The sequence below is a fragment of the Lentzea sp. genome (assembly GCF_035525475.1).
Lineage (GTDB): Bacteria > Actinomycetota > Actinomycetes > Mycobacteriales > Pseudonocardiaceae > Lentzea.
The window spans coordinates 56,475-101,179 of record NZ_DATLEC010000027.1; the positions used below are offsets into that span (position 1 = coordinate 56,475).

Sequence of the window (44,705 nt, forward strand, 5' to 3'; positions counted from 1 at the left end):
GCCTGATCTCGTTGACGCTCAACGGGATCAGGCCGTCATCGCGGTCTGCAGAGCCCCCTTTTCCGTCTTCGCGGTGACCGCGAGGAAGGCGTGGGCGAGCATCGCGAGGGTGATATGCCGGTACCAGGCGCCGTACTTGCGGACCTGGTAGTGGTCCAGGCCGACCTCGTTCTTGGCCGCCTGGAAGCACTCCTCGACTGCCCATCGGCTCCCGGCAACCCGGACCAGCACGTCCAGCGGGACCGGATTCGTTGTGTGGCAGAGGAAGTAGGCCAGCTCGCGGATGCCCTTGGGGTTGAGGGTGAGCGAGCGGCGGATCAGCAGACTGTGGTGTTCACCGGCGTCGACCAGTGCCCAGTCATACAGCCGTGGCCCCTTGGCGCCGTCACCGCACGAACGGCGCTGCCAGGCTGATTTCGGCACGAGCCTGACCAGTGTGTCGGCCCGTCGTTTCCCCGCCGCGGTGGGGAGTTCCTGCTTGCACGGGATCGCCACGACGTAGGCGATGCCCCGTTGTTCCAACCACGACCGCAGGCCGGGGTTCTGGCCGTAGGCCTCGTCGGCGGTGAACCAGGAGAACGGCACCCCGCCGTCGACGGCCCGTTCAAGCATCAGCCGCGCCAGTTCCGGTTTGGTCGCGAACTCGACCTCGTCGTCGATCTCGGCCTCCCGGCAGCGGTCCCGGTCAGCGCACCAGCTGAACTGGGGTTAGGTAGAGCTCGCGGTCGATCAGCGCACGGCCGTGCGCAGAGGCATAGACCAGGAACACCCCGAGCTGGCAGTTCTCGATCCGCCCGGCGGTGCCGGAGTACTGCCGTTGCACCCCAGCGGACTTGACTCCCTTCTTCAAGAACCCGGTCTCGTCGGCGACCAGCACCGCCTGCTCATGCCCGAGATGGTCTGCCACATACCCGCGCAGGTCGTCGCGAACCTTGTCCGCGTCCCACGCCGCATGGTTGAGCAGGCGCTGCATGCCGTCCGGGGTGGCGTCGCCCGCCTGCTCGGCCAGGGTCCAGCCGTTCTTGCGTTCGGTCCGCGACAACAGGCCCAGTAGGTAGGCCCTGGACCTGCACGAACCGGCCCGCGAACCGGGCGAACAGGTCGTCGAACCCGGCCCGCCGCGCGTCCAGATCTAAGATCCGCAACGCGGCCACCGTTTCGCTTCGAGTCCCAACACACCTCGAAGTTGATCACGGTGGCCGTCTTACATCCCCGCCAGGTCATCGACCAAGATCACGGCCTGCGGCTGTAGTACTAGGGCTTCCCCGCCCAGAAATCGAGGTGGTGTCCCGAGACGTAGTCAGTGCCACTGACCCCTTTGGGGGTTAGGGATCGGACGTATCCACTGTCCACACTGGACCATCCCGGGTCGCCGTTCGCGGCGAAGGCGGCCCAGTACCGGGTCATCCGGTCGGCGAGTTCGCGTTGGGGCGCCGGGAGTTCTGGCCCGCCCTCGAAGTCGAACTGATAGACCAGTGCGCTGGAATGCTGGGCGCCGGACGGAAATCCCGGAAACAGCGGCGGCGCGTCCTCGTCGGCGAACTCGTAGAACCACGTCCCGGTGTGTGCCGCCAAGGCCTGGCCGAGTTCCCACGCCGGCCGCGCCCAGGCCCGGTCCGTGGAGATCCGCGCCCAGGCGAAGCTCGGTGTTCCGTAGTCTTCCAGCGGGTAGCGGGCGGCGACTTCGTCCGCGGCGTCGCCGAACGCCTCGGCCAGCAGCCGCGGATAGCTGTCGGCCGTGACCGGATTGCCGACGAGGTCGGCGAAGAGCCCGACGAAGAAACGGGCCTCGTCCAAGGTGGTCCCCAGCATCAGGGGCACCTGGTGGAAACGTCCGGCGGGCAGCGCGTCCGCGGGCGACTCGGGAAGGACCGCGCCTCCGAAAGCGGGGCGGATGAACGCGCCCGAGACTTCGAGCAGGTCTTTCACCGGCACCTGCCGCAGTTGCGCGAGCGGGTCGCCGTCGCCGGTGACCCAGCCTCGCTCGGCGGCGACGGCGACACCGATCGCCTCGAGCTCATTCTCGGCGGCCCACCTCGGCGGGAGTTCCGGGAGGCCGGGGATGAAGGTGTGCGCGGGTGTCGTGCCCAGCACCGAGAACGCGCTCTGCAGGATCGCGTGCCGGAACAGCCCGGCCGAGCCGGGAGCGGCCAGATGCGCCGCGATCTGAAGTGCGCCGTAGGACTCCCCCATCAGCGTCACGTTGTCCGGGTCGCCGCCGAAGTGCGCGATCTCCCGACGGACCCAGCGCAGGACGGCTTGCTGGTCCTGGATGCCGAAGGTGCCGCCGTCGGCGAGGCCCGGGTAGCCGAAGCAGCTCATGATGCCCAGCCGGAAGTTCGGCGCCACCACGACGAGGTCACCGGTGACGGCGAGGCGGCGGGCGCCGTAGACCGCGGCGCTTCCGTTGGTCCCGCCGCCACCGTGCAGCCAGATCAGCACAGGACGACCTTCGCCCGGCGCGTCGGGCGCGGTGACGTCCAGCGTCAGGCAGTCCTCGTCGAGCGAGGTCACCTCACCGAAGGACTGGGCCAGTTGCGGCGCGGGATTCCCCGGCTCGAGCGCGTCCCGGACCCCGGCCCACGGCTCGACCGGTGCCGGTGGCCGCCAGCGCAGGTCGCCGACCGGCGGTGCGGCGTACGGGATTCCCCGGAACGAGAGGTGGCCGTCGAGCCGGCGGCCGCGGACGGTGCCGCTACCTAGTCGCACGACCGGACTTTGCAATATGGACATATTGCAAAGATAACCCTACGACCCCTGTCGCTGTCGTGCGGAGTGCCTTCAGCGGGTGAAGACGGCGGCGATGGAGCGGCGCAGGACGTCACGCGCCGGGAACGCGTCGGCGCCGGAGAACGCGACCTGATCGGCCAGACCCTGCACGGTCGCGAGGATCATCCGGGCGGCGAGCACCGCGTCGGCGCCGGATTCGACCTCGCCGGCTTCCTTGCCCTTCTCGACCACCGCGGTGACGTGACCGAGAAGGTCACGCCCCGCCCGGCGGGCGACGTCGGCGAGGCCGGTGTTGTGCGCCGCCTGCACCTGAAGCCCCTGCCGGACGCGGTATTCGACCTCCCGCTCCGCATCCAGCGGGAGCAGCTCGGCCAAGGTGTCGAGCAGCACGTCCGCGATCGAAAGACCAGCGGCCTCGCCGTTGCGGACCCGCAGCCGGACCCGCTCGCCCAGCTGACTGACGGCGTCGTCGTAGGCGAACCGGAGCAGCACGTCCTTGCCTGCGAAGTAGTGCTGGATGAGTCCGACGGAGATCCCGGCCTCGGCCGCCACCCTCGAGAACGAGACGCCGGCGAAGCCGTCCGCGGCGAGTAGCCGCTGAAACGCACGGGCGATCTGGGCGCGACGCTGATCATGATCGACTAGCCTGGGCACGAACTTACAGTACAGTCATATTGCCATCATCCCCGAGACAGGGACCCCGCCCCATGCGTGCCAGCCTGCGTGACGACCTGAAGACCGCCCTCAAGACCAAGGACCGCGTCGCCATCGCGGCGCTTCGCTCCGCCTTGGCGGCGATCGACAACGCCGAAGCCGTACCCTGCGACTCGGCGAGCCAGGCCCCGGTGACCGCCACGAACGAGCACGTCGCGGGGACGGCGGCAGGTCCGGGCGCGGCCGAGGTCGAGCGCCGTCACCTCACCGACGACGACCAGCGGGACATCGTGGCGCACGAAGTCCGGGGACGCACCATTTCCGCGGACGAATACGACCGGCTCGGCCGCGGCGACACCGCGGAACGCCTGCGCGCAGAGGCCGCCGTCCTGCAACGCGCCCTCGACCAAGACCGCAAGTAGTCCGCTCAAGGCGGTCTCGATCGAATCGCCGGGTCGCATGTATTCGAGCGCGTCCGTGAGTGCGGGCCGCGCGTCGACGGCCAGGCTGCCGGAGAGCTTCTCCTCCAGTTGAACTTGCGATCAAGAACCAGGCGGCGCACAACAGACGCACCACGCTTGGCCACACACCTCGGAGGTCGTCATGGCCTGACAGAACAGACCGGCATGCAATCCTGGCGCGTTCGTACCGCATCGACGACGGACACACCGTCTCAATCTCCGGCTTCACCACACGATGCGCAGCCGACAACTACGCCGCCGACATCGAGTGCGACCAACGCCGCAACACCTGGCTCGACCCGACCCGCGGCCGCACCACCGTCGCCGAATGGGTCGCGACGTGGTTTGCCGCGCTCGATCTCGACCCGCGCACGATCGACAACTACCGCAGCGTCCTGCGCTGCCACATCCTGCTCCGCTGGGCCGCCACCCCTCTCAACGCGATCACCGCACTTGGGGTGAACAAATGGATCAGCGACCTGCGCCAGCTCCGCTACGCCAACACCACCGTCGCGACCATCGTCAAGGTCCTGTCGATGATCCTCACCGACGCCGCCGACGAAGGTCTCATCCCCACCAACCCCATCCGCCGCTACCGGCGCCGTGGACGACGCAGTCACCGCATCGAACGCGAGCGAGTGTGGGCGTCCCCGACCGAACTACTCCGCATCGCCGAACAGGCCGCCGCACTCGGCGGCGACACCGCCAGCCTGCTCATCATCACCGCCGCCTGGACCGGATGCCGCTGGGGCGAACTCACCGGCCTGCACCGCGACAACGTTGATCTCGACCGAGGCGTCCTGATCATCAACGCCCGTACCGGGTCCCTGCACGAGAGCGCGCACACGCGCTGGCTCGGCTCACCCAAGACCGCGTCATCGGCTCGGACGATCACCCTGCCGCCGTTCCTCGTCACCATGCTGCGCAAGCACCTCGAGCGACACGACAACGAGTTCGTGTTCACCACCGAAGGCGGAACATGGTTGTGGCGCAGCACATTCATCCGCCGAGTACTCAAGCCCGCGGTCAACGGCAACGAGGGGCGTCCGCGATCAGGTGTTCGCACAGTGCCGATCCGGCCTGGACTGACGTTCCACGGACTGCGGCACAGTCACAAGACGTGGCTCATCGCCGGCGGCGCACCCGAGATCGCCCAGGCACGGAGACTCGGGCACCACCTGCCCAACCGTGTCACCGAGGTCTACTCCCATGTCGCACCCGAAGTAGAACTCCGACTCCTCAACGACTTACAGCGCCGCTGGCACGAAGCAGACCTCAACGTCAAAGCACACCCAACGGCACCATGGCCAACCGAACGCCACACGTCCGGACCGCTTGCCGCGTAACAAAGCTATGCCCCTCACACCGTTAGTGGGAGGGGCGCGACGATCACCCAGTCCAGCGACCAACACAACGATCAAGCCGGAGAATCCTGCTCCAGATCTGCTCCATAGGGGCAGCACGACACGATCACCGAAGATCAGATCCAGAACAGCAAGAAACCCGCCTGACCAGCGAAGACCGCTCGATCAGACGGGCTCTAAATTCAAGTGGAGCTGAGGGGACTCGAACCCCTGACCCTCACACTGCCAGTGTGATGCGCTACCAGCTGCGCCACAGCCCCTTGAAGGTCCACTCGACCGGGGAGGTTTCCCTCTCGATCTCGTGTGGCAATACCGTACATCACCCCTGCCGCAAGATAAAAATCGGGGGTATCCAAACCGCATTCGGCCTGGTAGGACCGGGTGATGACCGCCGCAGAGCCGTTCGACCCCAAGATCGAGTGCATGGACCCCGAGGCCCGCCGCGAGCTGCAGGAACAGCGCCTGCGAGGCCTCGTCGACCGCCTCCTGCAAACCGACAACCTCCAAGGCGCGAGGCTCAGGGAAATCGGAGTGACACGCGGCACAGACGTGCGCCTCGACGAGATCCACCTGCTGCCGACGATCACCAAGCAGGACCTGTGGGACCACTACCCGTTCGGCCTCCAGTTGGCGCCACAGGAGGACATCGTCTGCGTGCACGGCTCGTCGGGCACGGGCGGGCGGCCGACGCTCATCCCCTACACCGCCCACGATGTCGAGATCTGGTCTCAGGTCATGGCCAGGGCGCTCAAAGGCGCGGGGGCCACCAGGACCTCGATCATCCACAACGCCTACGGCTACGGGCTTTTCACGGGCGGGCTCGGGGTGCACCACGGTGGCCTGAAGCTCCAGGCCACGGTCATCCCCATGTCGGGCGGCATGACCGAGCGGCAGGTGCGGCTGATCAACGATCTGAAGCCCGACGTGCTCTGCTGCACGCCGTCGTACGCGCTGAGGCTCGCTGAGGACCTCGGGGAGACCAGCATCAAGGTCGGCATTTTCGGCGCCGAGCCGTGGACCGAGGAGATGCGGCAGGAGATCGAGCAGCGCCTGAACATCAGGGCGTTGGACATCTACGGGCTGTCCGAGGTCATCGGGCCTGGCGTGGCGTGTGAGTCCCTTGACTCCGAGGGGCTTCTCAACATCGCCGAGGACCACTTCTACCCGGAGACCGACCAAGGCGAGCTCCTCTTCACCACGCTCACCAAGACCGGCATGCCGCTGCTCCGGTACCGCACGGGCGACGTGGCGACGCTGCACGAACCGGCGGGGCAGCGCACGCTCAGGCGCATGAGCAAGCTCAAGGGGCGCAAGGACGACATGCTCGTCATCCGCGGCGTCAACGTGTTCCCCACGGAGATCGAGGCGGTCGTGCTGGAGCACGCGAGCCCGCACTACCTGATCGTCGAGGACCGGCGCACCACCACGGCGCAGCTGCACGTGGCGGTCGAGTCCACACAGGACGTCAAAGAACTTCTGACCGGCAGGCTCAAGGAACGCCTGGGCATCACCTGTCAGGTGCACGTGCTCGAACCGGGCAAGCTTCCGCGCGCCGAGCAAGGGAAAGCACAACGCCTGGCCCGGTGGTCCCAGGGCCAGGCGCCGATCGACGGTCTCACCTGGTGAGGTCGGAGAGCCAGTTCTTGTTGTCCAGGTCGACGAGCTTGCCACCGGAGGCGACGCTCGGCGTGCCGCGGAAGCGGCCGGTCTCGGCGTCGCGCAGCGTGGGGTCGTTGCTGGTCTTGCTCATCAGCTCGTCGAGCTGCGACCTGTAGGTCTGGTTCCGCACGCACGTCTCGAAGCCGGCCGAGGTGACGCCGACCTCCTTGCCCAGCTTGATGAGCTGGTCCTGGGTGTAGCCGGCCTCGCCCTCCTCCGGCTGCTTGGCGAACAGCGCCGCGTGGAACGCGTTGAACTTGCCGTCGTCGGCCACGCACAGCGCCGCGTTGGCCGACTCGGTCGAGTAGCCCTCCGGCGAGGAGAGGCGGTTCAGCATCGGCAGGATGTTGTACCGGATCTTGACCTTGCCGTCCTCGACCGCCTTCTTGATGTCGGTGCCGTAGGTCTTCTCGAAGGTTCCGCAGATCGGGCAGAGGAAGTCCTCGTACACGTCGACGGTCACGGTGGCGGTGTCCTCGCCCACCACGACGGTGCTGCCGTCGCGGACGGCGGGCGCCGAGATCGTGTGGTCGGCCGGGGCCAGCGGGATGGCGTCGGACGTCGACGTCGAGGACGACTTCGACTGGAACACGACGTAGCCGATCACCGCGATGGCCAGCACCGCCACGACGGCGATGCCCGCGATGACCTTCGTCCTGTCCGAACCGCCGCTCGTGCCCCTGGCCTGCGACACCGCACGCGCGGCCTGCTTCTTCTTCCGCGCACTGCGCTCTGCTCCACCCACGGCGACGAGGGTAGCGACACAAACTAAAAGAAAGCTGAGCGGGCGATCACGCTTCTGGGTGGCGTGGTCTGCCGCCGACCCGTTCGCCGGTCGGCACCTCGGCGCTCTCGTCGAGGCGGCCGCACTCCGGGGCGACCGCGGTGGCCGTGTGCTCCTCCTCGTGCGTGGGGAGGGTCTCGGGCGCGACGAACCAGAAGCCCAGCGACAGCAGCAGCGCGACGCCGGTGATGGCGAACGACGCCTCGAAGCCGAACGAGTCGGCCAGCAGGCCCGCGCACATCGGGCCGATGATCGCGCCCAGGTCCGTCACCATCTGGAAGCCCGCGAGGACGGGGCCGCCCTTGCCGCGCGCGCCGATGACGTCGGCCACGACGGCGTTCTGCGGCGGGTTCAGCAAGCCCGCGCCCATGCCCGCCACCAGCGACGCGGCCATGAACGTCCACAGGTCGCCGGTGAAGCCCATGCCGGCTGTCGCGACACCGCTGATGACCAGCCCGGCGATGGCGACCGGCTTGCGTCCGCGGGTGTCGGCGATCCTGCCGGACAGGAACAGCATCGCCGCGTTCCCGGCGGCGAACACGGACATCGAGATGCCGGCGACGGCCGCGCTGTGCTCCAGCGCCTCGATGACGAACACCGGCACCAGCGAGATCCGGACGCCGAACACCGCCCAGCCGTTCGCGAAGCCGGAGGCCAGAGCGGCCCGGTAGGCGCCGTTGCGCACTGCCTCGCGCACGGTCATGGGCGTCTCGGTGTTGGTCCTGTCGATCTCCACCAGCGTCGACCGTCGCAGGAAGAACCAGACCACGAACGCCGCGACGCACAGCAACAGGCCGTACGACACGAACGGCACCCACAGTCCGAACGGCACCAAGCCCGCGCCCACGATCGGACCCGCGATGTTGCCGACGAGGAAGCCCGCCGCCCACATCCCGGACGCACGCCCGCGCATCGGCGCCGGGGTGATCCGGATCAGCAGCCCGAGAGCGGCCACCGTGAACATCGTCGACCCGACGCCCGCCAACGCGCGCCACGACAGCATCTCGGCGTAGCTCGTCGAGAACCCGCACATCGCCGTACCGAGAGCGACGATGAGGATGCCCACGATGTACACGCGAGGCTCGCCGAACCGGTTGACCAACCTGCCGCTCATCGGCGCGAACGCCAGTCTGACGAACGCGAACGCACTGATCAGAGCCGCCACCGCCGTGTGACCCACACCGAACGTTGACGCGTACACCGGCAGAACGGGTGCGACGATCCCGAACCCCACGGCGATGATGAAACTCGCCGCGACCAGAACCCACACCTCGACCGGCAACCGCTCGCGCACACAGCCTCCCTTAGCCCTGCTAAGGATATGCCACGCGGCAACTAACTAACTCAGTCGAGCAGCTCATCCACTCTGCGTACATATGCCGTCACCGGATAGGCCGCGACGAACCCGCACGCCTCGGCGAAACGCTCCCCCGGACCCTCGTCGACCTGCGACGCGACCAGCATCGCCCCAGCGGAACGCAGGACCGAGACAGCGGACACCACCAACGACCGCCCCACGCCCCGACGGCGCCGCGCCGGACGCACGACGCACTGCTCGACCAGACCCACGCCGCGCTCGGCGAACCCCGACACGAACCCGCCGATCCGGTCGCCGTCATCGACCACCAGCAGCGGGCAGCGCGGGTCGTCCAAGCGGTGCCCGAGCCACCGCGACAACCGCTCCCTGTTGCCGACCAGTTCGTCGGACAGCAGCTCGACGATGCCGGGCAGGTCCGCGTCCACGGCCCGCCTGACCTCGGGGGACACCGAAGCGGACCCGCGGTGGACGACGGTCTGCAGCTCCTCGACCGCGAACCAGCCGGAGTCGTCGGCGATCCCCTCGATCTCGTCCACGGTCGTCGGCGACGCGTAGACGACGGCCTCGGCCCGCCCCACGTCCGCGAACGTCTGCTCCAGCTGCAGCAGCGTGGACGCGACCTCGACCGACGACCCGTCCAGCGCGCAGCCGAAGTTGCCCGACGGCAGCGGGTTCTCGCGGTTGATCACCACCGCCGCGCACCCGACCCTGCCGACCTTGCCGTACCTCACCGCGCCGGACGCGAGCCGCGCTCCTTCCACCAGGATCGCGAGCGACCGGGACTGGTAGGGGTCGAGCAACTCCGGGTCGTCCGGGTCGCGCAAAGGGTCAACCAACGCGGCGGTCCTTCCACTGAGCACCTGGACGCAAAGCGCAGTCCAGCAGGAACACCCCGATCGTCGCCCACGACAACGGGGCCAGCACGGCGGAGACCTCCGGCTGACCGACCCGCCGCACGAACTCCCGGTGCGACACGGCCTGTGCGCACCAAGCCAACCACGACCACGGCGAGCGCCATCGCAGCACCGGCACCAGCCCGTACGCGAGGTGCAGCAGCCCGGCGACCAGGAGCAGCGGGCGCCCCCACGGCCCGAACATCTCCCGGAACGCCGGCTGGATGCTCTTGCGCAACGACCTCCAGCAGCTCCCGAGCGTGTCGATCCCCGACGTCGTCAGCAGCGACGAGGCGTCGACGAACCGCGTCACACCCCCGGAGTCCCTGATCAACGTGGCCAATCCCACGTCGTCCGCGTGCGTCCCCGCCAGCGCCTTCCAGCCACCGGCGGCCTCGAACACGCCGCGCCGCACGAGGATGCAGTGCCCGACCGCGAGAGCCTTCGCGCCACGGCCGTCCGGCGGCGACCCCTCGAAGACGAGCGAGTTGAACGCGGGCAGCAGGAACCACCACGCGGCTCCCGACCCCCGTCCCGACGACGACACGAGGTCCGCTCCCAGCTCGGACGCCGACGCCAGCAACCGTCCCACCAGGTCAGGCGCGCAGGTCACGTCGGCGTCCACGAACAGCAGCCACTCCTCGTCCCCGGCAGCGGCGACGCCGAGGTGCATCGCGTGCGTCTTGCCCGCCCAGCCGGGAGCCGGGCCGGACGAGGAGACCACCTCGGCCCCGAGCGAGCGCGCCACGGCGGCCGTCGCGTCCGAAGATGCGTCATCGACCACCACGACGCGCACGCCGGGCTGAGTGACCAGATCCGGCAGCAACGACGGCAGAGTCGCCTCCTCGTCGCGTGCCGGCACGACGGCCAGCACGGACGCGGTCTCGGACGACGAGGACACCTTCGCCACGTGCTGCCACTGCGTCACGTTCCTCGCGGACCGCACCACCGACACGACCCCGGTCACCACGCCGATCATCCCCATGACCCCACCCTGGCACAGGTCCTGAAAACTGGACGCGTGCAGCTGCCCGATCTCCCCGTGAAGGCCGTGCTCCCCGAGCTCCTCCAGAAGCTCGGCGAGCACGGCGCCGCAGTGCTGGTCGCGCCACCGGGCACCGGCAAGACCACACTGGTCCCGCTGGCACTGGAAGGCAGGGTCGTCGTCGCCGAGCCGCGGCGGATCGCCGCCCGTGCCGCCGCCGCGCGCATGGCGAGCCTGCTCGGCGAACCCGTCGGCCACACCGTGGGCTACTCGGTCCGCGGCGACCGCAAGACCAGCCGGCACACCCGGATCGAGGTCGTGACCAGCGGTCTTCTCGTCCGCAGGCTCCAGCACGACCAGGAGCTGAAGGGCGTCGGCACGGTCCTGCTCGACGAGTGCCACGAGCGACACCTCGACGCCGACCTGCTCCTCACGCTGCTGCTGGACGCCAAGGCGGGCCTGCGTCCCGACCTCAAGCTGCTCGCGACGAGCGCGACCGTTGCCGCACAACGGCTCTCCGACCTGCTCGACGCGCCGGTCCTGCACTCCGAGTCCCGCATGTACCCCACGGAGATCACCTACGTCCCGCCGACGCGCAACGAGCACATCGAGAACACCGTCGCCAGGGCCATCAGGAAGGCTCTGTCCGAAGTGGACGGCGACGTGCTCGCGTTCCTGCCGGGCGTGCGGGAGATCAACCGCACCGCGAGCCTGATCAACGCGGAGACCGTGATCCTGCACGGCCAGCTCAACGCCCGCACCCAGGACGCGGCCCTGCAACGCGGCGACCAGCAGCGGGTCGTGCTCGCCACGAGCATCGCCGAGTCCAGCCTCACCGTTCCCGGCGTCCGCGCGGTCGTGGACGCCGGCCTGGCCAGGGTCCCGCGCGTCGACCACCGCCGGGGCCTGGCGGGCCTCGCCACGATCCGCGTCTCCCAGGCGGTCGCCGAGCAACGCGCGGGACGAGCAGGACGCGAGGCACCGGGCCGCGTCTACCGCTGCTGGCCGGAACACGAGCACTCGACGCTCCCCCGCTACCCGGAACCGGAGATCAAGACGGCCGACCTGACCAGGCTCGCCCTGGAGCTCGCGGTCTGGGGCACCCCGGACGGCAGCGGCCTGAACTGGTGGGACGCTCCACCGGAAGGCGCGCTGAAGGCCGCGCAGGAGACCCTCGCGGCCATGGGCGCGCTGGAACCCGGCCGCCTCGACCGCATCGCGAACGTCGGCCTGCACCCGAGACTCGGCCGCGCCCTGATCGACGGCAGCGCGCTCGCGGGCAACCGGACCGCGGCGGAAGTGGTGGCGCTGCTCGACGACAGCACGCACCCGCCGACGAGCGACCTCGCGACCGCGCTGAAGTCCCCCGGCAAGTGGCGCCAGGAGGCCAAGAAGCTGGAGAAACTCGGCACAAACCCAGCAGGTAACGGCGACCCCGCGCTCGTCGTCGCACTCGCCTACCCGGAACGGCTGGCGAAACGCCGGTCCAAGAACAGCAACGTCTACCTGATGGCGAATGGCACGGCCGTCGAGCACACCGACTCGCACAACAAGTGGCTGGCGATCGCGATCGCCGACCGCGAACCGGGCAGCAAGCACGGCCGCGTCCGCCTCGCCGCCCCCGCCGACGAGGAACTCGCCGTCACCGCCGCCCAGGCCCTCGTGCACACGGTCGACGACATCCGGTGGAACGGCGACGTCATCGCGAACGAGGTCCGCAAGCTCGGGGCGATCACCCTCGACGAACGCCCGCTCAACGACCTCGCCAAGTCGCAGCAGGCACTCCGCCTCGGCCTCGAGGCCGAAGGACTGGGCCTGCTCAAGTGGACCGATGCCGCGAACCGCCTCCGCGAGCGCATGGCGTTCCTGCACAGGACCCGCGACTGGCCGAGCGTCGACGACGAGAACCTGGTCCGCGCACTCGACCTGGGCAAGGCGAAGAAGCGCTCCGACCTGGCCAAGATCGACACGGTGGCGCTGCTCAGGAGCCTGCTGCCGTGGCCGGAGGCGGCGGAGCTCGACAAGCTCGCCCCGGAGCGCATCGGCCAGGGCAAGGTCGACTACACGCAGGACCAGCCCGTCCTCTCCGTCCGCATCCAGGACGCCATGAAGTGGGCCGACACACCGCTCATCGCGGGAGTCCCCGTGGTGGTGCACCTGCTCTCCCCGGCAGGCCGCCCCACCGCCGTCACCAGCGACCTCAGGTCGTTCTGGCGCAACGGCTACCTGCGGGTCCGCAGCGAGCTGAAGGGCAGGTACCCCAAGCACCACTGGCCGGAACGCCCCTGGGACAGGAGCAGGTGAGCCGCCGCGTGTGCTCCTCGACACGGTGACCGCGGACGGCGCGCGCTCGTTGGTGAGTCAGCCGGCATCGGATTCCGTGATTCCTGCACGGGTGAGGGGTACACGGCGGATGATTCACCGGGCGGACGTCGTCGAGGAGGAGCTGGCGCGGTGAGACGGACCTGGGACGACGCGGTCCGCACGCTCGGGGGCACACCCGACGCGGGCGATCTGATGGAGCGCTACGCCGAGCCGCACCGCTCGTACCACAACACGTTCCACGTGGTCTGCGTCGTGCGCGACTCGTCGGCGCTGGCCGACGCGTTCGCGTTCACGACGGAGGAACGCGCGATCCTCGCGCTGGCGGCCTGCGCGCACGACGTGATCTACGACGGCAAGCCGGGCGACGACGAACGCGCGTCCGCCGCATGGGCCCGGGAACGCCTGGCAGGCCTGGAGGAAGCGCACATCACCCGCGTGGAATCGCTGGTGCTGGCCACGATCACGCACTCGTCCGACGACCCGCTGGCGCACGTGCTGCTCGACGCCGACCTCGCGATCCTCGGCTCGGAGCCGGCGCACTACGACCGCTACAGCGCGGCCGTGCGCCAGGAGTACTCGCGGTACGACGACGCGACCTGGCGCGCGGGCCGGGCGAAGGTGCTCAAGACCCTGCTCGGACGCGAGGACCTCTACGTGACCGAGCCCGCGCGGCAGCTGTGGGACGGCGCCGCGCGGTCCAACCTGGCCCGCGAGCTTCAGTCCCTGGTCTGAACCTCCAGGCGCGCCTTGCGCACGCTGTACCCGAAGTAGATGACGAACCCGAGCGCCATCCAGCCGAGGAACGCGACCCACGCGGCGAGCCCGAGGCTGACCATCATGTAGACGCAGAACCCCAGTCCCAGCACGGGCGTCACGGGCGAGAACGGCACGCGGAAGCCGCGCTCGCGGTCCGGCTCGGTGCGGCGCAGGATGACCACCGCGATGTTGACCAGAGCGAACGCGAACAGCGTGCCGATGCTCGTCACGTCGGCCAGCGACCCCAACGGCACCAGCGCGGCGAGCACGGCGATGAACAGGCCCACGACGACGGTGTTCGTGAACGGCACACCGGTGCGCGGGCTGAGCTTCGCGAAGATCGGCGGTACGAGCCCGTCGCGGGACATGGCGTACAGGATGCGCGTCTGTCCGTAGAGGACGGTCAGCACGACCGACGTCGTCGCGACCACGGCGCCGATCGACAGCAGGATCGGCCAGATCGAGCCGCTCACGTTGTCGGTCAGCACCCGGCTCAGCGCGGCCTCGGTGCCCTCGAACTCCTGCCACGGCATCGCACCGACGGCGGCCAGCGCGACCGCGCAGTACAGCGCGGTGATCACGACCAGCGAGATGATGATCGCGCGCGGCAGGTCGCGCTGCGGGTTCCTGGCCTCCTCACCGGCGGTCGACGCGGCGTCGAACCCGATGTAGGAGAAGAACAACGTGGCCGCACCGGCGCTCACGCCCGCGAGGCCCAGCGGGAACAACGGCTGCAGGTTGCCCGCCTTGAACGCGGTGAAGGCGACGGCGCAGAACATCACCAACGCGCCGATCTTCACCCACACCAGGATCGTGTTCGTGCGCGCACTGCCCTTGCTGCCACCGAGCAGCACCAGCATCGAGATGACCACGACCAGCACGGCGGGGACGTTGACGATCCCGCCCTCCTCCGGCGGCTGGCTCAGCACGTCGGGGATCCTCACGCCGAGGACGAGGTCCAGCAGCTGGTTGACGTACTGCCCCCACCCGACCGCGACCGCCGCGACCGAGACGCCGTACTCCAGCACGAGACACCAGCCGCAGACCCACGCGACGATCTCGCCGAGCGTGGCGTAGGTGTAGGAGTACGAGGAGCCGGACGCCGGGATGAGACCCGCGAGCTCGGCGTACGACAGCGCGGAGAACAACGCGGTGATGCCGGCCAGCACGAACGAGACCACGATGGCCGGTCCTGCCTCCGGCACCGCCTCGCCCAGCACGACGAAGATGCCGGTGCCGAGCGTGGCGCCGATGCTGATCATCGTGAGGTGACCGACACCCATGGTGCGCCTGAGATCGCCGCCGGGGTGGGTCAGCTGGTCTATGGGCTTGCGCCGCAACACCCGCGCCCCGATGCGCTGTCCGTTGCTCATCAGGCCAACTTAACGGCAACCGATGCGCCTATCGGCCACCAACCGGCCGGAACGTGCGGCGGTACGTGTCCGGCGGCACACCGACGGTGCGGTGGAAGTGCCGCCGCAACGTCGTGGCCGTGCCCATGCCGGACGACTCGGCGATCTGGTCCACGCTGTCGTCCGTCATCTCCAGCAGCTCCTGCGCGCGCCGGATTCGCTGGGAGTGCAGCCACTGCAACGGCGTCGTGCCCGTCACGGCCCTGAACAACCGGGCGAGGTGCCGCGAGCTCATGTTCGCCTGCCGGGCCAGGTCCTCGACGGTGATCACCTGGTCGAGCCGCCCCGACACCCAGCCGAACAACTCGGTGAGCGGATGCCCTTCCCCCGACGGCACCGGCGCCAGGACGAACTGCGCCTGCCCGCCGTCGCGGTGCGGTGGCACCACCAGCCTGCGCGCGGCGGTGTTGGCCGTGGCGGTGCCGTGGTCGCTGCGGATCAGGTGCAGGCTCAGGTCGATCGCCGCCGCCTTGCCCGCGCTCGTCAGCACCTGGCCGTTGTCGACGTACAGCACGTCCGGGTCGACCTGGACCCGCGGATACCGCCGGGCCATCACGTCGGCGTGCGCCCAGTGCGTGGTCGCACGGAGCCCGTCGAGCAGCCCCGCCTCCGCCAGCACGAACGAGCCCGTGCACAGCGACACGATCCGCGCTCCCTTGCCGTGCGCCGCTTTCACGGCCTGGACGAGCTCGGGGTCGATCGGCTCGTCCACGTCCGCGACCGACGGCACGATCACGGTGTCCGCGCTCGCGAGCCGGTCGAGCGGCAGGTCGGGCTCCAGCGCGAACCGGCCGACGCGCACCGGCGCGTTGCCGCAGACCACCACGCGGTAGCCGAGCTGCGGGGCGGTGAAGATCTCGTAGGCGGCGGTCAGCTCGAAGTGGAGCATCCCGTCGGTCACGGCGAACGCGAGCATGTCCGAAAGTGTACGCATCGTGTCGTTCCAGACACTGGCTCGTTCCCCGGCCCACCCGTTGGATGGTCCACATGGGACACAAGATCGCGGTCTACGGCGCTTCAGGGCACACCGGACGCTTCGTGCTGGCAGAACTGGAAAAGCGCGGCTTCCCGGCTCTTCCGTTCGGACGAGCCCAAGCGACGGCGGACGACCCGGCCGCCCTGGACCGGGCGCTGACGGGCGCGGACGCGGTGATCAACACAGCCGGTCCGTTCGCGGTCACCGGCCTCCCGCTGCTCGCCGCGGCCGAACGCGCGGGCATCCCGTACGTCGACGTGGCCGCCGAGATCGAGGCGAACGCCGACACGCTCGCCCGCGGCGCCTCGGTCCCGGCCGTGCCCGCGATGGCGTTCTTCGGCGGCCTGGCCGACCTGCTGGTCACGACCGCGATGGGCGACTGGACCACCGCCGACTCCGCGCACGTCGCGTACGGCCTCAGCGGCTGGCAGCCCACCGCGGGCACGCTCACCGCCGGCGCCGTCTCCCACGACCGCCGCGCCGGCCAACGGGTGCGCTTCCGCGACGGCGCGTTGCGGTACCACTCCGATTCCCCGCCAACCCTGGACTGGGACTTCGCCGGCGGCAGGCGCCCGGTGATCGGCGAGTTCTCGATGGCCGACATCGTCACGATCCCCAGCCACCTCGCGATCCCGGCCGTGACCTCGTACATGTCCACCTCCGCGGCCCAGGGCCTGAGCGGGGGTCCCGAACGCCGGGAGCCGGAGACGTTCGAGGTGGACGTGCGCGTGCGGCGCGGTGACGAGGAACGCCGCCTGACCGCGACCGGCCGTGACATCTACGCCGTCAGCGCGCCGCTGGCCGTCGAGGCGGTCGAACGCCTGCTCACGGGCCGCTTCAAGGTCACCGGCGTGGCGTCGGCGGGTGCGATGTTCGACGCCGCCGACTTCCTGGCCTCGCTGTCGGACGTCATTCAGGCCACGGACTGCTCTTGATGATCTCCACGAAGTCCTGGCGCCGGAACGACGGGTCGAAGTGCGCGAGCACGTCGTCGTTCATCGTCCCGTACGTGGTGCCGGGCCGGTGGGCCATGCCGTCGTAGAAGGCCTTCAGGATCCGGTTCTTGAAGTCCGGCCGCGGATGCGCCGCCACGACCTCCCGCCGCTGCTGCCCGGTGAGCTCGTCCAGCCCGATCCCGAGCACATCGGTCTTCACGCCAAGAGCAACCGCGGCAACCTCCGGCGCCAGGTGCTCAGGCACCTCCGGGGTCGTGTGCAGCGCGATCGCGAGCCACACGGTCCGAGCGTCCTCTTCGGACCGCCCGTGCTCCAGCAGGAACTCACGCGCGACCTCGGCCCCGTCGATCTCGAACCGCCGGTCGCCGGTCGCGTACTCCCGCGTCAACCCGAGGTCGTGGAACAGGCCACCCACGTACGCCAGTTCCGGATCGACCTCCAGCCCCCGCGCGGCGGCCTTCAACGACCCCCACAGGAACACCCGCCGCGAATGGTGGAACAACGTGTCGTCGGCGACCTTCCGCACCAGCGACGTCGCGGCCCGCACCAACTCCGTACCAGGAACAACCACACCAGCAATGACTTCGGACATGCTCTCATCGTCAGCTCAGCGCCGACGCAGTCCCACCGTCAATCAAGACCGTCAGCCCACAGTTCCGGACATGCGGGAGCGGTACTCGCTGGGCGACACCCCGAGCCGGGCCACGAACACCCGCCGCATCGTCTCGGAGCTCCCGAACCCGGCCTCCCGAGCCGCCCGTGCCACCCCGTGTCCCGCATCCAGCAACACCTTGGCGTGGTCCAGCCGAACCTGCTCGACGAACCGGGCAGGCGTCGTGTCCATCTCCGTGGCGAACAACCGAGCCAAATGCCGAGCACTGACCCCGGCCCGCGCCGCCAGCACACGCGCACTGTGGTCCAACGCGGGCTGCGCCGAAACCAGGTCGACCACCTCCCGCAACACCGAAGCCCGCGGAGCCCGGACCCGCAACGGCGCGGAGAACTGCGACTGCCCACCGGGCCGCTGCATGAACATGACCAGATCGCGGGCGACAGCCCGAGCGAGGTCAGCCCCGTAGTCACGCTCGACGAGGGCCAACGCCAGATCCATCCCAGCCGACACCCCAGCAGACGTGAAGACCCCACGATCCTCAACAAAGATCGCGTCAGCCACCACCTCGACATCGGGATACCCCCGACCCAACCGCCCAGCCCGCCGCCAGTGCGTAGTGGCTCGCCTACCCGAAAGCGCCCCCGCTGCCGCCAGCACGAACGCCCCTGTGCAGATCGACACCAACCGCCGAGCAAGCGGCCACAACACAAGAACGGCGTCAACGAGCTCAGGCGAGATCGGGTGCGTAGCCAGGACATCCCCACCGGCGACGACAACGGTGTCCGGAGCACGAACGTCAGCCGGCGTGCCATCCACACCCAGACGAATCCCCACAGACGTCATGACAGCGTCACCGGAAGGCGAGACGTAGCTGATCGAGTAGTCCGCTCCAGCCTTGTTGGCCTCGGCGAACACCTCAGCGGGCCCACTCACGTCAAGCATCGTCATCCCGTCGAACACAACGAAGACGACCTCCCGAGCCACACCAGGAGCATGACAGACAAAAACCCGCGGGAAGGGGACCCTCCAAGGCTGCGAAGCAGCGAGGCGGCGGCCAGCAATGCCAGGACGGGGGCCAGCCAAGGCTGCGAAGCAGCGAGGCGGGGGGCCGGGGGCTCGGTCCCCAAGCAATGCCAGGCGGGGGTCCGCCAAGGCTGCGAAGCAGCGAGGCGGGCGGGGGTCCGGGGGCTTGCCCCCGGCGTGGGGTCTGGGGGCTCGGCCCCCAGAAAACACCCGGAACGAGTGAAGGGTGAGTGCTGTCCACGAACAGCACTCACCCAAGGAGTGGAGGTGCCGGGAATCGAACCCGGGTCCTGTGGCGGCTCATCAGGGCTTCTCCGTGCGCAGTCCGCTCTGCCTCTGCTCGACCCCATCAGTCACGCGAACGAGCTGATGTGACGGGCCCAGTCGCTGTGGGTGTCCCGAACAGTCCCCGCGACCGGGACTGCCGGTGAGCCTTCTAGCTGATGCCGGACTCTAGGACGAAGGCACTCCTAGGCCGACAGCGTTGCTACTCGCCTCAGGCGGCGAGAGCGAACGCGCGCTTGTCGTTAGACTCGGCGCTTATTGGTTTGCGATGACGCTTGTGGTGGTCTCTCGCCTGCACCAGCACGCTTCCCCTGAATCAACGTCCACAGTCGAAACCGTTCACCCCCTCGTAGTGGTACGCATAGCATAACGACTGGGGCCACCGAGTTCTTCCCGAGGCAGGTAGGGCTGTCCCCACCTTCGGCCTCATAGCTAGCCACATGGTCTCTGACCAGCGGTAACGACAGCATGGACACATGAGGAAACCGAACGCGCTCGCAGCCGGGTTCTACCTGCTGACCAACCTGGTGACCGGCATCTTCTGGTTCACCCTCTCCGTCGTGCTGACGGTGGTCGGGTTCGCGACAGCCGTCATCTGGGTCGGTCTGCCGCTGCTGTGGCTCGCGATGAACGTCGTGCGCGGCGGTGCGACGGTGGAGCGGTCGTGGGTCAGGGCCGCGTTGCGCACGGAGATCCCCCGGCCGTACCGCGAGAAGAGCGACGGCACGCTGTGGCAGCGCTGGAAGGCCCAGTTCTCCGACCCGGCCACCTGGCGCGACTACGGGTACCTGCTCCTGCTGCTGCCGGTCGGTGTCCTCGAGTTCGCCGCGGTCCTCGCCATGTGGACGATCGCGGCGGCGTTCATCGCCGTGCCGTTCTGGATCGGCGACGCGCCGTTCGCCGTGGTCGTGGGTGACTTCTGGACCATCGACTCGTTCGCGTCGGCGTGGCCCATCTCGTTGATCGGGCTGGCGCTGGTCCCGTTCGCGGTGATGGGCACGCAGGCGCTGGGCGTGCTGCACGGCAAGTTCGCCCGCGCCATGCTCGGGCCGACGCGTGCGGACGCGCTGGCGATCGAGGCGGAACGGCTGCAGTCGAGCAGGGCCCGCGGTGTCGAGGCGGCCGAGGCGGAGCGCCGGCGCATCGAACGCGACCTGCACGACGGCGCGCAGCAACGGCTCGTGGCCGTGGCGATGGGGCTGGGCCGCGCGAAGTCCAAGATGGACTCCGATCCCGAGGGCGCCGCCGAGCTGATCGCCGAGGCGCACGCGGACGCGAAGCTCGCCATCAAGGAGCTGCGCGACCTGGCGCGGGGCATCTACCCGTCCGTGCTGGGCGACCGCGGGCTCGACGCCGCGCTGTCCGCGCTGGCCGCCCGCCTGCCGATCGAGGTCGACCTGCAGGTCGACGTGGACCCGCGGCCGCCGACGGCGGTGGAGAGCGCCGCGTACTTCACCGTCGGCGAGGCGCTCACGAACATCACCAAGCACTCCAACGGCACCAGGGCGACCGTGCGGGTCACCAAGGTGGAGACGGGTGTGCTGGTGGAGGTCACCGACAACGGTCAGGGCGGCGCCGAGCTGAAGCCGGGCGGCGGGCTCGCCGGCCTCGCGGACCGGGCTGCCACGATCGACGGTGTGGTTGTCGTCGTCAGCCCCGTGGGTGGGCCGACAGTGATTCGAGCGGAGTTGCCGTGCGCGTGGTGATCGCCGAGGACTCGGTGCTGCTGAGGGTGGGCGTGCAGCGGTTGCTCGCCGACGAGGGCATCGAGACCGTCGCGGCGGTGGAGAACGGTGACGACCTGCTGGACGCCGTCACCGAGCACAGGCCGGACCTGTGCGTGGTGGACGTGCGGATGCCGCCGACGTTCACCGACGAGGGCCTGCGGGCCGCCATCGAGTGCCGGCGCCTCTATCCCGGGCTGCCGGTGCTGGTGCTGTCGCAGTACGTCGAGGAGCGCTACGCCGTGGAACTCCTCGCCGGTGGTGCGAGCGGGGTCGGCTACCTGCTCAAGGAAAGGGTGGCCGACGTGAAGGAGTTCGTCGATGCGGTGCGGCGGGTCGCGGACGGCGGCACGAGCATCGACCACGAGGTGATCACGCAGCTCATGGTGCGCAGCAAGAAGAGCCCCGTCGACAAGTTGACGCCGCGCGAACGCGAGGTGCTCGGCCTGATGGCGCAGGGACTGTCCAACACCGCCATCGCCGGGACGCTCGTGGTGTCCGACGGCGCCGTGGAGAAGCACGTCGGCAACATCTTCGCGAAGCTCGGCCTGGAGCCGTCGAACTCCGAGCACCGCCGGGTCCGGGCGGTGCTCGCCTACCTGGACAGCTGAAGCAGACGGGCGCCGTTGTCGTGCAGCACGGCCTGTTCGCCGGCGGTGTCCAACCCCCACGAGCGGATCGCCTCGATCTGCGTCTCGTAGGGGTACGGGATGTTCGGGAAGTCGCTGCCCAGCACGACCCGGTCGACCACACCGGCGATCCGGGACCGCCAGTCCGCCGGCAGCGGCACCAGCTGCTCCGTGAACGGCGTGCCCACCATCGTGGTGTCGACATGCACGTTCGGGTAGCGCTCGACCAGGTCCAGCGCCCCTGAGTAGTCGGGCATCCCGGCGTGCGCGATCACCGCGGTCAGCGACGGGTGCCTGCGCAGCACTCCCTCGAAGACGCCGAGCCCGGTGAACTCCCCCGGCATCGGCCCGTCGCCGCAGTGCACGACCACCGGCACACCGGCCTCCGCGAGCTGACCCCAGACGCCGTCCAGCAGCTCGTCACGCGGGTCGTAGCCGCCGACCTGGACGTGCGACTTGAAGCACCGCGCACCGGCCTCCAACGCCTTGCGCACGTACGCCTCGGCACCGGGTTCCGCGTAGAACGTGCCCGTCGGCACCGCCTCCGGCACCCGTGCCGCGAAGTCGGCCGCCCACTCGTTCAGCCACTCGGCCATGCCGGGCTTGTGCGGGTAGACCAGGGGCGCGAACGCGACGACGCCCAGCTCCCGCAGTGCGGTGAGCCGGGCGTTCTCGTCAGTGCGGTACCAGATGAACCAGTCGACACCGGACTCGCGCACGCGGTCGAAGAACGCCCAGACCTTGTCCAGGACGTTCTGCGGCATGAAGTGGACGTGGACGTCCACCAATGCCATCAGTAGCGGCCCTTCAGAGCCCGTCCGTGCGCCTTGGCGATCTCGCGGTTCGCGTCGCGCTTCGCGATGTCCTGACGCTTGTCGTAGGCCTTCTTGCCCTTCGCGAGGGCGATCTCGACCTTGACGTAGCCGTCCTTGAAGTACATCTGCAGCGGGACGAGCGACAGGCCGGACTCCTTGGTCTTGCCGATCAGCCGTTCGATCTCCGCCTTGTGCAGCAGGAGCTTGCGCTTGCGCCGGACCTCGTGGTTCGTCCAGGTGCCCGCGACGTACTCCGGGATGTGCAGCGCGTGCAACCAGATCTCGCCGTCGTCCACCTGGGCGAAGGCGTCCACGAGGGACGCCCGTCCCATGCGCAGGCTCTTCACCTCGGTGCCGACGAGCTGGATGCCGGCCTCGTAGGTGTCGAGAATGGCCCAGTCGTGCCGAGCCTTGCGGTTCGACGCGATGACCTTCTGCCCGCGTTCCTTGACCATGGCGACAACTTTACGTGGTCGGTAAAACCGTTAAAGGCGCACGTAGAGACGCAGTGTCACGTAGCCGGTGGTGGCCGAGATGACTATCGCGACGAGGAACAGCCACGGCGACACGATCAGGATGTCCAGGTACCCGATCGGCGGGATGATGCCCGACTCGGTGAGGTTCCTGGTGATCCGGTCGAGGAAGAACGCCTTGAACAGCACCAGGCCGGCGACCGCGGTGATCGAGCCGATGATGCCCGCGACGACCGCCTCGATGAGGAACGGCAGCTGCGTGTACCAGCGGGTCGCGCCGACCAGTCGCATGATGCCGACCTCGACGCGGCGGGTGAACGCCGACACCTGGATGGTGTTCGAGATCAGCAGCAGCGCGGCGAACGCCTGGATGAGCGCGAGGATCAGGGCGACGTCGCGCAGGCCGTTCAGGCCCTCGAAGAACCGCTCGAGGAACTTGCCCTGGTCGTCGACGGCCTTCACGCCCGGCTTGCCCTCGAAGGCTTGCCGGATCACGTCGGTGCGCTCCGGGTCCTCCAGCTTCACGCGGAACGTGGCGGGGATCGCCTCGGGACGCGCGAGCTTGAGCAGCTCCGGCTGGGCCTCGAAGATCCGCTTGAAGCGCTCGAAGCCGTCGTCGCGGTTCTGGAACACCACGGACTCGACACCGGAGGTCTGCTCGAGCGCCGAACGCAGGCCGGCGCACGGCTGCTGCGTGCAGTCCTTGTCGTTGGCGCTGACGTCGTTCGTCAGCAGCACGGAGACCTCGAGCTTGCCCGCGTAGTTGGCCTGCATCTTGTCGACCATGCGGACGACGAGCAGGCCACCGCCGAGCAGCCCGAGCGAGATGGCGGTCGTGAGGATCATCGCGATCGTCATCGTGACGTTCCGGCGAAGTCCGGTGACGACCTCGCTGAACACGAAGCTGGTACGCATCGGGGGCGGGGTTCCTTGGGGTTCGGGGACTAGGGACGCTTAACGGCCAACGCCGTAAACGCCGCGCGCGTCATCACGGACGACCTTGCCGTACGAGAGCTCCACCACGCGGCGGCGCATGGAGTCGACGATGCCGTGGTCGTGGGTGGCCATGATGACGGTCGTGCCGGTGCGGTTGATCCGCTCCAGCAGCAACATGATGTCCTGGCTCGTGTCGGGGTCCAGGTTTCCGGTCGGCTCGTCGGCGATCAGCACCAGCGGGCGGTTCACGAACGCGCGGGCGATCGCCACGCGCTGCTGCTCACCACCGGACAGCTCGGTCGGGAACCGGTCCTCCTTGCCGTCGAGGCCCACCAGCTGCAGCACCTCCGGCACCACCTTGACGATGGTGTTGCGGGGCTTGCCGATGACCTCCAGCGCGAAGGCGACGTTCTCGGCGACCGTCTTCGTCGGCAGCAGGCGGAAGTCCTGGAACACGCAGCCGATGGACTGGCGCAGACGGGGGACCCTGCGCCGCGACATCTTGGCGACGTCGAAGTTGGAGACGTAGACGCGTCCCCTGGTCGGCACCTCTTCGCGCAGCAGCAGGCGCAGGAACGTCGACTTGCCGGACCCGGAGGGCCCGATCAGGAAGACGAACTCGCCCTTCTCCATCTCGACGGACACGTCGTCGAGCGCGGGACGCGTGGAGGTCTTGTAGACCTTGGAAACGTGTTCGAGACGAATCACGAGGCGCGAGTCTACTCATGGCCGGGGTAAAGCCCCCGTTCCGGTTAACTTCCCGTACCGGAAGGGTGGTCCCGGCCCTCCACACCGCGTGGTCGAACCGCCACGACCGGTCGAAGAAAGGGCACGTTCGAGGCCTCTGACGCCCCGATCGTGCCCTTCGCCTCAGATCACGCTGACTGGCTGACTACCCCTGCTGGGACTGCTTGCGCCACCGGATGCCGGCCTCGAGGAAGTCGTCGATCTCCCCGTCCAGCACCGCCGACGGGTTGCCGACCTCGTGGTTGTTCCGGAGGTCCTTGACCATCTGGTACGGGTGCAGCACGTAGGAGCGCATCTGGTTGCCCCAGCTGGAGCCGGAGTCCTTGAGCGCGTCCATCTTGGCCTGCTCCTCCTGCCTGCGGCGCTCGAGCAGCTTGGCCTGCAGGACGGCCATGGCCGTCGCCTTGTTCTGCAGCTGCGAGCGCTCGTTCTGGCAGGACACCACGATTCCGGTCGGGATGTGCGTGAGGCGCACCGCCGAGTCGGTCGTGTTGACGCCCTGACCACCGGGGCCGGACGAGCGGTAGACGTCGACCCGCAGTTCCTTCTCGTCGATCTCGACGTGGTCGGTCTGCTCGACGACGGGCACGACCTCGACGCCGGCGAACGACGTCTGGCGGCGGCCCTGGTTGTCGAACGGCGAGATGCGCACGAGGCGGTGCGTGCCCTGCTCGACGCTCAGCGTGCCGTAGGCGTAGGGAGCGCTCACGCGGAACGTCGCGGACTTGATGCCCGCCTCTTCCGCGTAGGACGTGTCGAACACGTCGACGCCGTAGTTGTGGCGCTCGGCCCAGCGCGAGTACATGCGCAGCAGCATCTCGGCGAAGTCCGCGGCGTCGACGCCACCGGCCTCGGCGCGGATGGTGATCAGCGCGTTGCGCTCGTCGTACTCGCCGGACAGCAGCGTGCGCACCTCGAGGCTCGCGATGTCGTCGCGCAGCTTGACGCGCTCGTTGTCCGCGTCGGCGAGCGCGTCGGAGTCGTCGGCCTCTTCCGCGAGCTCGTAGAGCAGCGGGAGGTCGTCCAGGCGCTCGCGCAGGTTCGTGACGCGACGCAGCTCGCCCTGCTTGTGCGAGAGCTGGCTGGTGACCTTCTGCGCCTGCTCCTGGTCGTTCCAGAGGTCCGGGCGGGCCGCCTGCTCCTCCAGGTCCGCGACAGCGGCGCGCAACGCATCGAGGTCCAGCACCGCCTCGATGCTCGAAAGAGTGGCGGAGAGTTCCTTGATGTCTGCTTCGACGTCCGGGTTCACGCACAAAGATTACGCCAGCACCGGCCGCAGTTCGCGGCCGGTGCTTCGCTGGCGCTCTCGTGTTACGCCGTGGGGATGGCGTCGAGCAGCTTGAGAACGGCCTTCGCGTGGGCGAGACCGAACTCGGCGACCGCCTTGGCGTAGGGGTCCTCCGCCGTCTTGGCCGCGCTCTTCGCGCTCTCCTGCTCCTGACCGTACGTCGTGCGCGCGGTCGTGATCAGGGACTCGCGCTGCTTCGCGGTCAGCGAGCCGGCGTGCACCAGGCGCAGGATGAGCGGGCTGCGCAGGTGGTCCGGCCCGGGCTCGGACAGCAGCCAGTTCTTGAAGGCCTTCTTGCCCGCCGCCGTCAGCACGTACTGCTGGCTCGAGCGCGGTCCCTGCTTGCCGAGGCGCAGCAGGCCCTGGTCGGCCAACGCGGGCAGCTCGCGGTACACCTGGCTGCGGGTGACGCTGAAGAACGCGCCGAAGCGCTCCCCTGCCTCCGCAACCAACTGGCCACCGGTCTTGGGTCCGTCGTGCAGCAGCCCGAGCAGGGCGGCTGCGGTCGCATTCAGGTCTGACACAACGACAACGTTCCCACGTCTGGGGGAAGCTGTCCACAATGGTCAGCCGTTCTGTCCACTGTGGCTGATCACCGGGCTAGTCTGATGGGCCATGCGGAGCAACGAAAAGTCTCGCTGAGTAAGCGGCAGTTTTCGCACCTCACGCGTTTGGCCGCTTGACCGTCCGTGTCCATCCCGGATGGAAAAACCCTTTCGCAGAAACGAAAGTCCCCGCCCTCACTCGATCGGCGGTACGACCCTCACCGGCCGAAGCCACCCGAATGGACGGACGGGCGTCGTCGTCGCACGACCCGGTGATGTCCGCGCGGACCTCTTTCGCACGCCTGCCCGACGAGGAAAATGATCACTGCCAGCAGGCGGAGCGAGGCACGGAGGTCGGGGATGTTGAAGAGCATCAAGTGGCTGGACCACAAGAAGGTGGCAGCGCACACGAGGGCGTGGATGACGGGCGGAATCCCTGAGCAGGCCGGCAAGGACGAGTGCATGGTGTGCGGCAAGCAGATCCGCAAGCACCGCACCGTCAACGGCCAGGGCCGAATCTGCTCCAGCATGCTGTGCGCCCAGTACTGGGCGGAGAACATGACCTGAACCCAGAAGCAGAAACCAGGAAAACGCAGAAGGCCGGAGCCTGTAGGCTCCGGCCTTCATCTAGTAGCGGGGACAGGATTTGAACCTGCGACCTCTGGGTTATGAGCCCAGCGAGCTACCGAGCTGCTCCACCCCGCGCCGCTTCTAGCTTGTCTTCGTGTTGCTGTCTTGCTGTTGTAAGGAGAACTCTACACCCCCGAAAAACCCCTTTTCCACCACCCCCCACTAACGCCATCCCCGCAGGTCAGCCCCCTAAAAGCCTGAGCACCGAACGGAACCCGCCAAAGGCGACCAGAAGCGGTGGGATGAGGCGCGCCAACCCCGAAGGCAAGGCGACCGCAGTTCGCCAAAACCGACCACCCGAGATGACGCCGGTCAAAATGAAGGCGAGGCGGCCGGGGGTCCGGGGGCTTGCCCCCGGGGTGGGGTTTGGGGGCTCCGCCCCCAATACAATGCGAAAAAGTCCTGTCTGCGCATTCCGCAGACAGGACTTTCCCAACTTTGTAGCGGGGACAGGATTTGAACCTGCGACCTCTGGGTTATGAGCCCAGCGAGCTACCGAGCTGCTCCACCCCGCGTCGGTATGAACAGAACCTTACGCGGGGCGGAGCGGGAAAAGCAAATCGGGAGGTCAGCCCGACGGTGTGGGGCTCGGCACAACCGACGACTGGCTCGTCGCCGGCGGCGCCGCGGCCCCGGTGTTGTACTGCTTGAACCTCTTCGTCGCGTCGTCCAGGCGTCCGTAGGCCTGCCCGAGCTCGGTGAAGTTCCCGTTCTGCTGGGCCTTGGTGATGTCGGCCAGCGCCGCGTCGATGTCGTTGATCGCCTTCTGCAGCTCGGGGCTCAGCGTCCCGTTGGCGGGTGGCGTCGTCGACGGCGGCGTGGAGGCCTGGCCGTTGCCGTTGTTGTCGCTCGGCGGCGGCACGACGGCGCCGGCGCCGCTGAGCACCTGTTCCAGCGCCTCGTTCAACGTGGACGCGTAGCCGACCCGGTCGCCGTACCAGACGAGCACCTTGGACAGCTGCGGGTACGACGTGTTGTTCGACGCGCGTTCGATGTAGACGGGTTCGACGTAGAGCAGCGCGCCGCCCAGCGGGAGCGTGAGCAGGTTGCCGTAGACGACCGTCGTCTTCTGCTGCGTCAGCAGGTTGAGCTCACGGCTGACGTTGTCGGACGTGAGGAACTGCGTCTGGATCTGCTGCGGGCCCTTGGCGTCCTGGTTGAGCTGCAGGACGCTGATCTTCCCGTAGTTGTCCGGGTCGGATCCGACCGAGACGTGGGCCGCCATGAACTCCCGGTTCTCGCGGACGAGCGGGCTGGTCAGCTGGAAGCGGACCTTGCTCGGGTCGCTCGGGTCACCGGCGAGGACGTAGAACGGCGGCTGGGCGTCCCGGCGCTTGCTCGCCGCGTCGCGCTGGGCGTCGGCCGTCGTCACGTTGTCGATCGTCGGGTCCTGCGGCGGCGCCCAGTAGGCGACACCGGAGTAGAAGTCCGACGGCGACGAGACGTGGTACTTCGACAGGATCTGCCGCTGCACCTTGAACAGGTCCTCGGGGTAGCGGAAGTGCTGGCGCAGCTCGGGCGAGATCTCGCTGCCCGGCTTCACCGTGTTCGGGAAGACGCCCATCCACGCCTTGAGGACCGGGTCCTTGTCGTCGATCTGGTACAGGCTCACGGTGCCGTCGTAGGCGTCCACAGTGGCCTTGACCGAGTTGCGGATGTAGTTGACGGGCTTGTTGACCTGCGAGATCACGACGCCGTCCGCGGTGAGCGAGTCGTTCGTCGCGTCACCCAGCTGCGTGCGCTGCGCGTACGGGTAGTTCTCGAGGGTCGTGTAGCCGTCGACGATCCACGTGATCCGGCCGTTGACGACGGCGGGGTACGGGTCGCTGTCCACGGTCAGCCACGGCGCCACGGCCTGCACGCGGTCGCGCGGCGTGCGCTTGAACAGGATCTTCGAGTCGTCGGCGATCGACTGGTTGAAGAGGATGTTCCGCTCGCCGTAGTACGCCGCGAACGCCAGCTTGTCGATCAGGCTGCCGATCGGCACGCCACCGCTGCCGGTGTAGGTGTAGGACTTGGCGTCCGTGTCGTACTCGGCCGCGGAGCCCTCTGGCCTGCCGCCGACGATCGAGTAGTCGTTCACGCCGAACAGCTCGCCGAAGTACGTGCGCGGCTGGTCGACCTTGATGCCCTTCGGGTCGTTGCCGACGTCGCCGTTCGACTTGACCTCACCGGTCTTGAAGTCCGGGTAGCCGCCGTTGGTCTCGTCGGCCACCGCGTTGACCTTGTTCGCCTCGGCGTAGACGAAGCCGTTGCCGTGCGTGTAGATGAGGTGCTGGTTGATCCAGTCGCGCTGGCCCTGCGGCAGGCTGTCGAGCTTGAGCTCGCGCACCGCGACGATGTAGTCGCGCAGCTTCCCGTCCACTGTGTACCGGTCGACGTCGAGCTTGTTCGGGAACCCGTAGAACGGCCTCAGCTGCTGGAACTGCGTGAAGGTCCGCGACAGCACGGCCGGGTCGAGCAGGCGGATGTTGCCCAGGGTGGCCGCGTCGTTGGTCTTGATCTGGTCGTTGCTGACGTTCTGCTTGCCGTCGTACGGCTTCGTCTCGACCTTGTCCTCCGTCAGCCCGAACGACTGCCGTGTCGCCGCGATGTTGCGTTTGATCGACTCGGCCTCCTTCTGGATGGCGTTCGGCTTGACCGAGAACTGCTCCAGCACCGCGGGCCACGCGGCGCCGACGAGCACGCTCGACAGCACCAGCAGGACGGTCGCGATGGCGGGGAGCTGCACGTTGCGCATGAACGCGCCCGCGAAGAACGCGACGGCGCAGAACACCGCGATGCACAGCAGGATCAGCTTGGCCGGCAGCACCGCGTTGAGGTCGGTGTAGCTCGCGCCGACGAACTTCTCGTTCTCGTGCAGCAGCAGCTCGTACCGGTCGAAGAAGTACGCGACGGCCTTGAGCAGGACGAACGTGCCGGCGACGAGCGCGAGGTGCAGCCGGGCGGGCCCGGAGAGCTGGCCACCGCGGCCGGCCAGCCGGATGCCGCCGAACAGGTAGTGCGCGATCACCGCGCCGATGAACGACACCGCGGTCGTGATGAACAGCCACGACAGCAGCCACTCGTAGAACGGCAGCTTGAACGCGTAGAAGCCGATGTCGTGCCCGAACTGCGGGTCGGGCACGCCGAACGGCTGCGAGTTGAGGAAGAGCTGGATGAACTGCCAGTCCGCCTGCGCCGACGCGCCCGCGATCAGCCCGACGAACACGGGGATGCCGATCGCGAACAACCGCATCCGCCGCATCACGACCGTGCGGTAGCGCGCGACCGGGTCGTCGGGACCCGACACCGGCACGAAGACGGGCCGCGCCCGGTAGGCGAGGTAGAGGTTCAGCGCGACGACGCCGCCGACGACGGCCCCGACGGCCACGAACAGCCCCAGGCGGGTGAGCAGGACCGTGCTGTAGACGTCGCGGAAATTCACCTCGCCGAACCACAGCCAGTTCACGTAGGTGTCGAGCAGCCGCGATCCTGTGATGAGACCGAACAGGAGCACGACACCGACGATGAGCAGTATTCGGCTTCGCCGGGACAGTTTCGGCAGTCCGACCGGAGGCCGTGTGGCCACGAGGCACGCTCCTGGATCGCGGTAAATCGATACGTACGTTTAGTCCAACTCTACGGACGACGCCCTGGGTTCCCGTGAAGTCCGCAGTCTTACGATGACACGCGTGTCAGCGAGTGAAACGCCAGCGGTCATCCTCCCGACGGTCGCCCGCGAGGTAGAGGAGTTCGTAGCGGCAGGCGGCTGGGAGCAGCCACCGCAACTCTTCGCCCTCGTGCCCACGTCCGACCTGATCACCCAGCAGCCAGAGCTGCGGGCCCAGCTCGACCCGGAGTCGAGCCCGCTGACCCCGATCGCCCAGGACGCCCTGGACGGCGATCTGGCCGACGCGCTCGCGGGCATCGAGTGGCCCCCGGCCGTGACGGGGTGCGCCCTGGCCCAGGAGATCGTGGTCCTGCCGCCGGAGGCGGAGACCGAGCTGAGCCACGGCGAGCTGGACGACGAGGCGGCCCGCAGGTTCGCCGCGGAGCACCCGTCCCGCCGCGAGGCGCGCCTGGTGGCGGCCGTGCTGCGCGACGGTTCCGTCTGCTGCGTGCTGCGGCTGCGCGCCACGGTCGAGGTGCCGGAGGAGGTCGTCGAGCACCCCGAGCTGGCGCCCAACCTCACCGACGCCCTGCTCGCCACGCTGCGGCCCTAGTCGTCACGTCCCCAGGCTGGCACAACCCCGGCACCTGACAGCGCCGGGGTTGTCATCTCGTTGTGCGCTGTTCGCGGCAAGCGGACAGAACTCAGGCGAGCGGCACGAGCGCGACCCGCGCCGGCTGCCGTCCGGGCTGACCGGGGCAGGCGCGCGTCCCGATCTTGTCGGACCCTCTGAGTACGTTGAAACGCAGGGGTTCCCAGCTCGGGGGTACCCCTGCGAAAGCGCGCGCACGAACTCGAACGCGTCGATGACCCACCCTCCGGCACGGCACGACACAGGCGTCACGCACCCAGGCCGCGAGCACGCCCGGAACCGGCGGCCGAACGCGAACGGGGACCCGCCGCGCCGACGAGCGGCACGAGAGGTCCCCGGTGTACGAGCGGGTCAGCAGCTGGGCGTGTCCTTGCCGGTGTTGAGCGCCTCCAGCGACGACACCGCGTCCTTCAGGTTCTCGACCTTGATCAGCCTGAGGTCCGAGGGCGCCTGCTGCTTCGCGTCCTGGCAGTTGTCCGACGGCACGAGGAACGCCGTCGCGCCCGCCTCCTTCGCGGCGACCATCTTGAACGCGATGCCGCCGATCGGCTTCACCGTGCCGTCGCCGGTGATCTCGCCGGTGCCCGCGATGGCCTTGCCGCCGTTGAGCTCGCCCGGCGTCAGCTTGTCGACGATCGCCAGCGCGAAGATGAGGCCGGCCGAGGGGCCGCCGACGTCGGACAGGCTAATCTTGATCTTGAACGGCACGTCGGCGCGGTCGACCGGCGAGATGCCGATGAAGCCGGCGGGGCGGCCGTCGTCACGCGTGCCGAGGGTGAGCTGGGTCGACTTCGAGGTGCCGTCCTTCTCGAACGCGACCTCGATCCGGTCGCCCGGCTTGGTGTTCTCCAGGGCCGCGCTCACGTCCGCGGAGCTCTGCACCTGCTTGCCGTTGACCGAGATGATGCGCGCGCCGAGCGGGATGACGTCGTCCGCGGGGCTGCCCTTGGTGACCTGGTTCGCGACCACCTTGCCCGGATAGCCGAGGTAGTGCAGCGCGGCGACCTCGGCGGAGGTCTGCGACTCGCTGAACGCGATCTCGTTGTTCTTCTGCACCTCCTCCTCCGACTCGCCGGGCTTGAAGAACTCCTCGCGCGGCGCCAGGGCGTAGCGGCCGGACAGCCACAGGCCCAGCGCGCCGAACAACGACACGTCGTCGGTGAGCGAGACCGTCGTCATGCGGAGGGTCCCGTTGGTGGGGAACGTGTTCTGGCCGTCCACCGCGACCACGTCGGTGTCCTTGACCTTGCCGAGCACGTCGTAGGTCGGGCCGGGGCCCAGCGCGACGTACGGGACTCTGGCGAAACCGCCGAGCAGTCCGAGTGCCGCCACCACGAGGAAGCTGATGACCAGCGTCCACGTCCGGCGGGTAAGTCCGCGCTCCCTCGGCGGGGGCGCTGGCGCGGGTGCGGTCGCGACGGTTTCACTCACGGCTGAACAGCGTACGACCATGTCTGTCCGCGTACGGTAGAGGCATGAGTGACGTGCCGTTCGGGTTCAGCCCGCACGACCCCGATGACAAGAGCGGGAAGCCTGGAGACAACCCGTTCGACTTCAGCCAGCTCGGGAACATGCTGAGCCAGCTGGGATCGATGCTGAGCAGCGCGGGAACGTCGAGCGGGCCGGTCAACTACGACCTCGCCAAGCAGATCGCGTTCCAGCAGCTGTCCTCGACGTCGACGACCATCGGGTTCGCCGCTGACCAGTCGGGCGCGGTCACCGACGCCGTGCACCTTGCCGAGATGTGGCTCGACCCGGTCACCTCGCTGCCCGCCGGCACCCGCACGACGCAGGCGTGGACCGCGCGCGACTGGATCGAGCGGACGATCCCGACCTGGCAGCGCCTGTGCGACCCGGTCGCGCAGCGCATGTCCGGCGCGTGGGTCGAGGCGATGCCCGCCGAGGCCAAGCAGGCGGCCGGCCCGCTGCTCGCGATGCTCGGCCAGATGGGCGGCATGGCGTTCGGCTCGCAGCTCGGCAACGCCCTGGCGCAGCTCGGCTCCGAGGTGCTCACCTCGACCGACGTCGGCCTGCCGCTCGGCCCCGAGGGCACCGCGGCCCTGCTGCCCGCGAACATCGAGAAGTTCACCGAGGGCCTGGAGCGCCCCGCGTCCGAGGTCATGGTGTTCCTCGCCGCCCGCGAGGCCGCGCACCAGCGCCTCTTCACGCACGTGCCGTGGCTGCGGCAGCGCCTGCTCGACACCGTCGAGGAGTTCGCGAAGGGCATCAAGGTCGACACCTCCGCCCTGGAGCAGCTCGCCGGCCAGATCGACCCGTCGAACCCGGCCTCGATCGAGGAGGCCATGGGCTCGGGCCTGCTCGAACCGCAGACCACCCCGGAGCAGAAGGCCGCGCTGGCCCGCCTGGAGACGCTGCTGGCCCTGGTCGAGGGCTGGGTGGACGTCGTGGTCGACGCCGCCGTGGCCGAACGCCTGCCCGGCGCCCCCGCCCTGCGCGAGACGCTGCGCCGCCGCCGCGCCTCCGGCGGCCCTGCCGAGCAGACGTTCGCGACGCTCGTGGGCCTGGAGCTGCGGCCGCGCAAGCTGCGGGCCGCCTCGGCGCTGTGGAAGCTCGTCGGCGACCAGCACGGCGTCGAGGTGCGCGACAGCGTGTGGGAGCACGCCGAGCTCGTCCCGACCGCCGAGGACCTGGACGACCCGCTGGAGTTCGCCGAGCGCCTCACCAACACCCGCAACGCGCTCGAGGACCCGATCGCCGAGCTGGAGCGCACGATGCGCGAGGACAAGGGTGACGACAGCGGCAAGGACGACAGCGGCAAGGACGACGCCAAGCCCGACGAGAGCTGACCCGTCGGCGGTGACCCGCCCGTGTGAATGTCGACGACGCGCCCGGCCAGGACCTTCCTGAGCCGGGCGCGTCGCGTCGCGTCTAGTCCTCGGTGATCCCCCAGCCTGCGGCGGCGGAAAGACCCTCCAGATATCCCATGGCCCGCTCGGTCCTCGGGTAGTGGTGGACCCACTCCCAGAAGTCCTTGCCGTGCCCTGGCACGAGCAGGTGCGCCAGCTCGTGCACCAGCACGTAGTCGAGCACCCACGGCGGCACGTCGCGCAGCCGCTCGGACACCCTGATGGTGCCCTCGCTCGGCGTGCACGACGCCCAGCGCGTGCGCATGGGCGGCACCCAGCGCACGCTGACGGGGTCGGCGAGCGAGTCCAGGTAGCGCGCCGACAGCTCGGCACAGCGCGACATGAGCGCCTCGTCCGACGTTCGCGCAGGGGACTTCCTGCGCGTCTCACTGCGCTGGAGGCGGCTCAACATCTCCGCCACCCAGTGCTTCTCTTCCCCCTTGGTCATCCGTGCCGGCAGAAGGACGACCACTGTGTCGCCCTCCCGGTACGCGCTGACCATGCGACGGCGCCGGGAGCTCCGCCGCACCTCCACCCGCGGTTCGGCCATGCAGTCACCGTAATCGGCGGCACCGACAATTTTCCGCCCCCAACCGGCCGCAGGCGCGCACCCGGCGGGTGAAGTTCCACCGAACGGCGGCTGGACACGCGCGAGAACGACATGCGCGGAATCACGGCCCTGCGGAGGTACCGTCGCGCCAAGGTCCCCGAGTGTGTCCGCACTCACAACTGCAAGGGAGGGGCTGTGGCCGAGACCTACAACGGCTACTGCGTCAAGTGTCGGGAGAAGCGCGACTTCGACGGACAGGTCGAGGAAACCAACGGCCGACGCATGGCGAAGGGCACCTGCCCAGTCTGCGGGACGAAGATGACGCGGATCCTCGGCAAGGCCAAGGTCTGACGTTTCCGCTGGCAGGGGGCCTCGCCCCCTGCCAGTCTCTCCCTTGTGGACACTAGACCCCGCGTCCGTGCAGGACTGCCCGTGGTGCGCCGCGGCCCCGGCGTCGTGCAGGTCGGGACCGACCCGAAGCACGCCGTGGTGATCGACTCGCTGCCCGAGGCGCTGGTCGACGAACTGCTCACCCTCGACGGCCGCCACACCGTCGCCGAACTGGGTGAAAGGCTGAGATCCCGCGGCGGGGACCCCACCCAGCTGGGTGAAGTTCTCGACTCCCTCGACGAGGCCGGCCTGCTCGACACCGGCTTCCCCGCGGCGGGTTCGGCGGTCGCCGTGCAGGGGGCGGGACACCTCGCGTTGTCCATCACCTCGCTGCTGGCGGAATCGAACGTCCGGCTGGCGCACCACGCCGATCTGGTCGTGCTCGCGGCCACTCTCGTGCCCGATCCGAACGCCGTGAACGCGCTCATGGCCTCCCGCACACCGCACCTGGCCGTGCGCGTCCGTGAGGGCGTGGGCATCGTCGGGCCGCTGGTCCTGCCTGGTCGCACCAGCTGTCTGAACTGCGCGGACCTGCACCGAACCGATCACGACCCGGCGTGGCCGGTCATCGCGGCGCAGCTCGCGGGCAAGCCGGCCTCCACCGATGTGCTCTTCGCGTCGGGAACGGCGGCGCTCGCGGTCGTGCAGATCCTGGAGTCGCTGGTGCACCTCCGCGGCCACCACCTCGCCCCGCCGCCAGTGCTCAACGCCACTGTCGAACTCGACCTGGTCGCGGGCGTCGCTGAGAAGCGAAGCTGGTATCCGCACCCTGACTGTCAGTGCTCCGCACATAACATGGCTGAGTGACCGAGATTCCGCGCAAGGCCGTGCAACGCACCGCCAAGCTGGCGAGCCTCCCCCTCGGGGTGGCCGGCCGGGTGGTGGGCGGCTGGGGGAAGCGACTGACCGGGAGCACGGCCGACGAGGTCAACGCCGAGGTGACGGCCAAGACGGCGGAACAGGTGTTCGCGGTGCTCGGCCAGCTCAAGGGCGGCGCGATGAAGTTCGGCCAGGCCCTGAGCGTGTTCGAGGCCGCCGTCCCCGACGAGCTCGCGGCCCCGTACCGGGAGGCCCTGACCAAGCTGCAGACCGCGGCCCCGCCGATGCCCGCCCGCACCACGCACCGCGTGCTCGCCGAGCAGCTCGGCACATCCTGGGCGAAGCGCTTCCAGTCGTTCGACGACGAGCCGGCCGCCTCGGCGTCCATCGGCCAGGTGCACCGCGCCGTGTGGCACGACGGCCGCGACGTGGCGGTGAAGGTCCAGTACCCCGGCGCCGACGAGGCCCTGCGCGCCGACCTCAAGCAGCTGCTCCGCTTCTCGCGGTTGCTGCAGGCCGTCATGCCCGGCACCGACGTGCGCCCCCTGCTGGAGGAGCTGCGCGACAGGTACCTGGAGGAGCTCGACTACCGCGACGAGGCCGCGAACCAGCGCACGTTCGCGAAGGCCTTCGAGAACGACCCGCACGTCGTGGTCCCCCGCGTCATCGCGTCCTCGCCCAAGGTCATGGTGACCGAGTGGACCTCCGGCGTGGGCCTGTCGAAGATCATCCGCGAGGGCTCGGCCGAGGACCGCGACCGGGCGGGCCAGCTGCTGGCCGAGTTCCACTTCTCGGCCCCCTCGCGCTCCGGCCTGCTGCACGCCGACCCGCACCCCGGCAACTTCATGCTGGGCGACGACGGCCGCCTGCGCGTGATCGACTTCGGCGCCGTGGCCCGGCTCCCCGACGGCCTGCCCAAGACGCTGGGCCTGATGACGAGGCTGGCCCTCGACGGCCGCTCGGCCGACCTGGTGGAGCTCCTGCGCACCGAGAACTTCATCCGCGAGGGCATGTCCCTCGACGGCGAGGACGTGCTCGGCTACCTGGCCCCCTTCGTGGAGCCCCTGCGCACGGAGTCGTTCCACTTCACCCGCCGCTGGCTGCAGTCGCAGGCGGAACGGGTCGGCGACCTGCGCAGCCCGGACTCGCAGACGGGCAGGTCCCTGAACCTGCCCCCGCAGTACCTGCTGATCCACCGCGTGACCCTGGGCGCGACGGGCATCCTCTGCCAGCTCGACGCCCACGTGACCGCCCGCGCGATCGTGGCGCGCTGGCAGCCGGGCTTCGACGACTGACTCGTCCGGGTGAACCCCGGCCGAGTTGTCCACAGGTTGGCTCCAGCCCCCTTTCGAGGGCTCGCCCCTGCGCCACGATGTACCCATGGCCCACATCAAGAGCACCGCTGACCTGCGCGAATCCGGACTCTCCCCGCGGGAGGTCCTGCACGCCTGCACCCCGGCCGGCCCGTGGCAGCGGCTGCTGCCGGGCGTGGTCCTGACCAGGCCGTCCCCGCCGACCCGCCTGGACAGGCTCCGCGCGGTCCTCACCTTCGCCGGCCCGTCGTCGGTCATCACCGGGGCGGACGCGTTGGCTCGCCAGGGCGCCGCCCTTCCACTGCCCCGCCACGTCCACGTGCTCGCGGGGAGCAACGCGCGCCGCTCGCACCCGTGGATCCTGCTGGAACGCACCACCCGCCCGCCCGAGGTGGTCCTCCGCGACGGCCTGAGGCTGGCTCCCCCGGCGCGGGCCGCGGTGGACCTGGCCCGCCGCGAGCTGAACCCGCGCGCGGTCGTCGCGCTCCTCGACGCCGTGGTGGACGCCCGGCTGTGCACGCCGGGCGAGCTGCGGGAGGAGCTGCGGTTGTGCAGCCGACGGGGAACGGCGCTGGTCAGACAGGCCTTACGCCACCTCTACCCGACCTGAGGTCAGCCGCGGGCCTGAGCCGGTCCGGTCCCGCTCAGCCCCTCGTCCAGGCGCCGACGCTCACCAGTCCTCACACTGGCTTCCGTCCACAAGCGGACCCACGCCGTCGAACCCTGACCGACCTCGTCAAGGCGGTCCGAGCCTCCAGTCCCCGACGAGCAACCGTCCCCGTCGAGCAACCGTCCACACCCCGAAGACCGACCTGGGCCGGGCCCGCCCGAGGTCGGCTCCGGCACTCGTCGGCCGGACCCGCTTGAGGTCAGCGCCAGTACTCGTCCGGCAGCTTGCCCTCGATGTCCCGCACGTGGGTCTTGGCGCACACGTGGCACAACCACCGGACGGACTTACCGGTCCGCTCGGAAGACCAGGCCAGTAACTCCAGGTCGGAAACGGAGGAACGCGACCGCCCGCACCGGTGGCAGGAGGTCATCGCCGCCGTCCCACGTGGACGGTGTCGGTCTCCAGCAGGAACACGTCCTCGCGCGCCCCGACGTACTCGGAGTCGGAGGGGTTGAGCAGGCGCCGCAGGGCAGCGCGGTCGGCCGGGTGCAGGAACGGGCCGGTGACCTCGGTCAGCCAGGTCAGGCGGTCGACCGCCCAGTCGCGCACGAGCTGCTTGGCAGGAGCGGGGTGGTCGACGACGAAGCTGAAGGCGCTGATCTCGCCCAGGCCGGCGTCGGCGAGAGCGACGTTCCAGCCGACGGGCAGGCGCACCGTGCCGGTCATGTTCTCGCGCATCGACACGAACCACGACGCGCGGGCCGCGGCCATGCGGTCCTGCAGGCCCGGCTCACCCACGCCGAGGTCCCAGGGCAGGAAGCGAGTTTCCAGGCCGCCTTCGGCCAGCGCCAGCCAGCCGCCGGGGGCCAGAGCGCTGACCAGGCGTTTCACTCCGCGCAACTGATCAGGGAGGTGGTGCACCACCCGCGAGCCCCAGATGAGCTCGACCGGGCCGGTGAAGGACAGCGGGTCCTCCACGGACAGGTCTGCGAGCACGGGCTTCACCGACACGGCGCCGTCGGCCTCGGCACGCGCCGCGGCGCAGGCCGCGTCGAGCAGTTCGGGCGTGGCGTCGACGAGCACGAGGACGCCACCGCCGTGGTCGCGCAGCGCCGAGACGAGCGGCACGCTCATCGAGCCCGCGCCGCAACCGACGTCCATGACGACCGGCGAGTCGGGCAGGGGTGCGACGAGTCTGCGGGCGACCGCGGAGAGCGCCTCCGCCTGCAGAGAGCCGTAGCGCCTCATCGCGTGAAGCCGGGCTGACCAGTCGATTCCGTCGTGAGTGTGGTGCGGCACAAGGGGGACGGTACGGAGAAACGGCCAAGGCCGCCATCCACCTTCTCGTGGATGACGGCCTCAGCTCGAGACTGTCAGAGGTCGAAGCGAGCCGCTCTGCGTCCCGCCCATCGCGACAACCTGCGCCAACGTTGCGCTGACGCGAGGCGGTTCGCCAGGCGTTGCTCCTCTGCGTACCTCTGGGCTTCTTGTATTCGTATTCGCACGAATTCTTCGTTCAGAGACATGGGTGTCAGGCCCTCGTTCAGGTAGGCGGGGATCGTGCTGTTGTCGTTCAGTCGCACGGTGTTCACGCTGCCGCCTCCGTCTTGCTGACAGTGACAACGGTCGCGTCCTTGCGCGGACGGCCACGGGGCCGCTTGCGCGCGATCACGACTCCGCGCTCGAAGATCTCTCCACCCCAGACGCCCCACGGCTCGTGACGAGCGAGCGCGCCGGCAAGGCACTCCGCCAGCACCGGGCAGGTCTCGCAGAAGGACTTGGCCTTCTCGAGGTCGGCCGGCGCGTCAGCGAACCAGAGGTCGGGGTTGTGGGTGCGGCAGGGGATGTCGAGTCCCTCCGCGAGGTCCGGAAGTGTCTCGCCGGTGAGCGGGACAGTTGCCGTCAACATCAGGGTTTTCTCCTTGTGTGGGGTACTGCGAAAACACGAAAGCCGCGGACTCTGTGCGAGTCCGCGGCTTTCGTGAGCCTGTGGTGGTCCTTCGACCCCTATGGGGTCGGCAGGAGCCTTCTCACTTGATGCGCGGACAGCGCATTCGTGTAGTTGTCAACGTCATCGACGGTGGGCAGCGCGGCCGGCTGCTCGATGAGCAGTGCGGTGACGCGCTCGCGGCCCAGCGGTGCCACTGGCATGTGGGCAGACTTCTGCCACACGGCCGGAGCGGATGCGGACGTGCAGATGCCCCCGGTCAACGGGAGGCCGAGCGCGCGCGAGATGCTGAAGATCTTCACAACGGGCCACCTCCTCCGAGCGAGAGAGCTCTGCGACTGAGAGCTGTGTAGTAGTTCTTCTTCCCCAGACGGGTCCTCCGGACCCGGCATGAGCAGGTTATGACCCCGTCCCACGGGCTCGCAACCTATTTAGCGAAACTTGTCTCGATCAGGTGGCGGGGTACCCGACACCGGCCCGGACCAGGCCCAACACGTCGTCGCCGAACTTGTCGAGCTTCGAAGCGCCGATGCCGGAGATCGCCACGAGCCCTGCCGTGTCCGTGGGCCGCTGCTCGGCGATCGCCACGAGAGTGGCGTCGGTGAAGACGACGTACGCGGGCACTTTCAGCTCCCGCGCCCGCGTCGACCGCCACTGGCGCAACGACTCGAGCAGTTCTTCGTCCACATCGGACGGGCAGGTCCTGCAGCGGCCGAGCTTGACGGCCTGCGCCTCGACCAGGGTCGACGCGCACACCCGGCAGGTCGGTTTTTCCTTCTTCATCAGAGGAGGCCGCTGCGCGCCACCAGATACGCGCGCCGCCGGGTGGTTCTCCGGCACGAGGTTGTAGAGGAAGCGCGAACGGCGGCGGTACTTGCGCCCACCAGCCGCACGCGCCAACGCCCACGACAACCAGAGGTGCTCACGCGCGCGCGTCACGCCTACGTACAGAAGGCGGCGTTCTTCTTCGATCTTCGCTTCGTCGCCGTCGGCGTACTGGATCGGCATCGTGCCTTCGACGAGGCCGACGAGGAACACGGCGTCCCATTCGAGGCCCTTCGACGCGTGCAGCGACGCCAGCGTCACGCCCTCCACGGTCGGCGGGTGCTGCGCCTCGGCGCGCACGTCCAGCTCGGCGCAGAAGCGCGGCAGGTCGGCCTCGGGCACGGAGACGGTGAACTCCTCGGCGAGCTCGACCAGCGCGAGCAACGACTCCCAGCGCTCCCGCGCGGAGCCACCGGTGGGCGGCTCGTCGGTCAGCCCGACGCGGCCCAGCACCGACCGGACGACCTCGGGCAGGCTGCCGGGGACCTCGCCCGACATGCGCAACGTGATCATCGCCTGGCGCACCTCGGCGCGCTCGAAGAACCGTTCGCCTCCGCGCACCAGGTACGGGATGCCCAGCGAGGCGAGCGCCTGCTCGTACACCTCCGACTGCGCGTTCACCCGGTAGAGGATCGCGATCTCGGAGGCGGCGACGCCCTCGTCGAGCAGCGTCTTGACGCGGCCCGCGACCGCGTCGGCCTCGGCCGGCTCGTCGTCGAACTCGTGGAACCGCGGCATCGGCCCGTCCGGCCGCTGCCCGACGAGGCTGAGCCGCGAGCCGGCCGGACGCCCGCGCGCCCACTTGATGACGTCGTTGGCCAGCGCCACGACCTGGGGCGTCGACCGGTAGTCGCGCTCCAGCCGCACGACGACCGCCTCGGGGAACCGGCGCGCGAAGTTGAGCAGCGGCTGCGGCGAGGCGCCGGCGAACGAGTAGATGGTCTGGTTCGCGTCGCCGACCACCGTCAGGTCGTCGCGGCCGCCGAGCCACGAGTCGAGCACGCGCTGCTGCAGTGGCGTCACGTCCTGGTACTCGTCGACGACGAAGCAGCGGTAGCGGTCGCGGAACTCCTGGGCGACCTCCGCGTTGTCCTCCAGCGCGCCCGCCGTGTAGAGCAGCAGGTCGTCGAAGTCGAGCAGCTGCGCCTCGTTCTTGAGCTGCTCGTAGGTCGTGTAGAGCTTCATGATCTGCTCGGTGGGCGCCGGGATGTCCCTCGCGGCGCGAGCGGCGGCGACCGGGTAGTCCTCCGGGGTCAGCAGCGACGACTTCGCCCACTCGATCTCGCTGGTGAAGTCGCGCAGGGCGTCGGTCTCGGTCGGCAGTCCCAGCCGGGACGCGGCGCGGGCGACGACGCGGATCTTCTGGTCGACCAGCTCCCAGCGCGGACCACCGATGACGCGCGGCCAGAAGTAGCGCAGCTGGCGTGACGCGGCGGCGTGGAACGTCACGGCCTGTGCGCCGTGCACGTCCAGGGAACGCAGCCGGGTGCGCATCTCCCCCGCGGCGCGTTTGGTGAACGTGACGGCCAGGACCTGCGACGGAGCGACGTGGCCGCGTTGGCAGAGGTAGGCGATGCGGTGCGTGATGGTGCGCGTTTTTCCGGTACCGGCTCCCGCGAGCACGCACACGGGGCCGCGCGGAGCTTCGACCGCTGCGCGCTGTTCCGGATCGAGACCCTCCAGCAACGCGTCCATCCCCGCAGTCTCGCAGATGGCCGATGCAACGCCGAGACCAGCGCGCCGTATCCTGTGAGCATGGCTGGTAAGCAGGACAAGGCGGCTGCCAAGGAAGCGGCGAAGGTTCGCCGCGCGGCATCACGCGAGCGGCGGAAGCAGATCTTCGAGGCGTTCAAGATGCAGCGCCGCGAGGACAAGGCGCTGATCCCGCTGATGCTCGCCGCGGTGCTCGGCGTCACCGCCGTCGCCGTGGTCCTCGGCCTGGTCTTCAACGCGGTCTGGATGTTCGTGCCGCTGGGCGTCGCCATCGGCGCGCTGCTGGCCGTCGTCATCTTCGGCCGCCGCGTGCAGAGCAACGTCTTCCGCAAGGCGGACGGCCAGCCCGGCGCCGGCGCGTGGGCGCTCGAGAACCTGCGCGGCCGCTGGCGCGTCACCCCCGCCGTCGCGGGCACCACGCAGCTCGACGCCGTGCACCGCGTGCTCGGCCGTCCCGGCGTGGTCCTGGTCGCCGAGGGCGCGCCGCAGCGGGTGAAGCCGCTCCTCGCGCAGGAGAAGAAGCGCATCTCGCGCGTCGTCGGCGAGACCCCGATCTACGACTTCATCATCGGCACCGGCGACGGCCAGGTTCCGCTGAAGAAGCTCCAGTCGACCCTGATGAAGCTGCCGCGCAACATCACGGCCGCCCAGGTCGACACGCTCGAGACCCGCCTGTCCGCGCTGGCCAGCCGCGGCGCCGCACTGCCCAAGGGCCCGATGCCGGCGGGCGCGAAGATGCGCAACGTCCAGCGCACCCTGCGCCGCCGGGGCTGACGACTGCCACCACCACGTGACGAGGCCCGCCGCACATCCCGTGCGGCGGGCCTCGTCACGTTCGGGGTCTAGCGGACCTTGATGACGACCGTGCCGGCGGCCTTGTCGTGCAGGCACCGCCCGTCCGCGTCCCAGACCAGCGCCGGGATCAGCGGGAAGATGAGGATCGTGCGCAGCAGCGCGCGGGGCAGGTGCACGAACGCCTTGCCGTCGATGCGCGCCACCCGCAGCCCGAGCAGCGCGTGCCCCGGCGTGAACCCGAAGTACGCGACCGCGACCACGGTGATGACGAACCAGGCGAGCAGGCTCCAGTTGCGCGGCAGGTCAGGCCGGGTGAACAGCCCCGCGACACCTGCGGCGAGGAGGAAGTCTGCGAGGATGGCGAACGTGCGCCGCCCGATCGAGGCGATGGAGCCCGGACCGTCCTGGGGGAACCCGTGGCGCTCACCGCGCCAGCGCTGCTGGGTGCCGTCGGCCGAGTCTCCACCCGGCGACAACACGGAATCAGGTCCTGACAGCCACGATCCGGTCCACCTGCTCACTCCTCCAGAGTAAGCCGGTGAACGCGGGGTGAGGACCGGCAGGTCCACTTGCCCCCTCCGACCGGCCCGTTAACACTGGCGAAACATCCGAGTGACGGACGGGCAACACCGCCGACATACGGTCGCTCGCGATGACAAGCCGTTGTCCATAGTCAAGGAGTCGACGAGGGTGTTCAAGAATTCCGACGAGGTGCTGAAGTTCATCACCGACGAGGGCGTCAAGTTCGTCGACGTGCGGTTCAGCGACCTGCCCGGCGTGATGCAGCACTTCACGCTGCCGGCCAAGGCGTTCGACGCCGACGCGATCGAAGAGGGACTTGCCTTCGACGGCTCCTCCGTGCGCGGCTTCCAGTCCATCCACGAGTCGGACATGCTGCTGCTGCCCGACCTGTACACCGCGCGTCTGGACCCGTTCCGCATCGAGAAGACGCTGATCGTCAACTTCTTCGTGCACGACCCGTTCACGCGTGAGGCCTACAGCCGCGACCCGCGCAACATCGCGCGCAAGGCCGAGCAGTACATCACCGACTCGGGCATCGCCGACACCGCCTACTTCGGCGCCGAGGCGGAGTTCTACATCTTCGACTCGGTCCAGTTCGACACCACCGCGAACGGCTCGTTCCACAAGGTCGACGCGGTTTCCGGCTGGTGGAACACCGGCCGTGAGGAAGAGGGCGGCAACCTCGGCTACAAGGTCAAGTACAAGGGCGGCTACTTCCCCGTCACCCCGAACGACCACTACGCCGACCTGCGCGACCAGATGGTCCTCAACATGGAGGCCCAGGGCTTCACCGTCGAGCGCGCCCACCACGAGGTCGGCACCGGCGGCCAGGCCGAGATCAACTACAGGTTCAACACGCTGCTGCACGCCGCGGACGACCTGATGCTGTTCAAGTACATCATCAAGAACACCGCGTGGCAGGCCGGCAAGACCGTCACCTTCATGCCGAAGCCGCTGTTCGGCGACAACGGCTCGGGCATGCACACGCACCAGTCGCTGTGGAAGGACGGCGCGCCGCTGTTCCACGACGAGAGCGGCTACGCGGGCCTGTCCGACACCGCCCGCCACTACATCGGCGGCATCCTGCACCACGCGCCGTCGCTGCTGGCCTTCACCAACCCGACGGTG

The 44,705-nt window shown here is 69.1% G+C and carries 42 protein-coding genes, 3 tRNA genes, 1 other RNA gene and 1 pseudogene; 17 read left to right on the forward strand and 30 right to left on the reverse strand.

The genetic code is table 11. From position 1 onward, the window contains the following. Positions 1-27: 27 nt before the first annotated feature. The 3 genes and pseudogenes from VM306_RS03575 to VM306_RS03585 all read right to left on the reverse strand — a co-directional run bounded on the left by VM306_RS03575 (position 28) and on the right by VM306_RS03585 (position 3,384). A pseudogene (locus tag VM306_RS03575) lies at positions 28-1,100 on the reverse strand (IS701 family transposase). A 154-nt stretch (positions 1,101-1,254) separates the two neighbouring features. Then, positions 1,255-2,733 carry a carboxylesterase/lipase family protein gene (locus tag VM306_RS03580; RefSeq protein ID WP_325510808.1) on the reverse strand — a complete coding sequence of 493 codons (1,479 nt, stop codon included), beginning with the start codon at positions 2,731-2,733 and terminating at the stop codon, positions 1,255-1,257. Between the two features lie 48 nt (positions 2,734-2,781). Then, positions 2,782-3,384 (reverse strand): TetR/AcrR family transcriptional regulator, encoded by a 603-nt coding sequence (locus VM306_RS03585; protein ID WP_325510810.1) that lies wholly within the window; start codon positions 3,382-3,384, stop codon positions 2,782-2,784. A gap of 53 nt (positions 3,385-3,437) precedes the next feature. Here VM306_RS03585 and VM306_RS03590 point away from each other — a divergent pair, with 53 nt between their 5' ends. Both VM306_RS03590 and VM306_RS03595 read left to right on the forward strand, forming a co-directional pair. Further along, a complete protein-coding gene (locus tag VM306_RS03590; protein ID WP_325510812.1) occupies positions 3,438-3,806 on the forward strand; it encodes a GatB/YqeY domain-containing protein in 369 nt (122 codons plus the stop codon). Between the two features lie 59 nt (positions 3,807-3,865). Further along, a complete protein-coding gene (locus VM306_RS03595) occupies positions 3,866-5,191 on the forward strand; it encodes a tyrosine-type recombinase/integrase (protein ID WP_325510814.1) in 1,326 nt (441 codons plus the stop codon). A 205-nt stretch (positions 5,192-5,396) separates the two neighbouring features. Here VM306_RS03595 and VM306_RS03600 read toward each other — a convergent pair. Next, positions 5,397-5,469 (reverse strand) — tRNA-Ala (locus VM306_RS03600). A 124-nt stretch (positions 5,470-5,593) separates the two neighbouring features. Here VM306_RS03600 and VM306_RS03605 point away from each other — a divergent pair. Continuing rightward, positions 5,594-6,835 (forward strand): phenylacetate--CoA ligase, encoded by a 1,242-nt coding sequence (locus tag VM306_RS03605; protein WP_325510816.1) that lies wholly within the window; start codon positions 5,594-5,596, stop codon positions 6,833-6,835. Here VM306_RS03605 and VM306_RS03610 read toward each other — a convergent pair. From VM306_RS03610 to VM306_RS03625, 4 genes are read right to left on the reverse strand one after another with little or no spacing between them, the layout of a single operon-like run. Next, positions 6,825-7,613: a DsbA family protein gene (locus VM306_RS03610; protein ID WP_325510818.1), complete on the reverse strand. Its 789-nt coding sequence runs from the start codon at positions 7,611-7,613 to the stop codon at positions 6,825-6,827. The two genes, VM306_RS03605 and VM306_RS03610, sit on opposite strands and share 11 nt — an antisense overlap. Before the next feature lie 46 nt (positions 7,614-7,659). Continuing rightward, positions 7,660-8,946, reverse strand: a complete 1,287-nt coding sequence (locus tag VM306_RS03615) for an MFS transporter (protein ID WP_325510820.1) — start codon at positions 8,944-8,946, stop codon at positions 7,660-7,662. Between the two features lie 50 nt (positions 8,947-8,996). After that, complete coding sequence (locus VM306_RS03620) at positions 8,997-9,806, reverse strand: GNAT family N-acetyltransferase (RefSeq protein WP_325510822.1); 810 nt, start codon at positions 9,804-9,806, stop codon at positions 8,997-8,999. Then, positions 9,799-10,848: a glycosyltransferase gene (locus VM306_RS03625; protein ID WP_325510825.1), complete on the reverse strand. Its 1,050-nt coding sequence runs from the start codon at positions 10,846-10,848 to the stop codon at positions 9,799-9,801. Before VM306_RS03625 ends, VM306_RS03620 begins: the two co-directional genes overlap by 8 nt. Positions 10,849-10,884: 36 nt before the next feature. Between VM306_RS03625 and hrpB the strand changes: the two genes are divergently transcribed. Both hrpB and VM306_RS03635 read left to right on the forward strand, forming a co-directional pair. Further along, a complete protein-coding gene (hrpB, locus tag VM306_RS03630; protein WP_325510827.1) occupies positions 10,885-13,152 on the forward strand; it encodes an ATP-dependent helicase HrpB in 2,268 nt (755 codons plus the stop codon). A gap of 150 nt (positions 13,153-13,302) precedes the next feature. Continuing rightward, on the forward strand, positions 13,303-13,905 hold the full coding sequence (locus VM306_RS03635) for a hypothetical protein (protein WP_325510829.1): 603 nt from the start codon (positions 13,303-13,305) through the stop codon (positions 13,903-13,905). On the opposite strand, the gene VM306_RS03640 is transcribed toward VM306_RS03635, so the two are convergent. Then, positions 13,890-15,302 (reverse strand): amino acid permease, encoded by a 1,413-nt coding sequence (locus VM306_RS03640; protein WP_325510831.1) that lies wholly within the window; start codon positions 15,300-15,302, stop codon positions 13,890-13,892. The genes VM306_RS03635 and VM306_RS03640 overlap by 16 nt on opposite strands. Positions 15,303-15,330: 28 nt before the next feature. Beyond that, on the reverse strand, positions 15,331-16,275 hold the full coding sequence (locus VM306_RS03645; RefSeq protein ID WP_325510833.1) for a GlxA family transcriptional regulator: 945 nt from the start codon (positions 16,273-16,275) through the stop codon (positions 15,331-15,333). A gap of 53 nt (positions 16,276-16,328) precedes the next feature. On the opposite strand from VM306_RS03645, the gene VM306_RS03650 reads away from it, so the two are divergent. After that, a complete protein-coding gene (locus VM306_RS03650) occupies positions 16,329-17,252 on the forward strand; it encodes a saccharopine dehydrogenase NADP-binding domain-containing protein (RefSeq protein ID WP_325510835.1) in 924 nt (307 codons plus the stop codon). On the opposite strand, the gene VM306_RS03655 is transcribed toward VM306_RS03650, so the two are convergent. From VM306_RS03655 to ssrA, 3 genes are all read right to left on the reverse strand, one after another. Next, positions 17,227-17,865: an HD domain-containing protein gene (locus VM306_RS03655; RefSeq protein WP_325510837.1), complete on the reverse strand. Its 639-nt coding sequence runs from the start codon at positions 17,863-17,865 to the stop codon at positions 17,227-17,229. The two genes, VM306_RS03650 and VM306_RS03655, sit on opposite strands and share 26 nt — an antisense overlap. A 51-nt stretch (positions 17,866-17,916) precedes the next feature. After that, complete coding sequence (locus VM306_RS03660) at positions 17,917-19,119, reverse strand: GlxA family transcriptional regulator (RefSeq protein ID WP_325510839.1); 1,203 nt, start codon at positions 19,117-19,119, stop codon at positions 17,917-17,919. Positions 19,120-19,168: 49 nt separating this feature from the next. Next, positions 19,169-19,541: a transfer-messenger RNA gene (gene ssrA, locus VM306_RS03665) on the reverse strand. Positions 19,542-19,670: 129 nt separating this feature from the next. Here ssrA and VM306_RS03670 point away from each other — a divergent pair. Together VM306_RS03670 and VM306_RS03675 are read left to right on the forward strand one after the other, a co-directional pair. Next, positions 19,671-20,900 carry a sensor histidine kinase gene (locus tag VM306_RS03670; RefSeq protein ID WP_325510841.1) on the forward strand — a complete coding sequence of 410 codons (1,230 nt, stop codon included), beginning with the start codon at positions 19,671-19,673 and terminating at the stop codon, positions 20,898-20,900. Continuing rightward, on the forward strand, positions 20,888-21,529 hold the full coding sequence (locus VM306_RS03675) for a response regulator transcription factor (RefSeq protein WP_325510843.1): 642 nt from the start codon (positions 20,888-20,890) through the stop codon (positions 21,527-21,529). The genes VM306_RS03670 and VM306_RS03675 overlap by 13 nt, the downstream gene beginning before the upstream one ends. Here the strand turns inward: VM306_RS03675 and VM306_RS03680 are convergent. From VM306_RS03680 to VM306_RS03705, 6 genes are all read right to left on the reverse strand, one after another. Beyond that, positions 21,514-22,341, reverse strand: coding sequence for an amidohydrolase family protein (locus tag VM306_RS03680; protein WP_325510845.1), 828 nt, complete (start codon positions 22,339-22,341; stop codon positions 21,514-21,516). The genes VM306_RS03675 and VM306_RS03680 overlap by 16 nt on opposite strands. Next, positions 22,341-22,817: an SsrA-binding protein SmpB gene (smpB, locus tag VM306_RS03685; RefSeq protein ID WP_045311206.1), complete on the reverse strand. Its 477-nt coding sequence runs from the start codon at positions 22,815-22,817 to the stop codon at positions 22,341-22,343. Before smpB ends, VM306_RS03680 begins: the two co-directional genes overlap by 1 nt. Positions 22,818-22,847: 30 nt before the next feature. Continuing rightward, complete coding sequence (gene ftsX, locus VM306_RS03690; RefSeq protein WP_325510849.1) at positions 22,848-23,750, reverse strand: permease-like cell division protein FtsX; 903 nt, start codon at positions 23,748-23,750, stop codon at positions 22,848-22,850. A 39-nt stretch (positions 23,751-23,789) separates the two neighbouring features. Continuing rightward, on the reverse strand, positions 23,790-24,479 hold the full coding sequence (gene ftsE, locus VM306_RS03695; RefSeq protein ID WP_030470385.1) for a cell division ATP-binding protein FtsE: 690 nt from the start codon (positions 24,477-24,479) through the stop codon (positions 23,790-23,792). 184 nt (positions 24,480-24,663) lie between these two features. Continuing rightward, positions 24,664-25,767, reverse strand: coding sequence for a peptide chain release factor 2 (gene prfB / locus VM306_RS03700; RefSeq protein ID WP_325510855.1), 1,104 nt, complete (start codon positions 25,765-25,767; stop codon positions 24,664-24,666). A gap of 62 nt (positions 25,768-25,829) precedes the next feature. Next, a complete protein-coding gene (locus tag VM306_RS03705; RefSeq protein ID WP_325510856.1) occupies positions 25,830-26,330 on the reverse strand; it encodes a PadR family transcriptional regulator in 501 nt (166 codons plus the stop codon). A gap of 381 nt (positions 26,331-26,711) precedes the next feature. Between VM306_RS03705 and VM306_RS03710 the strand changes: the two genes are divergently transcribed. Next, complete coding sequence (locus VM306_RS03710) at positions 26,712-26,918, forward strand: hypothetical protein (protein ID WP_325510857.1); 207 nt, start codon at positions 26,712-26,714, stop codon at positions 26,916-26,918. 64 nt (positions 26,919-26,982) lie between these two features. On the opposite strand, the gene VM306_RS03715 is transcribed toward VM306_RS03710, so the two are convergent. The 3 genes from VM306_RS03715 to VM306_RS03725 form a co-directional block, all read right to left on the reverse strand. Further along, positions 26,983-27,056 (reverse strand) — tRNA-Met (locus VM306_RS03715). 366 nt (positions 27,057-27,422) lie between these two features. Then, positions 27,423-27,496: transfer RNA gene (locus tag VM306_RS03720), tRNA-Met, on the reverse strand. 53 nt (positions 27,497-27,549) lie between these two features. Further along, complete coding sequence (locus VM306_RS03725; RefSeq protein WP_325510858.1) at positions 27,550-30,552, reverse strand: UPF0182 family protein; 3,003 nt, start codon at positions 30,550-30,552, stop codon at positions 27,550-27,552. Between the two features lie 94 nt (positions 30,553-30,646). Here VM306_RS03725 and VM306_RS03730 point away from each other — a divergent pair, with 94 nt between their 5' ends. Beyond that, positions 30,647-31,186, forward strand: coding sequence for a PPA1309 family protein (locus tag VM306_RS03730; RefSeq protein WP_325510860.1), 540 nt, complete (start codon positions 30,647-30,649; stop codon positions 31,184-31,186). 390 nt (positions 31,187-31,576) lie between these two features. Here the strand turns inward: VM306_RS03730 and VM306_RS03735 are convergent, their stop codons facing one another. Next, positions 31,577-32,656 carry a PDZ domain-containing protein gene (locus tag VM306_RS03735; RefSeq protein ID WP_325510862.1) on the reverse strand — a complete coding sequence of 360 codons (1,080 nt, stop codon included), beginning with the start codon at positions 32,654-32,656 and terminating at the stop codon, positions 31,577-31,579. A gap of 44 nt (positions 32,657-32,700) precedes the next feature. Here VM306_RS03735 and VM306_RS03740 point away from each other — a divergent pair, with 44 nt between their 5' ends. Next, positions 32,701-34,032 carry a zinc-dependent metalloprotease gene (locus VM306_RS03740; RefSeq protein ID WP_325510864.1) on the forward strand — a complete coding sequence of 444 codons (1,332 nt, stop codon included), beginning with the start codon at positions 32,701-32,703 and terminating at the stop codon, positions 34,030-34,032. 82 nt (positions 34,033-34,114) lie between these two features. Here the strand turns inward: VM306_RS03740 and VM306_RS03745 are convergent, their stop codons facing one another. Next, positions 34,115-34,642 (reverse strand): M48 family metallopeptidase, encoded by a 528-nt coding sequence (locus VM306_RS03745; RefSeq protein WP_325510866.1) that lies wholly within the window; start codon positions 34,640-34,642, stop codon positions 34,115-34,117. A gap of 195 nt (positions 34,643-34,837) precedes the next feature. On the opposite strand from VM306_RS03745, the gene VM306_RS03750 reads away from it, so the two are divergent. The 4 genes from VM306_RS03750 (at position 34,838) to VM306_RS03765 (ending at position 37,774) form a co-directional block, all read left to right on the forward strand. Then, positions 34,838-34,993 (forward strand): DUF5679 domain-containing protein, encoded by a 156-nt coding sequence (locus VM306_RS03750; protein WP_176946781.1) that lies wholly within the window; start codon positions 34,838-34,840, stop codon positions 34,991-34,993. A 45-nt stretch (positions 34,994-35,038) separates the two neighbouring features. Continuing rightward, positions 35,039-35,839 carry a hypothetical protein gene (locus tag VM306_RS03755; RefSeq protein ID WP_325510870.1) on the forward strand — a complete coding sequence of 267 codons (801 nt, stop codon included), beginning with the start codon at positions 35,039-35,041 and terminating at the stop codon, positions 35,837-35,839. Beyond that, on the forward strand, positions 35,836-37,146 hold the full coding sequence (locus tag VM306_RS03760) for an AarF/ABC1/UbiB kinase family protein (protein ID WP_325510872.1): 1,311 nt from the start codon (positions 35,836-35,838) through the stop codon (positions 37,144-37,146). Before VM306_RS03755 ends, VM306_RS03760 begins: the two co-directional genes overlap by 4 nt. Before the next feature lie 85 nt (positions 37,147-37,231). Then, positions 37,232-37,774 carry a hypothetical protein gene (locus VM306_RS03765; RefSeq protein WP_325510874.1) on the forward strand — a complete coding sequence of 181 codons (543 nt, stop codon included), beginning with the start codon at positions 37,232-37,234 and terminating at the stop codon, positions 37,772-37,774. A gap of 259 nt (positions 37,775-38,033) precedes the next feature. Here the strand turns inward: VM306_RS03765 and VM306_RS03770 are convergent, their stop codons facing one another. The 5 genes from VM306_RS03770 to VM306_RS03790 all read right to left on the reverse strand — a co-directional run bounded on the left by VM306_RS03770 (position 38,034) and on the right by VM306_RS03790 (position 42,242). Beyond that, positions 38,034-38,204 (reverse strand): hypothetical protein, encoded by a 171-nt coding sequence (locus tag VM306_RS03770; RefSeq protein ID WP_325510876.1) that lies wholly within the window; start codon positions 38,202-38,204, stop codon positions 38,034-38,036. Next, positions 38,201-39,022 (reverse strand): class I SAM-dependent methyltransferase, encoded by an 822-nt coding sequence (locus VM306_RS03775; RefSeq protein ID WP_325510878.1) that lies wholly within the window; start codon positions 39,020-39,022, stop codon positions 38,201-38,203. Before VM306_RS03775 ends, VM306_RS03770 begins: the two co-directional genes overlap by 4 nt. 340 nt (positions 39,023-39,362) lie before the next feature. Further along, complete coding sequence (locus tag VM306_RS03780) at positions 39,363-39,683, reverse strand: WhiB family transcriptional regulator (protein ID WP_325510880.1); 321 nt, start codon at positions 39,681-39,683, stop codon at positions 39,363-39,365. Positions 39,684-39,781: 98 nt separating this feature from the next. After that, entirely contained in the window at positions 39,782-40,024 is a 243-nt protein-coding gene (locus VM306_RS03785; RefSeq protein WP_325510882.1) for a hypothetical protein, read from the reverse strand. Positions 40,025-40,172: 148 nt separating this feature from the next. After that, positions 40,173-42,242 (reverse strand): ATP-dependent DNA helicase UvrD2, encoded by a 2,070-nt coding sequence (locus VM306_RS03790; protein WP_325510884.1) that lies wholly within the window; start codon positions 42,240-42,242, stop codon positions 40,173-40,175. A gap of 60 nt (positions 42,243-42,302) precedes the next feature. On the opposite strand from VM306_RS03790, the gene VM306_RS03795 reads away from it, so the two are divergent. Further along, on the forward strand, positions 42,303-43,034 hold the full coding sequence (locus tag VM306_RS03795; RefSeq protein WP_325510886.1) for a DUF4191 domain-containing protein: 732 nt from the start codon (positions 42,303-42,305) through the stop codon (positions 43,032-43,034). A 68-nt stretch (positions 43,035-43,102) separates the two neighbouring features. On the opposite strand, the gene VM306_RS03800 is transcribed toward VM306_RS03795, so the two are convergent. Next, positions 43,103-43,576, reverse strand: coding sequence for an RDD family protein (locus tag VM306_RS03800; RefSeq protein ID WP_325510888.1), 474 nt, complete (start codon positions 43,574-43,576; stop codon positions 43,103-43,105). A gap of 169 nt (positions 43,577-43,745) precedes the next feature. Here VM306_RS03800 and glnA point away from each other — a divergent pair. Beyond that, the coding region (gene glnA / locus VM306_RS03805; protein WP_325510890.1) for a type I glutamate--ammonia ligase at positions 43,746-44,705 on the forward strand (960 nt) is incomplete at its 3' end.

Coding starts and splice junctions, on each gene's coding strand:
- VM306_RS03580 (WP_325510808.1), bottom strand. CDS start 2,733: ATGTCCATATTGCAAAGTCCGGTCGTGCGACTAGGTAGCGGCACCGTC.
- VM306_RS03590 (WP_325510812.1), top strand. CDS start 3,438: ATGCGTGCCAGCCTGCGTGACGACCTGAAGACCGCCCTCAAGACCAAG.
- VM306_RS03605 (WP_325510816.1), top strand. CDS start 5,594: ATGACCGCCGCAGAGCCGTTCGACCCCAAGATCGAGTGCATGGACCCC.
- VM306_RS03625 (WP_325510825.1), bottom strand. CDS start 10,848: ATGGGGATGATCGGCGTGGTGACCGGGGTCGTGTCGGTGGTGCGGTCC.
- VM306_RS03640 (WP_325510831.1), bottom strand. CDS start 15,302: ATGAGCAACGGACAGCGCATCGGGGCGCGGGTGTTGCGGCGCAAGCCC.
- VM306_RS03645 (WP_325510833.1), bottom strand. CDS start 16,275: ATGCGTACACTTTCGGACATGCTCGCGTTCGCCGTGACCGACGGGATG.
- VM306_RS03650 (WP_325510835.1), top strand. CDS start 16,329: ATGGGACACAAGATCGCGGTCTACGGCGCTTCAGGGCACACCGGACGC.
- VM306_RS03655 (WP_325510837.1), bottom strand. CDS start 17,865: ATGTCCGAAGTCATTGCTGGTGTGGTTGTTCCTGGTACGGAGTTGGTG.
- VM306_RS03670 (WP_325510841.1), top strand. CDS start 19,671: ATGAGGAAACCGAACGCGCTCGCAGCCGGGTTCTACCTGCTGACCAAC.
- VM306_RS03680 (WP_325510845.1), bottom strand. CDS start 22,341: ATGGCATTGGTGGACGTCCACGTCCACTTCATGCCGCAGAACGTCCTG.
- smpB (WP_045311206.1), bottom strand. CDS start 22,817: ATGGTCAAGGAACGCGGGCAGAAGGTCATCGCGTCGAACCGCAAGGCT.
- ftsX (WP_325510849.1), bottom strand. CDS start 23,750: ATGCGTACCAGCTTCGTGTTCAGCGAGGTCGTCACCGGACTTCGCCGG.
- VM306_RS03710 (WP_325510857.1), top strand. CDS start 26,712: ATGTTGAAGAGCATCAAGTGGCTGGACCACAAGAAGGTGGCAGCGCAC.
- VM306_RS03730 (WP_325510860.1), top strand. CDS start 30,647: ATGACACGCGTGTCAGCGAGTGAAACGCCAGCGGTCATCCTCCCGACG.
- VM306_RS03740 (WP_325510864.1), top strand. CDS start 32,701: ATGAGTGACGTGCCGTTCGGGTTCAGCCCGCACGACCCCGATGACAAG.
- VM306_RS03745 (WP_325510866.1), bottom strand. CDS start 34,642: ATGGCCGAACCGCGGGTGGAGGTGCGGCGGAGCTCCCGGCGCCGTCGC.
- VM306_RS03765 (WP_325510874.1), top strand. CDS start 37,232: ATGGCCCACATCAAGAGCACCGCTGACCTGCGCGAATCCGGACTCTCC.
- VM306_RS03770 (WP_325510876.1), bottom strand. CDS start 38,204: ATGACCTCCTGCCACCGGTGCGGGCGGTCGCGTTCCTCCGTTTCCGAC.
- VM306_RS03775 (WP_325510878.1), bottom strand. CDS start 39,022: ATGAGGCGCTACGGCTCTCTGCAGGCGGAGGCGCTCTCCGCGGTCGCC.
- VM306_RS03780 (WP_325510880.1), bottom strand. CDS start 39,683: ATGTTGACGGCAACTGTCCCGCTCACCGGCGAGACACTTCCGGACCTC.
- VM306_RS03790 (WP_325510884.1), bottom strand. CDS start 42,242: ATGGACGCGTTGCTGGAGGGTCTCGATCCGGAACAGCGCGCAGCGGTC.
- VM306_RS03795 (WP_325510886.1), top strand. CDS start 42,303: ATGGCTGGTAAGCAGGACAAGGCGGCTGCCAAGGAAGCGGCGAAGGTT.